The sequence below is a fragment of the Flavobacterium aquidurense genome (assembly GCF_002217195.1).
GTDB lineage: Bacteria > Bacteroidota > Bacteroidia > Flavobacteriales > Flavobacteriaceae > Flavobacterium > Flavobacterium frigidimaris.
Genome location: NZ_MUGR01000006.1, coordinates 1 through 50,776, shown reverse-complemented (window position 1 = coordinate 50,776; position 50,776 = coordinate 1). Strand labels below are relative to the sequence as shown.

Genomic DNA, 50,776 nt, shown 5'->3' with positions numbered 1-50,776 from the left:
GTTGATCTGAATTAAATCCAAATCGTATTGTTATTCGAATCAGTCTCTATCGGTTCTTTTCTAATCTCTCGATTATCTTACTCTTTATTCTTTTGCTCTAACATCTCTGTTAAAGCGGCTGTCAATTCAATATGTCTACGAACGTGTCTTCTGTTTTGTTTCGCTTGTGTCTCAAAGCGGGTGCAAAAGTAGAAAATTTATTTTCAACTGGCAAGTAAATTTTGAAGTTTTTTTTAGAAAATTTCTTTTCCTTTTCTCCTCATTTCCTAACCAATATCTCAATGAACTTCCGTTGTTTTGCGGGGTGCAAATGTAACATCTGTTTTCAAATCTCGCAAGCTTTTTTTAATCTTTTTCAGAAAATAAATTTTCCTTTTAATTAATCTCTCTTACCAGTATTTCAGTGAACGTCTGTCGTTGTTGCGGGTGCAAAAGTACCACCTTTATTTACATTTACAAGACTTTTCATTATATAATTTCAATGTTTTTCGAAACTTTTTCTTAACACTCTGATAACACCAATATTAGAGCATCATCATTTTTTGTCTTTTAAGGAATTTTCTGAAGTCTATTGTGTTTTCAGCAATACCAGCCATGCAAGACAGTCGGTCTTTATAGACTTCACAGCTTTTTGGGTGGTTTTTCGATTACTTTGCAACAATGCTTCATAACAGCTTTTATAGCTTTAGCCGGTTTTGCCACGAAGGCACTAAGGCACAAAGTTTCATTTTTATTCGTTTGATTGGTTTTGAGCAGTCAGCAAGACACAAAGTTTCTTTTCCTCCTATATATAGATATACTTCTTATAAAAACAACTGCCATAGCCCTGATGGAAGCGGAAATCCTTTTGTGCCGATCCCGATAGCTATCGGGAGAAACAAAAGATTGCAGCGCACAGCAGGAAATAGCTCCTTATTCAAATCCGCAAATTCCAAATCCCAAGAATACACCGAATAGACTTCGACCTAACTTAGCAGGACAAATTACCTCCTATATATAATAGGAGCAAAAACCAGCATTGAGATCAAGATCTAAATTCTTCAAATATATTATAGCATAAACATGTACATATATATTGTATGTATTTTTGTAATGCGTTATATTTGCATTCACAAAATTATAAACAATGATTAAGATTACTTTACCCGACGGGTCAATTAGAGAGTTTGCTTCAGGCATAACTCCGATGGAGGTTGCAAAAAGCATTAGTGAAGGATTTGCCAGAAATGTGATTTCTGCATCTTTTAATGGTACAACAATTGAAACCGAAACTCCATTGACGACCGACGGTAGTCTTATTTTATATACTTGGAATGATGCGGAAGGTAAAAAAGCTTTCTGGCACTCAACTTCGCACGTCATGGCACAAGCACTTGAGGAATTGTATCCCGGAATTAAACTAACTCTTGGACCTGCAATTTCAAACGGTTTCTATTATGATGTAGATTTTGAAGATCAGAAAATCACAGATGCTGATTTTAAAAAGATCGAAGATCGCGTTCTTGAGATCTCAAGAGGCAAACATGAATTTAAAATGCGTCCGGTTAGCAAAGCGGATGCTTTAGAATTATATAAAGATAACGTTTACAAGACTGAATTGATTTCGAATCTTGAAGACGGCACTATTACTTTTTGCGATCATGCTACTTTTACTGATTTATGCAGAGGTGGACACATCCCGAATACTGGTATCATTAAGGCTTTTAAAATTATGAGCGTTGCAGGTGCATACTGGAGAGGTGACGAAAAAAATAAACAGTTGACTCGTGTTTACGGAACTTCTTTCCCTAAACAAAAAGATTTGACTGAATATCTCGAACTTCTAGAGGAAGCGAAACGTCGTGATCACCGTAAATTAGGTAAGGAACTTGAATTGTTTGCTTTCTCTCAGAAAGTTGGACAAGGACTACCTTTATGGTTACCTAAAGGCGCAGCACTTAGAGATCGTTTGGAGCAATTTTTGAAAAAAGCTCAAAAGAAAGCCGGATATGAACAAGTGGTTACTCCACATATTGGTCAGAAAGAACTTTACGTTACTTCTGGACACTATGCAAAATATGGCGCTGATAGTTTTCAGCCAATACATACTCCTGCCGAAGGCGAAGAGTTTTTATTGAAACCTATGAACTGCCCTCACCACTGTGAGATCTATAATGTAAGACCTTGGTCGTACAAAGATTTACCTAAGCGTTATGCTGAATTTGGTACTGTATACAGATACGAACAATCCGGAGAATTGCATGGTTTAACTCGTGTGAGAGGGTTTACTCAGGATGATGCGCATATTTTCTGTACTCCGGAACAATTGGACGAGGAGTTTAAAAAAGTAATTGATCTGGTACTTTATGTATTTGGTTCATTAGGTTTTGAAAACTTTACTGCTCAGATTTCGTTAAGAGACAAGGAAAACAGAGATAAATATATTGGTTCTGATGAAAATTGGGAAAAAGCTGAAAATGCCATTATCAATGCTGCGGCTGACAAGGGACTTAATACTGTAGTAGAATATGGCGAGGCTGCTTTTTACGGTCCGAAGCTTGACTTCATGGTTAAAGATGCCCTAGGAAGACAATGGCAATTGGGAACTATTCAGGTGGATTACAACCTTCCTGAGCGTTTTGAACTAACTTACAAAGGTGCTGATAATGAATTACATCGCCCTGTTATGATTCATAGAGCTCCTTTTGGATCTATGGAACGTTTCATTGCAATTTTACTAGAACACACAGCAGGAAATTTCCCACTTTGGCTAATGCCGGAACAGGCTATAATCTTGTCTTTGAGCGAGAAATACGAAATATATGCTAAAAAAGTTTTAGATTTGCTAGAAAATCACGAAATTCGCGCCCTAATTGACAACCGAAGCGAGACTATTGGCAAGAAAATTAGAGATGCTGAAATGCAAAAAATACCGTTTATGCTTATTGTAGGTGAGGAAGAGGAGAAAAACGGAACTATTTCGATCCGTCGTCACGGACAAGAAGGAAAAGGGAATATTACAGTTACAATTGATGAATTTGTCGCTATTGTAAACGAAGAAATAAAAAAGACATTAAAAGTTTTTACAGTTTAACTTAAATTATAAAGTCATAGCAATAAGAAGCAACAGAGGTTACCAACCTCGAGTAGAAAAAAAAGATGCACACAGAATAAATAACCTTATTCGTGGTGTACAAGAAGTAAGACTAGTAGGCGAGAACATCGAACCAGGTGTGTTTAAGCTTGCAGAAGCTTTACGTTTAGCAGATCAGTTCGAGTTAGATTTGGTTGAAATTTCGCCAAACGCTGAGCCGCCGGTTTGTAAAATCATGGATTACAAGAAATTTGTTTACGAACAAAAGAAACGTGATAAGGTATTAAAAGCAAAGTCGACACAGGTTGTAGTAAAAGAGATTCGATTTGGTCCTCAGACAGATGAGCATGATTACGAATTTAAAAGAAAAAATGCAGAGAAGTTTTTGAAAGAAGGCGCTAAATTAAAAGCATTCGTTTTCTTTAAAGGCCGTTCTATTATCTATAAAGATCAGGGACAAATTTTATTACTACGTTTGGCTACAGATCTTGAAGAGTATGGTAAAGTAGAAGCTATGCCAGTTTTGGAAGGAAAGAGAATGATTATGTTCATTGCTCCGAAGAAGAAAAAATAATTATTTGCTATAAGCAATAAGCTCTAAGCTTTAAGCAAACTGTTATTGTAAACTTTTGCCTAAAGCTTAAAGCCTAAAGCCTAAAGCTTTTGAAAATATAAGTAAGTAAGAATAAATTAAAACACTAGGAAAAATGCCTAAAATGAAAACAAAATCTAGCGCCAAGAAACGTTTCAAAGTTACTGGTTCTGGAAAGATTAAAAGAAAGCATGCTTTTAAAAGTCACATCTTGACTAAAAAATCTAAAAAACGTAAATTAGCTTTGACACATTCAGCGCTAGTTCACAAAACAGATATGAAAAGCATCAAACAACAATTAAGAATTATCTAATAATTCTTTAGGTTAAAAATTATTTATATAACCTTGGAGTATGGCTTTTAAGTTCCTTTGATTTAATTCAGGGCGCCTGCTACAAAAACACATTAAAATTATGCCAAGAGCAGTAAATTCAGTTGCCAAAAGAGCAAGAAGAAAAAAAATAATGAAGCAAGCCAAAGGTTTCTTTGGTAGACGTAAAAACGTTTGGACAGTTGCTAAGAATGCAGTAGAGAAAGCAATGTGCTACGCTTACCGCGATAGAAAACAAAACAAAAGAAATTTCCGTGCATTATGGATTCAACGTATCAACGCTGGAGCCAGATTGGAAGGAATGTCTTATTCTCAATTCATGGGGAAAGTAAAAGCTAACGGAATCGAATTGAACCGTAAAGTTCTTGCAGATTTAGCAATGAATCACCCAGAAGCTTTCAAAGCAATACTTAACAAAGTAAAATAAACGTTTTATAAACTCAATTTAGATTACTTACTTATCATAGAAAAGCCATTCGTTTACACGAATGGCTTTTTGCTTTTATAACGGGTTGCAAATTCTAATTACCGGAATTAAATTTAAGAACTACATTTGCATAACATCAAAACCAGAAACATGCACAAAGCCCTTTTGCAACATATAGCAAAGTTTGTAACATTAGATCCTGCAGAAACAGAACTTTTAGAATCTTGTTTGACAGTCTTTACTATTAAAAGAAAAGAATTGGTATTACAGGAGGGCCAGATCTGCAATACATTGTATTTTATCATAAAAGGCTGTATGCGCCAATACATTATAAATTCTAAAGGAACGGAACAAACTCTTCAATTTGGGATCGAAAATTGGTGGATTACAGATTATCTGAGTTATCATAATCACATTTCTTCTCATTTCTACATACAAGCTGTCGAGAAGTCAGAGGTAATTGCCTTAGAAAAAACAACATTGGAAGCTATATTACTTCAGGTTCCAAAACTGGAGCGTTACTTTAGAATAGTTGCACAAAAATCATTTGGAGCGGCACAAATGCGTATTAAGTTTTTGTTTACAATGTCAGCAGAGGAAAGATACCATCACTTTAATAACCTGAACCCTGAATTTGTACAGCGTGTTCCGCAATACATGCTTGCCTCCTATCTCGATTTCTCTGCTGAATTTATGAGTAAAATAAGGGCTGGAAAAGTATAGCCCGATTTCTTGAAGTAGTTCAAGTTTTTTAAAGGAGATTTGCCTCAACTTTGTATCAACTTTAAAAAACAAGTAAAATGAAACCAAGAATCGTTATCCCAACAGTTGCTCCGCAAGCTTACGAAGCTTTAATGAATTTAGAAAAGTATAATGCCAGCACTTCGCTAACTTCTACTCATAAAGAGCTGATAAAAATTCGTGCCTCACAAATAAACGGTTGTGCCTTTTGTATCAATATGCATACTGCAGATGCCAGAAAATATGGAGAAACAGAAAAACGTATCTATTTATTAAATGCATGGCGTGAAGCTGATGTTTATACTGAAGAAGAAAAAGCAATTTTAGCATTGACAGAGGAAATTACAATGATTAGCAATCATGTTTCTGAAGAGGTCTATCAAAATGCTGCCAGCTTATTTGACGAAAAATACTTAGCCGATATCATCATGGTTATTATCACTATTAATTCCTGGAACAGACTGGCAATAGCAACAGGATTGAGAGCTGTGTAAATTTGAAATCGCAAATTTTGCCTTTATATACAGACGTTACTTACAAACTCATGTTCGACGTCTGTATATCACTCTAAATCAAGCTACAGAACTTTTTTTTAATTGAACAAAATACCGTATTTGTACGCTTTTTTAAGCACTTAAATTCTTTACTTTTGGCGCATGAAACAACATATAATGCGCTTCTTTATATTTACATTTCTTGCTTTTTTAGCCTTTGTTTCCTGCCAGCAAAAAAGCAGAAAAAACACAAGCAAAAAAAGCACAAAACCTGAAATAGAAAAGCTTATTATTATCGCAGATCGTTTTTATGATGCGAAAAAATCTGATAGCGCATTCTACTATTATAATAAAGTAAAATTTATATGTAACCCCTTAACAGATACAGAAAACTTCATAGGCTCAATAAACAGAATGGCGGACATTCAGCAATCCCAATGGGATTATATTGGAAGTGAATCTACAATTACTGAAGCTATACCTTATCTAAAACATATAAAAAATCCTGACCTCGCCTGGAATACTTATGTGACTTTAAGTATTAATTACCTGAATACGTACGACTATAAAAACGCATTACTCTACAATAAAAAAGCCTTAGAATTAAAAATAAAAACCTGGCAAAAGTTAGCTTCCCAGAATAATATCGCAGTGATTCTGATGGAAGAAGAAAGATACCGTGAATCACTTGAAATTCTCCTTTCCCTAATTAAAGAAACAGAAGTAACGAGCAATGATCAATTTTATGCCAAAGCTCTTGACAATATAGGTTTTTGTTATTTTAAAACAAATAACTTAAAAGAAGCGGAGTATTACTTAAACGAAAGTCTTGATATAAGACAAAGAAATAAATGGCCGTTTGATTTAGGAAAAAGTTATCTTCATTTTGCGAAATTTCATAAAAAAAGCAATCCTGCTTTAGCCAAGAGATACATGCTATTAAGCTATGAGCAGTTCAGCATTATCAACAATGTCGACGAAAGGCTTTCTTCACTCAAACTAATTATCCAGAATAGTTCTGATAAAGAATTAAAAAAACACTCGATTCTATATGTCAATTTAGTCGACAGCATTTTTGAAGTAAAACAAAAAGCCAAAAACCAATTTGCTAAAATTAAATATGATTCGAAAAAAGAAAAAAATGAAAATCTAAGGCTGAAAACGTACAAGGCTGAAAACGAATTACAAATCGAAAAACAAAAGAACAGAAACACAATCTCCTACATTATTATCGCTTTAAGCTTAAGTTTAATCACGGTTCTCTATTTCTATTTGACTTTAAGAGGGAATAAAGAAAAAATTGAAGCTACTTATAACAGCGAAACACGAATGGCAAAAAAGCTACATGACGAACTTGCGAACGATATCTATCATACTATGGCTTTTGCAGAAAGCAGGAATTTAGCTTTAGCCGAGAACAGAGTTCAGTTAATAAACAATTTAGAGGCTATATATTCCAGAACTGCGGATATTTCGAAAGAAAAATGTGCCATTATTACCGATAAAAATTACGTTTCAGCATTAAGGGAAATGATTGCCGGATTTGGTACTCCAAATACTAGTATTACAATAAACAGATTAGATTCTGTCAATTGGCAGAATATTGAAAAAAGCAATAAAGCGACCATTTACAGAGTCTTACAGGAATTACTTGTCAATATGAAAAAACATAGTAATGCTTCATTAGTGGGAATTCATTTTAAAACTTCGGAAAAAAATATTATCATCAATTATACGGATAATGGAAAAGGGATTGATCTGAATAACATTACATTCAAAAACGGACTTCATAATATTGAAAATCGAATCTTAAATATAAAAGGAGAAATTGAAATTGATTCTGTAGCTGACAAAGGGTTTAAAGTCTTTATTAAATTTCCAGCATAAAAATGAGAAAAATATTTTTAAAATATCTTTTAGCAATTCTAACATTTTTAATACTGGGAATAATCCTTTATTTATTAAAATCCTCAAAAATTGAGAATCAGGTTAAAAGAAAACATAGCAAAACTGAAATAAGAACGATTCTAGCTAAAGCTGACCTCCTTTTCGACATAGACAGGAGTTATAGCAGTTCTTATTATTATTATAACAAAGCACAATTACTTTGCGATACCACCACACACTACATAGATTATGTTTACGCCATTACCTGCATGGCAAGTATTGAACAACTTCAAGGTAATTATGTTGCTTCTGAAGTATTATTAACTAAAACACTTCCATATTTAAAAAAAATAAAAAAGCCAAGATTTTCGGCTAATGTCTACGAACAATTTGGTGCCAATTACTATTATACTTATGATTATAACAATGCTCTGAGATACTACGAAAAAGCTTTGCACTTACCCACTAGTTATTATAGAAAAATCAGAGTTCTAAATAGTATTTCCCAAATATATATAAAACAAAAAAAATTTAAACTGGCAGAAAGCATATTGATTAAGTTATCAAAAATTAAAATAGTTTGCAAAAATGATAAAAAAGAAAATGATTACGAACAGGCCAGAATACTAGATGATTTGGGACTTTGTTATTATGCACAGGGAAAACCTGAAGCATTAGATTGTTATAAAAAAAGTATAAAAATACAACTGCAAATACGCAATTATTACGCGCTTTTATACAGCTACTTACATGTTGCTGAATATTTTCAGGAAAACAACCGGTCAATAGCCAAATCTTATGCTAAAAAAGCCTACATGATCGCAACTAGATTAAATGATGCGCCTAATAAACTTCAAAGTTTAAAAGTACTGAGTAAAACAAGCGAGGGAAATGATTTAAAAAAATACTCAACAAGTTTTATTCACCTTGCTGACAGCATTGCCAAAGCAAGACAAAAGGCAAAAAATCAATTCGCACGAATTAAATACTACGCTGATAAAGATAGATTTGAAAATTTACAGCTAAAAGCGCAAAAAGTAGAAAATGAATTAAAATCTGAAAGAGAAAACAACCGAAAAATCATCTCTTATATCATTATTTTCTTGACTACATCATTAAGTCTTTTGCTCTATTTCTATTTAACTTCCAAAGGAAGAAAAGAAAAGAATCGTGCCATCTTTGAAAGTGAAATGCGAATTTCTAAAAAATTACATGATGAACTTGCTCATGATGTTCATAATACATTAAATTTTGCAAAAACCACAGATCTTAAACAGGAAGAGAACAAAGAGCTTTTATTGAATAATCTGGATAATATCTATTCAAGAACCCGAAATATCTCTAAAGAAAATAGTCCTATTATTACTGACAATAATTTTAGTATCGCATTAAAGGAAATGATTTCCGGCTACCAAACTTCTGATGTAAATATTATATTGAACGGATTCGATTTGGTTGTCTGGAATGAAATTGAAAAGAATAAGAAAATAATTCTTTACAGAATCTTACAAGAATTATTTTCGAACATGAAAAAACATAGTAAAGCAACATTAGTAAGTGTTTCTTTTAAAATTATAAACAAAAATCTGACTGTAATTTATAACGACAACGGGCTTGGAACTAAAAATCAAGCATTAAATTTAAAAATCGGACTACAAAATGTGGAAAGCCGTATTAAAACTATAAATGGAAATATTATTTTTGACAATAATTTAGAAAAAGGCTTTCGATTAAGCTTCTCATTCCCTTTATAAACACAATAATATGTTCAAAAAAGTATTAGTTGCCGAAGATTTAGACAGCATAAGTATCGCAGTTATTCAAGTACTTGAAGACTTAAAAATTCCTACAATTGATCACGTTAAATATTGTGACGATGGTTTGTTGAAAATAAAAAAGGCCCTGATCGAAAAGGAACCTTATGATTTAGTCATAAGTGATTTGTCTTTTAAGTCTGATCATCGTAATGTGCAGCTTTCAAATGGTGAGGAACTTATTGAAGCAATTAATAAGGTGCAGCCAAAAATAAAAAAAATTATATTCTCGATAGAAGATAAATCGTATCGCATCAAATCTCTTTTTTATGATTTAGGAATTAATGCCTATGTATCTAAAGGAAGAAACAGCATTGGTGAATTGAAAAAAGCTATTGAGGGAACGTTTAGAAATGAAGAAAAAATACTTTCTTCAGATTTATCTTTTAGTTTTAATGATAAGGCTTTGATTGAAATTGAATCTTACGACATTTCAATTTTAAAGCTTTTAGCTCAGGGGTACATATTAGAGAATATCTCCAGTGAATTTAAGGCTTCTTCAATAACTCCAAACGGAACTAGCAGTATTGAAAAACGAATTAATAAACTAAAAATATATTTTAAAGCAAACAATAATGTACATCTCATTGCTATCGCCAAAGATTTTGGACTGGTGTAAATTTTATAACGCTTTTACGGATTCCCGTAAGGAAATGATTTTTAATAAATTTAATTTTGTATGGAATTTATTGACCAGCTAATGAAACCTAAATCTAAAATTAGTTTTGGTAAAAAACTTCAACAAGTTTTTATCACAAAAATTAATACCACCAAAAATAAAATTATAATGAAAACGATGTTACTTTGCCTTTTCCTATCATTAAGTTTTGCTTTCGTTTCAGAAAAAACAGGATGGCTGGAAGTTGATTGGAAAATTATATTTATACCTGCTCTACTTGTTTTGCAAATAATAATTATTGGCACTGCATTAAAAAACAGATATAAAAAACACTAAATCTACAGCTTCTTCAAAAAACAACTTCAAAGGGCTACATTTTTTTATCTTTAGAAATTTCTTAACTAAAGTAGAAACAATTATTGCAAAATTTTGAAATGCTTATATTTGAATTTTTAAATACAGCATGAAATATCTTTTAAGTTTTGTTCTCTTACTTTTTACTTTCCTTACCTTTTCACAGACTAAAGTCCTTTCCTGGAATTTAGAAAACTTTGGCAAATCAAAATCTGAATCTGAATTAAATTTTATTGCCGGCACTATTGCAGCTTATGACATTATAGCCATTCAGGAAGTTGTTGCCGGATATGGCGGCGCTCAGGCTGTCGCAAAACTTGCAATGGTGCTGAATGAAAAAGGTTCTAAATGGGATTATGCAATTAGCGATCCCACAAGCGGTACCAGCTATAAAACGGAACGTTATGCGTTTCTCTGGAAAACTGACAAAGCAAAGCTAAAGGGCAACACATGGTTAGAAAAAAAGTATCATTTAGAAATTGACCGTGAACCTTTTTTTGCGACTTTCGAAATCAATAAAAAGACAATAACACTGGTTAATTACCATGCTATAACAAAAAGCAGGCAACCGGAAACAGAAATTAAATACTTTAAATTTTTACCTCTCGAATATCCCAATTTAAATTTAGTCTTTACGGGAGATTTTAACTGCCCGCAATCCCACAACGTTTTTAATCCGTTGAAAAAAATGGGATACGCTCCTATTTTACAAAATCAAAAAACAACACTAAAACAAAAATGTATCAGTGCGACTTGTTTAGCATCTGAGTTTGACAATATGTTTTATAAAACAGACTCTGTGACCTATATCAATTCCGGTACAGTCCCCTTTTATACAACATTCAATTCGTTGAAAGAAGCCCGCAGAATTTCTGATCACATTCCTATCTGGTTTGAATTTTCTTTGAAATAACTATGTTTTAAGCTTTTTCTTTTTTGCTGCAGGAAACAAAACATTATTCAAAATCAAGCGATAACCCGGAGAATTTGGATGTAAATCTAAAACTGTTGGAGGATCTCCAACCTGATGCTGAAAGTCTTCCGGATCGTGCCCGCCAAAAAAAGTAAACATACCTTTTCCTTTTTCGCCATGAATATATCTTGACTCGCCATTAAGTTCGCAGGTTCCCATGATTAAAACATTCGATTTGATTAATGCCGTATCAAATGATGTTGTCTGTCCCATGAAACCTTTTACCAATTGCGTATGATTTTGACATAACATACTAGGAATTGGATCCCATTTTGCTGAAAATTCCATTAAAGTAAAATAATCTTTCTCCATAGGAATTCGACGTTTCAAGGTCATATCAATATCTGAAAACTCGTATACTTCAGGTCTTCTTTCTAACGTAAAATCTTTGAAAGCGAATGAATTTCCATAATTCAATTTAGATTGGTAATTAGATTCACTTGCGTCTCCATCAAACATTGCTTCACAAATATCAACACCATCAGCTGCAAGTGCAATATCAAAACTATCCGTTGCAGAACACATGGCAAACATAAAACCTCCACCAATTACAAAGTCTCTGATTTTTTTAGCCACTGCGCCTTTTTCCTGTGATACCTTGCTATATCCTAATTTTGTTGCTAAAGCTTCAGCATCTTTCTTTTGCTCAATATACCAGGGTGTATTTTTATATGCAGCATAAAATTTTCCGTATTGTCCGGTAAAATCTTCATGATGCAGGTGCAACCAATCATAAAGCAGCAATTGATCACTTAAAACTTCTTCATCATAAATGGGTGTAAAAGGAATCTCGGCATAAGTCAAAACTAATGTTACAGCATCATCCCAGGGCTGTTTTCCTTTTGGGGTATAAACTGCAATTTTAGGTGCTTTCTCCAGAATAACAGATTCCATATTTTGAGACGGACTTGAAATATCATTTAAGATCGAAGCTTCTTCACTATCTGAAAGTACTTCAAAACTTACACCTCTAATCTTGCATTCTTTGCGAATTTCGTCTGCATCAGGCAACAAAAATGAACCGCCGCGATAATTAAGCAGCCAGCTTGCCTTATAATCTTTACTCAGGCACCAGTAGGTAATTCCGTAAGCTTTTAGATGATTTTGTTGTGTCGTTTCGTCCATCGGAATTAAGATGAACGATGCTTTAGCAGTTAATGAAAGTAGAAATATAAAAATATAAGCTAAACTCTTACTCATTAGAAAATTATTTTAGTAAAGATATAAAGGAAGCACTAAAAAACACAATAGATACAGGTGTTTTATAAAGAGATAAGTGTTAAATATCGAATTTAACGTTTGTAAAATCTAAATTCTTTATTTTATAAAATCAGGTAAAAACACCTATTTGCCGGAGACATATTATTGCTACATTTGCTATCCCAGATCATCAAACTAATCAATGAAAAACCAAAACCATGAAGTTTAATGATAGTAATAACCAACCAAAGGGATTTAATGTGATGCAAAAAATAGGCTTATGTTTACTTGTACTCAGTATTATTTTGTATTATGTATTGTCAATTCAATTTTTAACAAGCTAAAATTAAATTGTCAGAACTGCAATTTCATTCTGAATCGCATACACCACTAATCCGGCAATATTTCTGGATTCTGTTTTTAATAATAAATTGTTACGATGTCCTTCTACGGTTCTCGGACTTAAATAAAGATGTTCAGCAATTTCTGTGGTCGTTTTTTGCTGGCAAATAAGCTGTAGTATTTCTATTTCGCGGGGAGAAAGAAAACTTGTTTCTAAATTTCCTTTTGAATTTTTAGTCGAAACAATTGTTTCCTGAACTGTTTTTAAAACACTTTCGTTATAATAAAAACCTTTTTTTGCGACTTGATTAATGGTATGGATCAGATCCTTTGGAGTTGTATTTTTTATTAAATAAGCAACTGCCCCAACCTGAATCATATTTGCAATAAATGATTTTGTATCATAACTTGTTAAAGCAATTATTTTTATTTCAGGATATAATTTACGGATGATTTTTGTGGCTTCTACACCATTTAAAACAGGCATTTTTAAATCCATCACAATAATATCGGGTTTGAATATAGTGTCTTCTAAATTAGAAAGCAGTTCCTCTCCGTTGGATGCTTCAAAAATAATATCGATATTATCTTCTCTTTGCAACAAAAAAGAAATTCCTTTACGGAATAAAACTTCGTCATCGACTAAAGCAATTTTAATAGCGGCACTCATTTTTATTTGATTTTGGTCGTTTGGTATGCCGAAATTACAAAATATGAAACGAAAAATAGTCTAAGAGCCTTAATATATTAGGAAAAACGCCCTTTTATTTGTTCTATTTAACTTAAAAAGTAAAATTTACGGTGATACCTCTTCCTATTTCAGAGTCGATCTTCATTGTTCCGTTTAAAAATGAAATTCTGCTATCGATATTTTTCATTCCTAATCCTTTCTGATTTTCAGTGTTTTTATTATCAAATCCAACTCCGTTATCTTCATAATTACAGGTATTGGTTCCGTTTACATTTTTAAAAGCGATCCAAATTTGCGTTGCTTTTCCGTGGCGCAATGAATTGTTCATCAATTCCTGTAAAATTCTAAAAACATGCAAATGACGATCAATATCGCTGTCATCGAATTCGATATCATTTATATATTTTACTTTTACAGATTTGCCACTCTCAAATTCTTCACATAATTCTTCTATACCGGCATTAAGTCCAAATTTCTCGAAAACCGGCGGCAGTAAATTGTGGGCAATTTTTCTGGAATTCTCAAGGGCTTTTGCTGTGAGATTAATGATATTTTCAGTAATCTCTTTTGTTTCGTCTTCGGTTAGGTTAGGAGCAGAAAGCAAATGTGCATTCAATGAGACAATATTAAGTTTAGAACTAATATCATCATGCAGATCCTGGGCTATTCTTTTTCGCTCCTCTTCCTGCGTCATAATGACAGCATGTAATTGTTCTTTGTGCAGATGAATTTCTAAATCTCTTTTTTCTAATTCTTTCTGAATGATTTTTTTTCTGGACAGATAAAAAAAGACAATTAAAAAACCCGCTACAACCATAAAAAAGCATGATGTATAGAGAATTATAGCAACAATTTCTTTTTCATAAACCAGACTTGTATCCATATTTAAGTATTAATTTTCTCTTTTAAGACTAAAACTAACTTTCCATTCAAATAAAATAAAAAGATAATAGACCAAAATCAAAAATGCGTTTAAAGTCCAACTCATTAATTTGAATTCATTACTTAAACCAATAGTCAAATTACCTACTAAAAATAATATTGTACTCGTCAACAGATAAAAAATCACACCAATTGTAAGATAATAATATTCTTTATTACTGGTAAGCATATTATAGAAGTGCAATAAGGCATAAACAACTATTAATAATGAAGTAATTGTAATGGCGAATAAATTAAATTTTAAGAACTGAGTTACATCAATGCACAACTGAATTCCTAAAACTAAAAGAGCTGAAACCAGACTCCAGCTTACAAAATTTTTCTGCTCTTTATTTTTTAAAATTGATCTGAAAAATAAGCCTAATAAAATCATCTGACCGATAAAAAATATATTTATAGCAAATAAATTCTTCATTGCAAGATGATACATCAATTCCAGAGTTAATTGCATGACAAAAACAAATGCAAGATAAAGGACTAAAAAAACATTAGCTTTTTCCGTTTGGAAAAAGCTATATGTATAGAGCACTACATTTATTAATAAAATAAAATAAGCCGAATATATTACCAGATCGGTCATTATAAAGGATTTGTTGGATCACCAAAAGGAGGACATGGTCTGGCTCCATCATACAAAACAGCTGTACCTAAATCACCATCTCCATCAGCAAAGACATCTTCATAAATACCTGTTTTTTCATTTAATTTAGCCCCTACAAACATTAACGTTTGTTCTCCAAGCTCATTAACTCCTTTATAAGCTCGGGCTGCATCAATTTTTAAAGATTCTTTAAGTTTCAAAATTGCTTCTAAACTCTCTAAAGGCACTAAGTAAGCATCTACTGCATCTTTAGCTCTCCCTTCCGGAGAATCTTTGTACTTTTTTGACCATTCCTTACCAACAGCTAAACTGATTTCAATTTTTCCGGGAAATTTTTCTTCTGCCATAATAATTTGTTTTTGGTTAATTAATTAATCACAATTGCTGGAATCAATTGTTTGGCTAAACTACTGAATTTTATCAAAAAAAATTAACAATTGAACATAAAAAAAGCCTCTTAAAGAGGCTTAATTGTTTGATTAAAAAGGAACATCGCTGTCGTCATCGTCATCATTTAAATTGCTGCCAAAAGCTTCATTAGGCGATGGCAGGTTTTTAGTTATAAATGGATTTTCTTCATGATTCATTTTAGATGGCAAGTCATCATAACTTCCTGAGAAATCATCCAGGTTATCAAATTTTCCAAGGTGTCCGATAAATTTCAAACGAATGTTTTCGATACCACCATTACGGTGTTTTGCAATCATGATCTCTGCCTGACCTGCAGTTGGCGATGCTTCATCATCATCCCATTCTTCAATTTTATAATATTCAGGTCGGTATAAAAACGACACAATATCAGCATCCTGCTCAATCGCCCCGGATTCACGAAGATCCGACAGCAACGGACGTTTACTGGATCCACGCGTTTCAACGGCACGTGATAACTGAGAAAGTGCAATTACCGGAACATTTAACTCTTTTGCTAAGGCCTTTAAGTTTCGGGAAATGGTCGAGATTTCCTGCTCACGATTTCCTCCTCCTTTATTATTTCCTCCGGCAGTCATCAACTGCAAATAATCGATAATTATAATCTTAATACCGTGCTGTGAAACCAGACGACGGCATTTTGCTCTTAAATCGAAAATAGAAAGTGATGGTGTATCATCAATAAACAAAGGGGCTTTTTCTAAGTTTTTTACTTTGGTACTTAACATTGTCCATTCGTGTGGCTCTAATTTACCTGTACGCAATTTCTCTGATGACAATCCTGTTTCTGACGAAATTAACCTCGTGATCAGCTGAACCGATGCCATCTCCAGAGAAAACAAAGCCACTCCGTGCCCGTACTGAATAGCAATATTTCTCGCCATCGAAAGTACAAAAGCAGTTTTTCCCATCGCAGGTCTCGCCGCGATAATAATTAAATCTGAAGGCTGCCATCCTGAAGTCAGTTTATCCAGATTCGTAAAACCGGTTTCAACACCACTTAAACCTTCTTGTTTTGCAATTTCTTCAATCTTCTTTTTGGCCTGAAGTACTAAACTCTGAGCAGTTTCAGAACTACGTTTAATATTTCCTTGTGTTACTTCATATAGTTTTGATTCGGCCTGATCAAGCAAATCAAAAACATCCGCAGTTTCATCATAAGACGCTTCGATAATTTCAGTCGAAATACGAATCAAACTTCTTTGAATAAACTTTTGAAGAATGATACGTGAGTGAAATTCGATATGAGCCGAAGATGCAATTTTTTGTGTAAGCTGAATTAAATAAAAATCACCTCCAGCCAATTCTAATTTTCCATTTTTTTTCAACTGAGTCGAAACCGTCAACAAGTCAATTGGCTGTGTTTCGGTAAAAAGCTGAACGATTGCTTCAAAAATATATTTATGTGCCTCTTTATAAAAAGCATCCCCTTGTAAAATATCAATTACATCATCAACTCCTTTTTTATCAATCATCATAGCCCCAAGCACAGCCTCCTCTAAATCAAGAACTTGCGGAGGAAGTTTTCCTTTTTCTAAAGTAATTATTGAGGGTTTATTTACCTTTGCAGGATTTACATTTTTGAAATTTTCCATATAGCGAAAGTAGCAAAATTTAAAAAAAAATTGCTATCGAGTTATAACTATTAATTGTTTATAAATAAGTCTGTTTTGTTCATAACCAAAAAAAAATCCGAAACTGTAAGGCTTCGGATTTTAAATCATTTTACATGAATTTACTCTTTAAACTCCCCCATTTTACTGTATTTGTCCATTCTTTGGGCAATCAGGTCAGTTGTTGATAAGTCTTTCAATTCATTATATCCTTTGGTGATGTATTCCGCTACTGTTTTAAAAGTAGTTTCGCGGTCGTAGTGTGCTCCGCCTAATGGTTCCGGTATTACATCATCTACTAATTTTTGTCTCTTCATATCAGATGAAGTCAATTTTAAAGCATCGGCAGCACGTTCTTTATACTCCCAGCTTTTCCATAAAATAGAAGAACATGATTCCGGTGAAATTACCGAGTACCAGGTGTTTTCTAACATATATACTTTATCACCAACACCTATTCCTAAAGCTCCTCCTGAAGCACCTTCACCAACGATGATCGTTATAATTGGCACTTTCAAGCGAACCATTTCAAAAATATTTCTGGCAATTGCTTCTCCTTGTCCTCTTTCTTCAGCTTCAAGTCCCGGATATGCACCAGGAGTATCTACTAAAGTCAAAACCGGAATTCCGAATTTCTCTGCCATTTTCATCAAACGCAAAGCTTTACGATATCCTTCCGGGTTTGCCATACCGAAATTACGGTATTGACGTGTTTTAGTATTAAAACCTTTTTGCTGACCAACAATCATAAACGACTGACCGTTTACTTTTCCCAATCCGCCAACCATAGCTTTATCATCTTTAAAATTTCTGTCTCCGTGAAGTTCTAAAAATGTATCTCCGCAAATAGCTCTGATATAATCTAAGGTATAAGGCCTGTTTGGATGTCTTGACAGCTGAACGCGTTGCCAGGCTGTTAGGTTTTTGTATATTTCTTTCTTAGTTTCTACTAATTTTTTGTTGATTTCCTTGCAGGTAGGCGTTACATCAACATCAGATTCTTTTCCAATTATAACACACTTTTGTAACTGTTCTTCAAGTTCTTTTATTGGAAGCTCAAAATCTAAATATTCCATGGATTTTTGAATTTTGTTTGTAAATCGAACCGCAAATATAAAAATATTATATCATTGGTGTGATTAAATCGTATTTAAAATATAAAAATGTAATTTAAAAATAAGGAAATTATTACACTTCTTTCTTATTTTTATAATGTTTAAAAACGCCGTTTAAGATCACTGTAATCACAATAATCAGGGCGCCAATATAAAATTCTGTACTCATTTTCTCTTTTCCTCCCAGAATAAAATAAGCCAGCATAATTCCGTAAACGGGCTCTAAATTAGTCGTTAACATCACTGTATACGGACTTAATTTCTGCATTACTTTTACTGATGCCGTAAATGCATAGGCCGTACAAACTGAGGACAAAAGCAATAATAAAAGCCAATTATTTAATGACATTGTAAAAAAATCTGCAGTGAATTTTCCCTGTATCAGAAAATAAATCGAAATAAAGAAAACTCCTGCCCCAAACTCATAAAAGGTAATCACTGACGGTTCATGATCTGAAATCAGCTTCCCATTCATTAGAGTAAACAAAACCCCCAGAATAATCGATGCCAAAGCATAGTACATTCCGTGTAAATATTTTACTTCGACCTGCATGATTAATGCTAATCCGCCTATAATAATCAGACCAAAAAAAACTTCGTAAAATAAGATCTTCCTACCATAAAAAAGCGGTTCTAACAACGAGGCAAAAAAAGCACCTAACGAAAATATCGAAAGCGTGATAGAAACATTAGAAACATGAATCGCCCTGAAAAAGAAAATCCAATGGAGTGCGATTAATAATCCAACAAAAATTAACTTAGCAAAAGAAGTAGCCGAAATAACAAAAGACTGCTTCTTATATACTATAAATGCAGCAAGAAAAACTCCTGCAAGCAGCATTCTGAACCAAACTAAATTTTCAGCATCAATCGTTATTAAAGCTCCAAGAATAGCCGTAAATCCCCAGATAAAAACAATTAAATGAAGATTTAAATAACTTTTTAAATTATCGTTTCGCATTACGTAATAAGTAAACTGCCAATACTCCAAAAACCATATTCGGAAACCAGACAGCTAATAAGGGTGAGAAAGTAGATTTTTCAGCAAGAGTACCAAATATTTTATCAAAAAACACGAATGAAAAGGCAATTGCAATTCCAATCGCAAGATTCGTTCCCATTCCGCCACGGCGTTTCATTGCAGAAACTGCCACCGCAATTATGGTTAGGATAAAAGCTGAAACCGGTACGCTGTATTTTTTATAAAGCACCACTAAATAAGTATTGATATTTCCTGAGCCTCTCTTACGTTCTTTCTCAATAAAATCGATCAATTTTCCTAACGGAAGGGTTTCAGCAATATAAACTACAGGAGTCAAATCTGCCAATTCAAATTTGAACGGCACATTCTTTTCAGGACTTTTCTCTATTTTATCGTTCAGTTCCCCAAGCGTTCTTTTCGTGTAGTCATATAAAGTATAGGTCTTCTTTTTCGGATCCCATTTAATACGGCTTGCCGTGATTTTATAGGTCAACTGATCTTTTTCAAAATGCTCTAATGTAAAATTAAAAGCTGTTTTTGATTCTTCATTAAAACTATTTACAAAAATAAAATCGTTATCATTAATCTGTCGGTACACGTTTGTATTATTGCCTCGCATCTCGACTTTCCCATTCCCTTTCAGATACGTATATCTAAAGTTATTGAATCCCTCACTTGCCGCAGGAACAATAAAAAACCCCATTAAAAGCACAAATACCGAAACAATAGATGCACCAATAATATACGGACGCAAAAAACGCGTAAATGAAATTCCTGAACTTAAAATCGCAATAATCTCCGTATTATTAGCCAGTTTTGAGGTAAACCAAATTACAGATAAGAATAAAAATATTGGAAATAAAGAGTTTGCAAAATAAACGGTAAAGTTGTAGTAATAGATCGCAATTGCACTAAACGGAATCTTATTTTCCAGCATTTTATTCACCTTTTCAGAGACGTCAATTACAATTCCAATTGGAATAAATAATAAGATCATCACCGAGAAAGTGGCTAAATATCTTTTTAAAATATACTTATCTATTATCGTCAGCATATATTTTTTTGTTTGTTTTGTTTCAGGTTTCAAGTTTCAGGTTCTAGTGAGAACTTGAAACTTGAAACCTGAAACTTGAAACTATTTTTATAGTCTTTGACTCATATTTTTAACCATCATTTCTTTCCATGGTCTAAAATCTCCAGCTAAGATATGTTTTCTGGCTTCACGAACCAACCACATATAAAAACCAAGATTATGAATCGTGGCAATTTGCTTTCCTAAATATTCATTAGCTGCAAATAAGTGACGCAAGTACGCTTTTGTATATTCAGTATCTACAAAAGTATGTCCCATTTCGTCGATTGGAGAAAAATCATCTTCCCACTTTTTGTTTTTGATATTGATCGTTCCGTTTGCTGTAAACAACATACCATTTCTCGCATTACGAGTTGGCATTACACAGTCGAACATATCAATACCTAACGCAATATTTTCTAAAATATTTATCGGAGTTCCCACTCCCATCAAATAACGTGGTTTATCTTCCGGTAAAATTTCACAAACCACTTCGGTCATCGCGTACATTTCCTCAGCAGGTTCTCCAACTGACAAACCTCCAATTGCATTTCCTTGTTGTCCTGAATTGGCAATATATTCAGCAGATTGCTGACGTAAATCTTTATAAGTACTTCCCTGAACAATAGGAAAAAATGTTTGTTCGTATCCGTATTTAAAAGGCAATTTATCCAAATGGCTGATACAACGATCTAACCAGCGGTGCGTCATGTGCATCGAGCGTTGTGCATATCTGTAATCGCAAGGATAAGGCGTACACTCATCAAAAGCCATGATAATATCAGCTCCAATGGTACGTTGAATTTCCATTACGCTTTCCGGTGAGAAAAAGTGATACGAACCGTCAATATGCGATTTAAACTTTACACCTTCTTCTTTAATTTTTCTGTTATTCGAAAGAGAATACACCTGATATCCACCAGAATCAGTCAAAATATTACGATCCCAATTCATAAATTTATGCAATCCTCCTGCTTTTTCAAGAATTTCAGTTTGCGGACGTAAATATAAATGATAAGTGTTTCCCAGGATAATATCCGGATTTATATCTTGTTTTAGCTCACGCTGGTGTACTCCTTTTACAGATGCAACCGTTCCAACAGGCATAAAAATAGGCGTTTCGATTACACCATGATCTGTAGTAATACTTCCCGCTCTCGCTTTAGATTGCGGATCTTTTTTCAATAAATCAAACTTCATCTGTTTCTTTTTTCAGTCGGCAAAGGTAAGCTAATTTCAGGAAAATTTAATCAATTAGATAATTTGTCAATTAGAAAATGAGATAATGATTTTCACCAACCTAAAAGCTGACACAAAACAAATTTGAATTTGGAGTTTTAAAAATCGGAATTTAAATATTTTGGGCGTTCCCTTCGGTCGGGCTATCCGCTACAAGTCCTCGCACTTCCTTCGTCAGGCTGTGGGCTTTTCGCTTCTATCCCTAACGCAAAAAAAGACCCGACATTTCCACCAGAAATTTTTAAATTTGAATAAAACTATTATCCGGCTGAGTAGTTTGAAATTGTCAGACAAAGTCGGAATTGTAAAGGTGAGCAAAGTCGAAGCACTCGCAAAGTAAAACCATCTGAATAACAAAATAAAAATCCGTTTAAATCTGCGTACCATTTATTCTTCCAACAAAAACAAAATAAACAAAACAAACAAAATGAATTTAGCCCAAAAACTAGGACATCCCGAAGACGCAAAACTCCTAATAATTCATGCTGACGATGCCGGATTATCCCATTCAGAAAATCAGGCCACTATACAAGCACTTCAAAGCGGATCCGTCAACTCCTACAGCATAATGGTGCCTTGTCCGTGGTTTTATGAAATGGCAACATTTGCCAAAAACAATCCCAATTACGATTGCGGCGTTCACCTTACCCTGACTTGCGAATGGGAAAATTATAAGTTTGGCCCCGTTCTTCCTATCGCAGAAGTTTCGAGTTTAGTCGATCAAAACGGTTATTTTTATAAAACCAGAGCCGATTTCAAAAACAATGCACTTCTATCAGAAATAAAAAAAGAACTTACCGCCCAAATCGAAAAAGCATTACAATTCGGAATTCGCCCAACGCATCTCGACTCTCACATGTGCAGCGCAGGCGTTACGCCAGACATTTTAGAACTCTATAAAGAACTCGGAACAAAATACAATTTACCCGTTTTCATAAACCAGCAATTCGTTGAATCTATCCGTTTGTCTGACGATAAATACAATTTTGAAAATACCCTTTTGGCCGATAATCTTTTAATTGGACATTTTTCTGATTTCGAAAAAGGAGAATTACGACATTCTTACGCACAGGCATTAGACAACATTAAGCCCGGATTTAATGTTTTTCTGCTGCACCCGGCTTTTGATGATTTCGAGATGCAGGGCATCACAATTCATCACCCTAACTTTGGCTCAGCATGGCGCCAAACCGATTTTGATTTTTTCACTAGTGAGGAATGCCAATCAAAACTAAAAGAAAACAACATTCAGTTGATTACCTGGAGCGATATTAAGGGAATTAGATAATTTATCCATTAGAAAATGAAATAATTATCAAAATGCAAAATCATTTTTCATTTGGAATTTAGGTTTTTAAAAATTGGAATTCAAATCAAATGATGTGAATACTACAACTTTCTGATTTAAAAACTATAACAATATTAAATCGTAGTTTTCATAACTTTATAGGACACTATTAAAAAAAGAAAAATCATGATAAATTCAGAAGAAAAAAAACCAGCAGACGAAAATGAAATCGAAAAAAATCTGGAAGAATTAGATTATCCTGCTTCAGAAGACATTTACAATAATGAAGACAAACTTGAAGACATCGATCCTGAAGAAATCTCAACTGAAAAAACGATCAGCCAGGACAATCATGAGTGGAAACAAAACAGTGATAAACTTGGCAACGATCTAGATATACCAGGCTCTGAGCTTGATGATCAACAAGAAGAAATAGGCTCTGAAGACGAAGAAAACAATTTCTATAGCGAAGGCGATACCGAATAAAAATCTTCATCATCTTAAATTGAATAAATTCACAAGTCCCAATTTTCGGGACTTTTTTTATGCTTTTTCAATAAAAGACAAAGCAATTCTACTCTCTCATTCGAAAAAACAAAAATATTCGAGAGTTATTTTTAACATCTACGAAAAAAAGGGCTATAATTTAACAATTACAACAAACTAAAGCGAAAAATCATTTGTCAGCCCGCAAAATAAAAATTACTTTTGCACCAGTTTAACTTTTACACATAAAATGAAGCCTAACACACAACAATTAAGCGATTTAACTATCCAAGTAAGAAGAGATATTCTTCGAATGGTACATGCTGTCAACTCAGGTCACCCAGGTGGTTCACTAGGTTGTACTGAATTTTTGGTAACTCTGTACCAAAACATTATGGAGCGTAAAGAAGGTTTTGATATGGACGGAATTGGAGAAGACATCTTTTTCCTTTCTAATGGCCACATTTCTCCTGTATTTTATAGCGTATTAGCACGTAGCGGTTATTTCCCTGTTTCAGAACTTGCAACTTTCAGATTATTAAACTCACGTTTACAAGGACATCCAACCACTCATGAAGGTTTACCTGGAGTTCGTATAGCTTCTGGCTCATTAGGACAAGGTTTATCTGTAGGAATTGGAGCTGCTCAAGCTAAAAAATTAAATGGGGACAATCATTTAATTTACACTTTACATGGTGACGGCGAATTACAAGAAGGTCAAAACTGGGAAGCAATCATGTATGCTTCTGCTAAAAAAGTAGACAATCTAATTGCAACTATCGACGTTAACGGAAAACAAATTGACGGTACTACTGACGAAGTTTTAGCAATGGGAAGTATCCGTGCTAAATTTGAAGCTTTTGACTGGGACGTTCTTGAAATTAAAGAAGGAAACAACATCGATGCTATTATCGCAGGTCTGACTGATGCTAAATCAAGAACAGGAAAAGGAAAACCAGTTTGTATTTTACTACATACTGAAATGGGTAACGGAGTTGATTTTATGATGCACACTCATGCGTGGCATGGTAAAGCACCTAACAATGATCAATTGGCAAGTGCTTTGGCTCAAAACTATTCTGCAGATCAAATCGATTATTAAAAAAAGCTTTAAGCCTTAAGCAGTAAGCTTTATGCCTATTGCCTACAGCCTATTGCGTACAGCAAAAAAAACAAAATGAAAAAATATACAAATACAGGAAGTAAAGATACCCGTTCTGGTTTTGGAGCAGGAATGACTGAACTAGGTCAAAAAAACGAAAAAGTTGTAGCACTTTGTGCTGATTTAATTGGATCATTGAAATTTGATGATTTCAAGAAAAATCATCCTGAGCGTTTTTTCCAAATTGGTATTGCAGAAGCCAATATGATTGGTATCGCTGCCGGTCTGACAATTGGAGGAAAAATTCCTTTTACAGGAACTTTCGCTAACTTCTCTACAGGAAGAGTTTACGATCAAATTCGTCAATCTGTTGCTTATTCTGATAAAAACGTAAAAATCTGTGCTTCTCACGCCGGTTTAACACTAGGAGAAGACGGAGCAACTCACCAAATCCTTGAAGATATCGGACTAATGAAAATGTTGCCTGGAATGACTGTAATCAATACTTGCGATTACAACCAGACTAAAGCAGCTACATTAGCACTAGCAGATCATCACGGTCCGGCTTATTTACGTTTTGGACGTCCGGTTGTTCCTAATTTCATGCCAGCTGATGAACCTTTCGTAATTGGAAAAGCAATCTTATTAAACGAAGGAACTGATGTTACGATTGTAGCGACAGGACACTTAGTTTGGGAAGCGCTTATTGCTGCTGAAGCATTAGAAGCAAAAGGTATTTCTGCCGAAGTAATCAACATTCACACGATTAAACCATTAGACGAAGAAGCAATTCTAAAATCATTGGCTAAAACAAAATGTGTTGTAACTGCAGAAGAGCACAACATTCTTGGAGGCCTTGGAGAAAGTGTTTCAAGAGTACTAGCTTTAAACACTCCTGCTCCACAAGAGTTTGTTGCCGTAAACGATAGTTTTGGCGAATCCGGAACTCCAGAGCAATTAATGGAGAAATACAAATTAAACAATCAGGCGATTGTTGAAGCTGTAGAAAGAGTAATCAAAAGAAAATAATTTTTAGATTTTCTTACTTATATAAAGAAGCCTCGAAAAGTAATTTTCGAGGCTTCTTTTTTGTATCCAAAACTATTTAACTCACTCAATACTACCTCATAAAAAATAAACATATCCTGCTTTTATCTTATATAACTGAGCAAAAAAAAACAGCCCCGAAATCACTTTCAGGGCTATTATATTTTAAATAAAATTAATTCTGTTTTATAGGATACGTTTTATCCAGATGTATTCTCAATCTTGGATTAGCAGTATAATCTTCAGGTAAATATGCCTTTACATTAGTTGAAGATTCAGGCTTACCAGGATCTGCAAGTGCCCCTGTTGGTCTTCTTGGAATTCCTCTTGGCTCAGTTTCATCTACATTTGGAGTTAATGGATTATCCACAATAGGATCCCATGGATAATAAAATCTTGCTCCATAATTTACACCGCCAATAATACCCACCTGATCAGCAGGTTTCGTAAGCTCAAATCTGGTTGTAAAACCATCTCCGTCATCATCAAAATCTAAAAAGTCAGGAATACCATCTCCATCTGTATCATCAACTAAATTAGCCGGTGGATTTGGATATTTCTTTGTATCTCTAAAATCGTAAAGATATCCATCACCGTTACTATCTTCTAAATAATCAGGAACACCATCACCAAGAAAAACTACTTGACCGGTAGTAGAGGAAACTGTAAACTCGTTATCCATTCTCTGAAGATCAAACAACTTAAAACTAAAAACTACAGGAGTATAAGCCGGAACACTGCCGCTCCCACCAGCATAATAAGCTAACCCTGAAGGCAAAAACATAACTCCTGCGCCAAAATCGCTATAAGTGATTACACCACTATTAGGATCGGTCTTAGAAGTACCAGTTTTAAATTTAGGAAAAATCTCTGACCAGCCTTCTACTCGTGTTACTTTATCCGTTGCCGTATCAGCACCATACGGAAACAAAAACCAGTTCGTTGCATATCCATAAGAGGTCTCAAAAACTGTATTATCTAACAAATTACCTGAATAAGAGGTAACTACTTTATCAGTATTCGTTGGCGATTGACCCAATCCTTTCCTTAAAGTCAAATAATAAACCTTATAAGCCACATCATTACTATAAACATCTCTTGTTTCTAAAGGATAAGTTGTCTGATCCCAGATAGAAACATTTCCGTCGCCAGCAACTATTTTTTTTATCACCACGTCCTGATCCTGTGGAGTTCCCGGATTATTCGTCACAGTGATATAATTAGTCTTTAAATATTTAATAATAGAATCATTATCTGCTTTATATTGCTCCGCATAATCTCTCAAAGGAACGGTCACCACATCATTATCATCACTTTTATTACAAGAAACCAAAGAAATACCTGCAAGCAATAAAATAAAATAATATTTAAATTTATTCATTATTGTTAATTTTTTAGGTGCGCAAGATACAATATTGATTTATTTTTGTAAAGATTTTAACGTTGATTTTAGAAAAATTATGAGAATAGACAAATACCTGTGGTGCGTGCGTTATTATAAAACCAGAAACATGGTGACCGAAGCATGCAAAAAAAACCATATAACTGTAAATGGGCAAGTTGCAAAACCATCAAAAGAGGTTTTTCCCACTGATAAAATTACCTTCAGAAAAGATCAGATCACACAAATTATCACTGTGCTAGACATACCTGAAAGTCGTGTTGGCGCAAAACTTGTTGATATGTATCGAAAAAATGAAACTCCGGCTGAAGCTTATGCGCATTTAGAATTATTAAAACTATCCAAAGAGCATTATCGCAAAACAGGAACCGGAAGACCTACCAAAAAAGACAGAAGAGATATTGACGAATACGGCAATGATATTATTGATGAGGACGAAGAAAATTAAATTCCAATTTTTAAATCCACAACAATAACTAAATAATAGAATCTCAATGATAAATTTCCAAATTCCAAAAAAGATCTAAAATCAAAACCTCCACATTGGAATTTGGGATTTCATATATTGGAATTTCATAACCTAAATTTGTACTTTAGCAAAAAAAATAAATCATGAGCAAAAACATCATCTTAACGAATCAGGAAATAGAACACAAAATAAAACGTATCGCCTATCAAATATACGAGACTTTTGTCGATGAGGAAGAAATTGTAATTGCCGGAATCGCCGCTAACGGATTTATTTTTGCTCAAAAACTTGCTTTGGCATTAACGACTATTTCGACATTAAAAGTTTCCATTTGCGAAGTCAAAGTCGACAAACAAAATCCACAATTACCAATACACACTTCATTAAGTAAAGAAGAATATAAAAACAAAGGATTAGTACTTGTTGATGATGTATTAAATTCAGGCACCACTCTGATCTATGCTGTTCGTCATTTCTTAGATGTTCCGTTAAAGAAATTCAAAACAGCAGTACTTGTAGACAGAAATCATAAAAAATATCCTGTAAAGGCAGATTTTAAAGGAATCTCCCTATCAACTTCTTTATTAGAGCATGTTCAGGTTGTTTTTGATGACAATGGTGATAATTATGCTTTTTTAAGCTAAGATTTCTAAAATATCCTGAACCGTTTCTTCGATAGTTTTATTATCAACTGTAACTTTATGTTGCGCATGGTTGTAATAATAACTTCTATCGAACAAATGCTTTGCGATAAATTCTCTCATTTCCTCTTCATTCATATTAGCGATTAACGGGCGCTTGCTTTTGTTATGAACTAATCTCTCGTATAAAGTATCTATTGAAGCTTTTAAATAAACCGAAGTAACATCATCGCTTTTCAATAATTCATGATTATTGGCGTAACAAGGTGTCCCTCCTCCTAAACCTATTATGCTGTTTTCTGAAGACTGAAGTAATTCTACGAATATTTCGTGTTCTAATTTTCTAAAATGGATCTCTCCAAATTGCTCGAAAATCTCATTTATCGATAAATTTGCTTTATTTTCGATGCATTTATCTAAATCCAGAAACGGAATATTTGTAATTTTTGACAAGTTTTGGGCAATTGTTGACTTTCCACAGCCCATATATCCTAATAATATAATTTTTTTCATTTTAATAAGAACCTAAAAATTAAGGTGTTGTAAATTTTGAGTAAAAAAAGACAAATTTATAATAAATAAGCTTGCAAATATCAAAAATAACTCCTTATATTTGCACCCGCATTCAAGGAAAGAATTTGACTCGATAGCTCAGTTGGTAGAGCACATCACTTTTAATGATGGGGTCCTGGGTTCGAGCCCCAGTCGGGTCACAAAATTTGTGATTTACAAAATACTTTTCTTGATAGCATGACTCGATAGCTCAGTTGGTAGAGCACATCACTTTTAATGATGGGGTCCTGGGTTCGAGCCCCAGTCGGGTCACAAAAGGTCGAGTATTCATTTACTTGACCTTTTTTATTTTTTGGCCACGTGGAGAAACGGTAGACTTGCCATCTTGAGGGGGTGGTGCTCGTAAGGGCGTGTGGGTTCAAATCCCACCGTGGTCACATCTTGGGACAAATCAGAAAACAGCTGATTTGTCCTTTTTTTTTTACTATCTAAACCATTGTAAAATAAGAGCATAACCCTAAGTGCTTCATTGATTCTTGTGGTTCGACACTCTATTCCGTCAAAAGTGAGCTTTTCAGGAAAAATCGAACCAATTATCTTTCTTTTTCTTGCGGTTGTACCTTCCTCGTATAATGTTGCCAGTTGAGAAATATGACTAATAGCCTTATCCAGCAAGGGTTCAACGTTTGCTGTTCCTTTAATTCCAGTGGTTAGTTTTGCTTCAAGCCTGTTTATTTTTTCCTCAGTCTCTATTTTTATTATACGATAATCATTAGGGTCTAAATCTCCTGCAATAAGTAAATTTCTCGCTTTCGTCAATCTTTCATTAGCCTGTTCTAGTTCTTCTTTTAATCTATTAACATCACTGCGTTCATGTTTTGTTTTATTTTTAAATACGGATACTATTACTTCTTTATATAATTCTAAAAAAGGCAGTGGTCTTACATATTTTCTTATTTCATCTGCAACAATCGCATTTACCTCTGGAGCCTTTTCACGGAACGTACAGCCTAATCTGCAGTGATAGTAGTGATAATGTTGATTACGTCCTTTAGATGCGCTGCCTGTAAGCAGTCTACCACACTTGGGACATATCAAATGCCCACGCAATAGTAATGCAGGATCTACCGTTACAGTAGTTCTTCTCTTTTTTTTACGACTATCAAGTACATCCTGAACATCATAAAACAATGATTCAGAAATTAGTGGCTCGTGCTGTCCTTTTACTAATTGACTTTCTTCTTCTTTATATTTTGGCACGAATACTTTTCCACAATACACAGGGTTACGTACGGAACCCCAAAAAGCATTCTTACTGCATTTGAGTCCTTTATCAATTGCTAATCCCCAGATTTCTTGTGTATTTATTTTTCCTTTCGCCAATTCTTTAAAAACCCATCGCATAATACTTGCTTCACTTTCTTTAATTGCGATATATTTTTTACCATCCTCACTAATTTTATTACTGTAACCTATTGGAGCAATCCCCATAACACGACCTTCTTTCTTGGCCCGACGCATACCATGTAAAACATTTAGTGCTCTACGATCATTCTCAACTTCAGGAGCTGCAAGATAAAAAGCAAGCATCATTTTGTTTTCTGGAATTGTAAGATCTAAAGGCTGCTCAACTGCTTGTGGCTCAACACCTAATCTGCGTAATGTACTTATCATCTGATAGGCATCTCCTGCATTACGACTAAACCTATCCCATTTGGTAAAGAGTACCAAATCAGAATGTCCTCTTCGTGTTCTAAGCTCTGATAATAGCTTTTTCCATGATGGACGGTTAAAAGTTTTAGCAGAATGATCTTCAATAATCACTTTTCGAACCTGAAAGGAATTCAGTTCACAATATTTACGTAAACGTTCTTCCTGATCCCTTTGCGAATATCCTTTATCTGCCTGTTCATCTGTACTTACACGGATATATAAATCTGCAATTTTCATGATTTTAATATTGATTGTTTAAACTTGCTTTCACGCTTTTGTGTGAGTGTAAATTTACGTAATTTTTGTTCATCTAAATATGTATCAACCACTATTTCAGCCATTTCGTAGAAAAAATCCAAGATAATTTTTGCTTGATCAGCATCTACATCAATACCATCCTTTCTCAATAATTCCATAGCTCTGTGTGGTGTTATTCTAGCAATCTCTTCCTCTCTCATCATACACCTCCTTCTATTGACAGCAAAAGCCCGCAACCGGGCTTTACTAATTAATTAAAATTGATTTCAATTACTCATATAGGAAAATAAATTGTACTCCGCTGGTTTCTATTGCGTTTTGGCAGATAGCTAATGTAACCATACTCGTTTAGCTCACGCATGCATTTATGGTAGGTTACAGGCCCGGTTATCTTGGCTAACTTCATGATTTCATACCTATAGACCTCAATAGGATTAACAAAACCCTTTTCGGTCCTAAATTGAAGCAATGCCGCATATATACCAATATGAGTGATACTAATACGGTAATCTTTTTCTATTGCATTAAAGAAATCAGATAAAGGTTTTAGTGTTTTCATTATTTCCTAGATTATCAGCTTACACGCATACCATTTCTTGTGGAATGATTCACCTGTTGACTTTCATTTGTCTTTTGCTGCTGTTTTACTGTTTCCATTGTTTTATTCCCCAATGCAGTTGATAGCGTAATTTTTCTTGAGTGCTCGTCATAAATGTTTACTGATTTAAACTGAGGATTAGCTTCAATATAAAACCGATGTTCATTTCCATTTTTAATCAAGGTTACAAGCAAACGATTTCCTTGTTTTAAATCATCCTTTAATTTATCGGCTTGAGTTTTATTTGATAATTCCTTTAAAGGAAGTTGCTGTAAGGCTTTTTCAAGATCATAACCATACCCGGAATGAAATTCTTTGATGCGGTGATTGCCACTTGCGTCTTTATCATTAAGATCTAGTTGGATCCAGGATTTTTCCTTCTGAATGGAACGTCCAGCTAATAAATTATATGCCTGTGTTGTATCAATAGAATTTCCTTGTTGTACTTTAAAATAATGGCTTCTCTCTTCATCAGGCTTTGATTCATTTTGCAAAGTGGTTTTATATGCTTCAAATTGATACTGTCCACTCTGGTCTTTTACAAAAGACAACTCGTGATCCAGTCGTTCTTTTTCGTTGACGTAATAGGAAACCGGAACAGTAAATTGCTCTTGACCTTGTTTGATTTGATGCTCAATTTGATTTGACAAATCTTTAAAACCAATACGCTGCACCTGATCGTACAGCGATTGGTTATTTTTTTCTTCCTCTTTTGCATCTTTCCGAACAGCAATTTGGTCTATGAGTGGTGCAATGATCAGTTTACGGACAAGTCGTACTAATAAATTAGGATAAAGTTGTTTTAGAATCTTGTTCTTTTCCTGCTTGAGCATCTGCAAAGCAAAACGTTCCTCAATATTTTTAGTTCGCTTATACTTTGTTCCAATACGCTCGTAATGATGCAGCTTTTCTTTAATCAGTGACCTATTGCCCGAAAGACTGAAATTAAACAGTTTACTAAAACGCTCTTCCCTGGAGCGCCACTGATTTAATTCCACCTCTACTCTGTTAACGGGAAGTTGTTCGTTCATCGATTACATGGATTGGCTTTTCCTTTTTTTCTTAGCTTCCTTTGGTATTTCAGGTCCATCATCATCGGCAGTTTGGTTTTGTTTTTTGCTGCTCTGCTTTTCTGAGGTCTGCTGGCTTTCGGATTGTTTTTCTTCCTGAGCTTTACGATTGTCAATCCTTTTCATATTATTATCATAGATATTAATTGTTTTGAATTGCGGGCTGGCTTCAATATACTGCTTGATCTCATTACCTTCTTTTAAAAAAGTAGCGCTCTGCAGATTTCCTTTTTTCAAAGAATTTATCAAGTCTTCTTTGTATTTTGGGGTTTCCAGTTCTTTAATAGGATGTTTGGACAGTGCTGCTTCTAAATCATAACCATAATTTTGATGGTAATGGTTTAGTTTAAAGTTTCCATTAGATTCGGATTGTTTGAAGTCCATTTGAACCCAAGAATTATAAACTTCCCCCTCTTTACTGGTGAGATCTTTATTTACCGATCTGCCTTCCATAAGATTGTAAGCTTCCTTCATTGTTATGTTGCTGCCTTTATTGATATAAAAGGTTTGTTCCAAGGTTTCTTTAGAATTTTCTTTTTGCAATTCGACTTTATAAGAATTAAAAAAGAAAATGTCGCTTTGATCGGATTTTTTAAAATTTAACGTCGCTGTAGCGGTATCATTACCGTATTGCGCATTATGCGTCAAAGTAAAATTAGGCTCTTCCTTCTGCATTTTTTCTTTTAATTGAGATTCCAGTGCTTCACCGAATCCAGTATACTTAATCTGATCTCTTAAGTATTCAAAATTTTTCTCGTTCATGATTTCAATTTTTTAATTATTAAATAGTTTATAATTTTGGAAGTACAGTAACCTGTATCAATTTTGTATTCTTGACATGTTCTTCTAAATGTCTGCCGCCATTTTTCTCCATTAGCTGTATGGTTAAATATTTTTTTTCCGGAATTGTAAATTTTGGCAGCGCAAATACAAAGATATTTTCTGCTTCAGCTTCAATTTTATCAACATCATTCAGGATATAAATTGGTGTAATTTCGATTTCCTGTGAAGCAGTACGTTTTATTTTTTTAGTGTCGCGAATAAAAAAGCGGAGCTGATCGATCTCATAATTGATTTTAGAATTGTTGGTTACTTTTATCCTGTAATACATTACTTCGTCACGAATAAAAATTCCGTTGAGCCTAAAATCAATATCATATTTATTTTCCCTTTGACCTCGCAGCTTTTTTTTGTCGTATAAGGCTAACTTTGAATATTCCTCAATATCCTGATCATTAATAATTTCATCTGAAAAATAAATTTCCTGTCCATCCGGCTTAGTTTTATTCAGTGTAAGATTCAGCTGTGGAAACTCTTCATTATAGTCCAACACGAAAGAGTAGAGTTTACCATCTGCAGTTACTACCGTGAGATTGGTCTGGAAAAATCCCTTTTGGGCAGCCTTAACCTGAAGGATGTTTTCAAGACCTTTTGCTTTTTGTACCAATATGTCGGGACTTCCTTTGTCGACACTTTTTATGGCAAAAGGAAATACAATATTGGTCGTTTTTGAATAGGCTATCATTAAGGAGTCGGATTCTGTTTGGGATAAATGTTTTTTAGCTGTTTGCTGTGCCAATACACCGATGGTCATAAATAATAGATAAACCATCATCAATAGTTTTAAATTTTTCATCTGTATCTTTTTTTTAGTTTTTAATTGGAATCTTTTTGTTTCTGTTTTTCATCACGCAAGAGCACCTTATAACCTGCTTTTACAACTACTTTAACCAGTTTTACTTTTTTGCTTAGAAGACTTTTTGCAGCTTCAATTCCCGCTCCCGCTGCTTGAGCTCCCCAGGAATCGTCTAGTGATGCAACTCCTAAAGTTTGCATGGAGCGATCAGCCGAAGCTTTGGCAACATCACGATTAATGGCTCCCGGAATATATATACCAGCAAGTCCGTCCATATCATAAACAGACAAATCTACTGGGAATAAAGAGTTGTTGTATCTAATACTACTAATATTGATTGTTAATCGTTCTCCTTTTAAGGAAGCCACTCCAAACAAAAAATTGTCTTTTGGAACTTTAATACCGTTTATGAAAATGTCATTCATGAGTCGGAACTTAACTGTGGAGCCATTTACAATTGTTTGTGTTTCATGAATAATGACTTCTATAGCATTCTGCATTAAATCATCATTTTCAAATTCGTCTAAAGAGTAAAAACCATTCTGTTTGTACTCAGAAATGTTCAATGCCTTGTTTTGTAAAAAAGAAATAGGATCTTCATACGCTTTGGTGGAAATAGCAAAGACTTGTCCACGCTGAGCCTCGGAAGCTTTTTTTAATTTTTCCTGTACTCTGTTTGGATGTTGGATATCCAAAATACTCTCCAGCATTCCACCGAGTTGCTGCAGTTCCGGATCCTGACTTTCCTGCTCTTTATTCATGGATTGCATCATTTGTTCCAGCCTGTCCACATCATTGGAATGTATTGAGGGTTCATTTGATTTTGTATATCTAGCATATTTACTGTTTTGCTCTGGGACTGATACTGGCGTATTGATTGCTTTTTGCAATGCTTCCAATTTTTGATGCACTTTTTCTTCGTTTGGATCGCGATAAACAGATTTATTTAAACCATGTTGTTCTTTTCTTTGAGTAACAGCACTGCTGTCCTCAGTGGAATCAATCTGAAAGGATTGGCTTAAATAGTTTGGATCTTTTTTGATAAGTTCATCAAGCTTTGCTGAATCAAGAGCAGCCAGATCGTAATAGTTCATTTTATCGAGCGGAAGTCCTTCTTTCAGGTTCGCATTGGGAAGTTTTAGATTAAAACCTTTTTGCTGTGCTGCTGCTGAATTGGCAGCATCCATTTTTCCACCGCCCAATGCCCAAAATATGGCCGTTAGAAATGGCAAAGCTAATATTGGCAGTACCAAGAGCATCTTACGATGCTTTAAGGTCTTTAATGATTTTGTGTTTTGTTCCATGATATTAATTTTTAAGATGTGAGTAATAATAATTTTCTATTATTGTTAAACTGTCCAGAAGTCCGGGACGATTTAATACAATGCTGTCATGAGTTTTTTTGCCTGTGGGACTTCGCCCCAGACTATCCATATATTTCCTAAAACTTGTGATTTTTTCAAATTCTGTTTTACTAATAATCGCATTGAGTTCAAGAGGCTTTTCTTTTAATGGTATATGATTGGTTGGTTTGGTAATCGGAGCTATTGTTATATTTCTAGATTTATTATTTGAAAAGCTATTCACAATTAGGTAAATACTGCAACCTCCTGTAAACACTATAAAGGCGAATAGAATCACAATCCAGTTAAGACTTGAAAAATGAGCCGTTTTAAGTTCGAGCCAATGGGCGCATTTATACTGTAATCGCAGATTAGCCTGTTCAAACTTTTGCCATAGATTATTTTTAGCCCTTTCCATAACATTGTTTTTTTCGCTGTTTCTTTTAAAAGTGAATTTCATGATGGCAGATTTATTATTTTCTATTTTCGGTACTTATGTCCCTATTCTCAATAGTATTCCAACGCTCGATTAAAAAGCCATGTGGATTGTTATCGCTTCTCGATACGTTACGAAGGTTACCTTCAGTGATAAGGTTCCGATGTGCAATGCTGGTGGTGCGAATGATATTTTGAGTAGCATAACATCGGAATCCATACGGATAGTTGTTAAGATCAATAGTCACACTGTCAATCTGTATCGTTTGGCTGACGTTCCCTGATATGATACCGGAGTAGTAACCGTTTTCCTTTAAATCATCATAAACCCTTTTGGCACTGTCATCCGCCAGATAAAGAGCTTTTGTTACATTGCTTTTAATGACTTTATCATCCGGGTCAAGCGTAAAAAACAGCTTATGAAACGTTTTTACATGATCCCTTGCCTCTACAGGTATATTGTCTTTTCGGTCCGAAGCATAGGCTTCCAGCGCCTTTCCGTTAGCCAGTATATAAACCTTGTTCTGCATTTGAGATACAAGCGCAAAACTTTTATAAAGTGAAAAGCAGCTAATCAGGATACATCCTATAATGACCAGCAGGGTAAAACCACGAACATGCCGAAAGGCAGTGTCAATATTTTTCATTTTGCTAAACATAAACTTTGAATTTAGGGTTAAGATTTACCTTTTAATTTATCAGCCATATAATTATCCTTGTCCTTGAAGTAAGGCGCAGAATTTCCGGAATCTGACATGCTTTGATACATACGACCGGCAGCATTCCCCATAGCATCCGCTACCATTGTTGTCCCTTGAGATGTAGTATTGACAATGGAAGTTGTAGAATTACTAAACATACTGGTCACTTTTTGTCCGAGTGCACCGCCACCTCCGGCATGAACAATGTAATTGGCAACAGAAGGGACAGTGAAATAACCTATAATTCCAATAATCATAAAGACCAAATAGGCAACATCAGTCCTGCTAAAGAAAGTCTCTCCATATTCTCCTGCTTGCGCAATATCAATCTTTAGCATATTCTCCTGAATTTTTCCGATGATGCTTCCAAATATGTTAGCCACGGGAAGCCACAGATAGATATTGATGTAACGTGCCAGCCAGACGGTAAGGGTGTGTTGAAAACCATCGAAGACCGAAATGCCAAAAACGATTGGACCTAAAATAGAAAGTACCACCAATTGAAAAGTCCGCAGTGTATCGATGCACAGGGAAGCAGCTTCAAATAATACACGCAGTACCTCGCTCATCCATTCTTTTACTGAATTGCGGAAATTATAAGAGGCCTTGCTCATGGCAAATTTGATATCATTTCCAATACCATCCAGCATGCCCTGCCCACTTGGATCTGCATCATCATGGGTATATCGGTACCATTTATCCTGATCTCCGCTTCCTGTAGATCCCACATACATTTTCCAGGGATCTGTTTCTTTGAGCGCTTCTTCTTTTTCTTTAAGCAGTCTTTCAATCGCTTTGTTCGATCCTTCCACCATTGCAGCAGTTGCTGTAACAGTAGGTTTCATGACACCATTAATCATATAGAGGACTGAGGGAAAAATCATAATGCAAAATCCGATAACAAAAGGACGAAAGAGCGGATAGAAATCTATGGGTTCAGCACTGGCAATATGTCTCCAGACTCTTGAGGCGATATACCACATAGCGGCAAAACCGGCAAGTCCCTGTCCAACCCCAATCAGATTACTGCATAATGGCATCATTTCATCATACAATTGTTCCAGTACACTATGCAGACCGTTCATGTCGTCTGCAATTCCTTGTGCCTGGATCGTAAATGGCAATATCATTGCAAGAAGAACAAGTATTATTTGCTTATTTATCTTTATCATAACAGTGGATATTTAGTTATTTAACTTATAAATAGTACGCATTGCGCGGGTATCATTGCGCTCTTTTGCACGTTGTAAAGTCAGTACAGCAGTATTATTGTTGAAGTTTCTCAGAAACAAAAGTTTGTCCTGCATATCTGCATATATTTTGTCAATAGCAGCTAGCCTTTCATCATCGGACATTCGCATTTTATTTGCGGTAATCACCGATGTGAGTTCATCAAGATTTCTAAGACTTTGTTTAAACAGATTATCGTACACCCTTTCGAAATAGGCAATTTCTTCAGCATTAAAATTTTTACTGTCCCTAAAGCGGCTAAAAGCGGACTTGTATTCTTTTACCAGCAGCACCTGATAATTCACAATGTCACCAATACGCCTGTAATTCTTAACTGTGGGGCTAACCTGCATGAGCGCATCAAGAAATGTTTCATGAAGGTTGAAATTTCCTTCAGACAAATCTTTTACAGTATTATAGCCTCCACTTAGTATTTCATAGCCCTTTTTCATATCCTTTAAAATCTGTTTGAACTGGGCCAATTTCTCTATGTTCAAAATCAATTGCTGGATTTCCTGTTTTTGAGCGGTTATCTGGGATGGAAATATGAGTCCGATAAACACAATTCCTATAATCAATAATTTTTTCATGGCAAATCAGTATTAATACCGTTTAGGACACGGCTGTTTTTTGCTTCTTTTAATTCGGCAGCTTTTGATACAGCCAGGATTTTAGTTTCATTACTGAAGCTCTCAGAAAAAGCGTAGTTATCCAGCATATTCTGGTAAATCATATCAATGCGTTTCATTCTCTCATCATCTTTCATTTCTAACTTTCCGTCCGTAACGATTGTTAGAAGCTCATCCAGATTGGTATCACAATTTTTGATTAACCTTTCAAAGACCCTTCTGATATAATCGACTTCATTTCCATGAAACAAATCATCCTGCCGGATTTGCAGATAAAAGCTTTTGTAACTTTTCATAATTTTTATCTGGAGTCCTATAATTTCTGTTACCCGAGCATACTTTATTATTTTGGGGTTGACTGTCTTAAGGGAATTCAGGTAATCAGTATGAAGATTAAATTCTCCACGTTTGAAATCTCCTATGGTATTGAGTCCTTTTTTGACTGCTGAATAGCCTTTTTGAGCATATCCGATATAGACTTGCAGGGCTGCTATTTGCTCTAAAAGCATCCTTTGCTGTTTTGCCTGTGCCTGAAGATTCCCTGTGGTCAGTGCAGTAAAAAGCACCAGTAAGAATATTTTTTTCATGATTTTATTTGTTGTTTACGGAATTCCGTAAAATTGTTTAACGGATTTGACATCATGCTCTGTTTTGGCTCTTTGAAGGCTCAGTAGTATATTTTGTCTGTTGAAGAGTGTCAGGTCATCATAATTAGCATCTATCTGATCTGCAGCAGCATTTATAATCTCCAGTCTTTTGGCATCACTCATCTGTGTTGTAAAAGAATCCAATACAAGGAAAATCTGATCGATGTTTTTCAGGCTTTCATTTAATATTCCGGAATACACACTTTGCATATAATCGAGTTCACTGGCCTTAAAATGAGCATCTTTTTGGAACAGGTTCCAGGCTCTTTCATATTCATCTACCAAACGAACCTGCTTTGCACTGATATCTTTGATACGTTGGTAATAGGTAATGATAGATTTGACTTTTGCCAGTTCCTCATAGTAATTCTTATAGAGTTCTTTTTGTTTCTCAGTCCAATCTGAAATCTCATCCAACTTTAGTTTGGAGAGTATATTCTCTATTTTTTTCTGCGCATTCTGCAACCAGATCGTTTTGTTCTGCAGTTTTTGGATCCTTAGGTCAATAGCCTTAATTACTTTTTTGGCAACCGCTTTTACGATTTCTAAAATCGGTATTGCTGCAACCGTTGCCGATCTTGCCGGAGTGCTGATCAGTAAAAAGCACAACAGGCAAATCGTGATTTTAATTTTTGCTTTCATATTATTGTTGTTTAGTTTTCTTAATTTTTATGCTCTTAAGTCATTAGCAAGTGCCGCAATGCCTTTTCTGATGTCTCCATCAAATTTCTTAGCATACGCCTGTACTTTTACTTTTTCAGTTTCTTCAGTTGTGTAGGCATAATACTCCTCAAGGGATACCTCGGTGCGGTATACTTTAGACTGCATACCTCCAAGGGAGATAAACACTTCTTTGTATTTCTTATCAGGATCATTGGCTTTGTTTACCGATAGTACGAGTGCCTTTTCTTTTTCGGTAAGCCCAAGCAGTTCCTGAATCTGTTCGAACTTATTTTGATACTTACTTTGGTCCAGTAGTATTTTGCAGTCACTGTTATTGATAATAGCCTGTTTAACGACCGGAGAGGATATAATATCTTCTACTTCCTGAGTCACTACAATGGCTTCCCCAAAGAATTTACGAACAGTCTTGAATAAATACCGAATATATTCTGCCATTCCTTCCTTGGCAATAGCTTTCCAGGCTTCTTCAATCAGGATCATTTTACGAACCCCTTTGAGCTTGCGCATTTTACTGATAAAGACTTCCATGATAATGATGGTCACCACGGGAAAGAGTATCGGATGGTCTTTGATATTATCGAGTTCAAAAACAATAAATCGTTCTTTTAACAGATCCAGATTCTCGGTAGCATTGAGCAGGTAATCGAATTCACCTCCCTTGTAGTAAGGACGCAGTACATACAGAAAATTGTTTACATCAAAATCCTTTTCCTTTACCTTGTCACCTTCCAATATGGATACAAACTCATTTTTCAGAAATTCATAAAAACTGTCAAAACATGGAAATAAATCGGAATTGCTATCTAACTTTTCATAGTACAATTGCAGTGCATTGGACAGTGCTACATATTCACTTCGATTGAAAGTTTCATTGTCTTTTTTCCAGAGTGCCAATAAGAGTGTTTTAATACTTTCTTTTTTCTCGGTATCCAGAGAATCACCTTCGTTGATATAAAAGGGATTAAACCTAATAGGGTTCTTTTCATCGTAGGTAAAGTAGTAGCCCTTTACCATATCACAAAGCCCTTTGTAGCTGTGTCCAACATCAACAAGTACAACGTGGGTTCCTTGCTCATAGTAACTTCTAACCATATGGTTGGTAAAAAATGATTTACCGCTTCCTGAAGGCCCTAGTATGAACTTATTCCGATTGGTACAAATCCCCATTTTTACTGGTTCGTCGCTAATGTCTACATGAACCGGTTTTCCAGTCAATCGATCTCCTAATCGAATTCCAGTTGGACTCAGTGAAGAGCGGTAACCTGTTTCCAGATTCAGAAAACAGGCAGCTTGTTCCGCAAACGTATCAAAGGTGTCATTCATTGGGAAATCTGCGGAATTCCCGGGAATTCCTGCCCAAAATATTTGTGCGCCACCCACTGTTTCTTGTTTAGCAGCTGCATCCATCTGAGCCAGTGCTGAAGAAACTTTATTCTTCAGGTCTTTGAGCTCTTCTTTATTATCTGTCCAGATCAGCACATTAAAATGTGCTTTTACAGGCAGTCGCTGCTGGCTGATAGCCTCGTTAAGAAAATCATTTGTAGCATCTCGCGCAATCAGGTTCTCCCTACTGTAGGCTGATAAGGATTGCAGTCGCAGTCTTTTACTTTCAAGTTTTTGCAACGTTTTCTGGAAATCCTCTATGAAAATATATTGATTATAAATGTGGTTACAGGAAAGTAATTGCCCCAGAGTCGAAGCAAATCCGATACTGAATTTGGTCTTATCTGTGGAATAGCGGTCATAATTAATTCTCGAACCACATAAGGCAGGCAGATCAGCGGCATCCCCCAACGTATAAATCTGGCAATGTTTGTCTCCTACCTGAAGACCATCATCAAAAGAGATATCTTTAAAAATAAATGAGTTTTGTTTTTCAGACAAAAAACAATATTGTTCAATAATACCGATCTTTCTGCTATGGCTTTTAAGTTCATCATTACCAAGGCGGGTCAATTTGACAAAACCACTGTCTTCCAGTATGCGTCTGAATTGTCCGGTACTGTCAATAAATTCCTGACGTAGCTGTGCTTTTAATGTTTCTTCGGGAACTATTGAACTTCTAAGTAAATTTGAAAACAGGGAACTGGATGTTTTTCTGCCTGCCGGTTTTTTGGTTAAAAAAATGTAACAGGAATGATCCAGAAAGGGACGTTCATTAAAAAAGCGTTCACTGCTTCGGGTAAGAAAACTCGAATCTTCGCTTTTGAAATCGGGTTCAAACTTGCTGTCTATAAACCAGTCCTGCTTATGGAATACGCTAAATTTCGGAAGCAGTTTTATCGCTTTAAGCCACGCCTGATGAAATGCTTCGTATTCCTGATCCGACAGGGTAAATATCTCGGGCAGTTCTGCTTTAAACACTACTGTCACATCTCCTTGTTTGGACAGGATGCAATCGTGCTGCACATCCATAATTGGTAAAATATCATCTATCATCTTTTCCATCATCCTTTTTTTTACCGCTCAGCTAATGCTGAGCAAATTCTATTTGGTCATCATAAAAATTTTTCTGCTTTGCGATTTCACAGCTTTAGGAATCTGTCGTTTCGCTAAAGCTTTCATCATTCCATATTGACCGTATTGGTGGCTCATTTTATATATTTTCAAAACCCACAATGTTCCTGAAACACCAATAATTCCGATACAGATTAAAGAGGGTAAGCCGGCTATGTACATAATGGCAAACAGTATCATAAGCACAATGACACCACCACCCAAATACCAGATATACTGCGCTTTTAACCCTTTAAACTCGATGCTCTGGTTAATTCCTTTGTTGATTTGATACACACTGTTTGACATGGTCTTTATTTTAAAATTTCATCCTGCTGCTGCGTCTCATTTCTGAAAAAGAGCGCTCCTGCCATTTATCACTATTGCTTTCTGCCGCTTTGAAACCCTGTGATTCTTCACTGCTTTTTACTGGCAGTTGAATTACCGGAGTTGTATCCGATAGTTTTGTTTCATTACTGAGACTAGCCTCTTGCGGATTGGCTTCTTTCAATTGGTTCTCCTGAATTTTCAGGGCTATTTCCCTTTCCAGACTAGAGAGATCGCTTTTCATTTTTTGAAGCTCATCTTCCTGACTAAATACTCTTGTGGTTAATTGTTGTAATTCCGGCAGTTGATTTTCAATATCATTCAGGGACTTTTGGTATTTAGACCTGAGATGTTCCACCTTATCAATGGCATTTAGAAAATGGCGGGCTGCCAATTTTGGATTGTCCACATTTGGAGTTCCTCCATTGGAAGTATATTTAATACCATCTTCAAAACGTTGTGCATAAAAGCTGTTGGAGTAACGGTACTGGTACAAACCATCATTTTGATAGGCTTCACGTTCTCTTTTTATATAGAGTCCAAAATCATATAACTTCCCAATTTGTTTGGCCTGGTTTTCTCCTTCTGGAGGTTTCCAGTTTTTATAGAGCAGGATAATTTCTTTGCCGATACTTTCTGGATCTGCTGTCTTGCAGTCATACAACTCTATAGGATTTGCTTTGGAACCATCAGGTTCATACTTCAGATTGTTTTTGTAAAAACTGTGATCAGAAGTTAGTTTGTCCAGTGTTTTAGTGGTGATTCCTTTTTCCTCCATTAGGTATTCAACCTGATATTTAGTTCTGGAAATTTCCTTGTAATGTGCTTTTTTAAGGCTTTCCATTACCGTTACTTTTTTCTCCAATTTTGATTTTTCCAGTAATGAAGTATCACCTGATAATACTGCGATATATTCTGAAAAGTTCATTCCACTTTGCTCGTCCATGGCTCCCTCATCAATAGTCCTCACATTAAGTTCACAGTTTTTCATCTGACTGATAAAAGTCTGTTTGTTCTTCAAAAGGTTGAATTTGTAATTGTCCAGGGATTGCTCTGTGGCATAGATGAAGTTCTTTACTTTATTACCATAATGCTGTTTGGCGACTTCATTACCTTGTCTGCTGCCTCGGCCATTGCGTTGTCCCAGATCTGATGGTCTCCAGGGAATATCCATATGATGCATCGCCACAACACGCTTTTGCACATTAAGCCCGGTACCTGCTTTTTCTGTACTGCCCAGAAGAATACGTATCTCACCTGTATTCATTTTAGAAAACAACTCCGGTTTCTTCTTATCGGTCCAGTCGTGTATATAGGTAATCTCATGAGCAGGGATATTAAAATCCCTTACCAATTTTTCTTTAAGTGCATCATACATATTAAAGGCATCCGGCTTGGGTGTCCCGATATCCGAAAAAACAATCTGGGTGCCTTTATGCTCGATGGAAGCCTGATAAATTTCAACCAGATTTCTGGCGCATGTATTGACCTTATTATTCGGATGATCATCATATCTTTCATTTATCAGCCTCATATCGGCAGCCATTTTTTTAGCGTAATTAGTAGCTATAAGCATCCTGCCTTTGTCTTCCTCCGAGGTAAGAGGCGCCCTGCCGATAAGTGTCGCATTACCTGTTTTGGCAAACTGCATGAGCTGGGTAATGAACTCGGTTTGTTCCGGTGTCGGGCTGACATTGATAAGTCGCTCTTCAATTTCAGGTTTGTCCAGATCAATATGTTTGGCTGTTTTGTAATCGGTTATCTCATTGTAGAAAAGCGCCAGTTCCGGAACTTTAATAAAATGGCGAAAACGCTCCTTGGCAATAATCTCATTGGTGACCGAAAATTCAAAATCAGTTGTTTTTCTGGCAAAAACAGCTGCCCATCCGTCAAAATTTTCAATATGCTGGCGTTCCATTTCTTTAGGGCGCAGGTATTTGAAAAGCAGGTACATTTCTGTCAGACTATTCGATATTGGAGTTCCTGAAAGAAAGGTCACACACAGATCCGAGTCGAATTTTTCCTGAAGTGTGCGCACCGCAAACAACATATTAAGTGCCTTCTGGCTTCCTTGCATATTTCCAATTCCTGCCACACGATCGTGACGGGTAGTGAAAGTCAGGTTTTTGAATTTGTGAGATTCATCTACAAACAAATGATCGATTCCCATTTCTTTAAAGTTGATCCCGCTGTCTTTCTTTTCTTCTATATCTTTCAGTATTGTTTTTAGTTTACCATCGAGATTATTTTTACGTATTTCAAGTCCTTTTAATATTTTTTTAGAAATGTCACCTCCCAAATCTCTTGCTGTATCAAGGTCCCGTTCTACATTATCGAGTTCATTTTGCAATATTTCTTTTTGGATTTCAGGTGATTGCGGAATTTTACCAAACTGATCGTGCGTTAAAATGATACAGTCCCAATTATTATTTTTAATCTCATGGAAGAGTCTCATTCTTTTTGCCGGAGTAAAATCATTTTCACCAGGTGCCAATATTCTTGCATTGGGATAAGCCTTTCGATAGGTTGCTGCAATTTGATTTACATTGGCATTCAATGCCAGTATTGCAGGTTTATGAATAATCCCTAATCGTTTCATTTCATTGGCAGCCACAATCATGGTTAATGTTTTTCCAAGCCCAACCTCATGATCGATTAAAGCGCCACGGCTCTGAATGATACGCCATGCCGCATTTTTCTGCGAACTGTACAAGTCTTCAATCTCCAGGGCTTTTTTATCCAAACCCGGAAAGCTCATATGACTGCCATTATATTCTCGCAATACGTAACAATTGAACGTATTATTATAGAGGCTCTCCAGTTCATTTTTATCGCTTATTGGCAATTCCTGCAGCCACTCAATAAAGCCGTTACGGATGTTTTCAATTTTTTGATGGGCAAGCTGTATGGCTTCATTGTCCGGCATTCGGATCGGTTTTCCGCCGACTCCCTCAACTTCATAGGTAAAAAAGGGAGCCGTATTTTCGAGCGCATACTCCAATATCGTGTAGCCATAAGTGGTTCTGCCGCTTTTGGGAGTCACCGAAAATTCTCTGTCAATTTTTGTATTGTGCCCTGTACTTACTTTAAAGGTATCCAGTGATGGGAAATAATTAATTTCAGTTGGCTGGTCAAATAATTTTCCGGCAAAATTCTCATAGTATCGGGTGGGAATCCATCTCTCACCCAGATTAAAATCGAGTAATTCAAAAGGGATACGCTCAGGCTGTACTTTTTCCAATGCCTGCAATCCTTTGTAATATTGTGTGTTTTCAGGATACTGTTGTACAGCATGTTTAGCCTGCTGTAACTTTTCCACAACATTACCGCTTAAATAGAGATCTGAAGTTTCCCAATTCTGACCTGTAGGATTCAAATAGATATGCTGGTTCAGATGCTCTATAACCTCGTTTTGTTCAAGTCCTGTCGCAGCAGTTATAAATCCTAAGTCAACAGCTCCTTTTTCATTCAGACTTCGCGCTAGTGCTTCAATTGGATCGTCTGTATAATAGCGCTCTTGCTGTTTTGCTATAGATTCGCTTAAGATATCAGACTTCACATAACGTTCACCTTCTTTGCGTTCCAGTGAAGAAAGAATAGTGAAACCAAAAGCGGAATCCTGCATGATTAGCCTGCGATTCTCAGCACTATTCAAAATACCATAGTGGGACACAAATTTGGTATACTGCTCATCTAGATTTTTTCTAACCTCTTCATTGCCAGCTTTATCTGGTTGCTCTTTCTCAAACAATTCCAGATAATTATCCCGTACTAGGATATAGGAATCGTAAAATTTTAGATTACCCTGCGATGCTAATGGTTGAAAAAAAGCCTGTTTGTGTTCGTTATTAATATCACTTATAATTCCAACAGCTTCTCCAAGACGAACCAGTGTTCCTTCTTTGTAGAATGGTTTGAATGAAAGATTTTCTTCATAAATCTGTCTTTCCAGATTAAAGGCAGATTCCAGGGTTTGGTCTCCTTCGTAAATATATTTGTGATCATAATACTGAAGGGTATTGGATAAAGCCAGTAATTCATGAGGCAGTAATCCGCCATTCATCCAATTGGCTGAAAAACCGTCAATTTCTTTTACATTAGAATATAATTTATACAAATACCGATTGGACTTGTTTTGTTTAGCAGCAATCAGCACAACATTTTCATGTGAGGGATTATCAGTAGTACGTATGGTGCTCAGTATCCGTGCAGTTTTTTTATCCACTACAGTTTCATCAAGAGGATTGATATAATCCATTGCACGGTTGATGTTTTCCGCAGGTACAGTATCAAACAAGCCAAGCTGGACAGAAATACCGCTTGCTTTACTCTCGGGCATGGGTAAATAAGTGAATTTTTGCCCGATTGCTTCAGCGGGCTGAACTATGTCCGTTTTTTGAGCCTTCTCAAAGCGTTTCGGGTTAAAGTTTTCTTTTAATCCCTTGGTAATATTTTCTGCAAGACGATCTTTAATAGAATTAATATCACCGTTTTGTCTCACACTTTGATGCGCTTGTCCGTACTGGTTTTTACCGGCTTGTACTTCATTCCCAATGATGAGCTCGGGTCTATTGTGCAGATATTTATTGGTGTTGTATTTTCCAACTTCATTTTCCAGTTCAACGGTTTGCAGCAGCTCATTTTCATTATCAGACAGGGTTTGTTTATTCTCGTTTTTTTGGACAATAAGCAGATGATTAGGAGCATCGGTATTTCCTGTTTGCTTCATCAGGTTGTCAGGCATAACTGCCACACTCACAAAATCCGCATTTTGAAAAAGATATTCTCGCACGCTCTGATTAGAAGGACTGTTCAAAAAACCGTCTGTTGTAATATAAGCCATAAGACCTCCATCAGCCAGTTTGTCCAATCCTTTTGCAAAGAAGTAATTGTGGATTTTCCCCGAAATCGTTTTATCGGGATAGGCTTGGTCATAAACAGAAAAATTACCAAAAGGAATATTGCTGACCACAAGATCATAACTGCCGTTGTCATTTGTTGGAGCTTCTTCGAGTCCTATTACATGAGTGGTATTTTTAGTTGAAAGTGTACTGTTTAATGCTGAAAGTACCAGTCCGCTCAATCGGTCTTTTTCCACAGCAGTAATCTGTTCCAAATTTGAAAATGTGTTTTCTGCTTCAGTGATAAAAATGCCTGATCCTGCTGATGGCTCGTATAATCTTTTAGGATTAATGCCTTGTTGTTCCAAAGCCCTGTAAAAAGTTTTGGGTACAATTTCCGGTGTATAAAATGCGGTAAGGACACTATTACGAAGTGAAGAAACAACTGAATTATAATCTTTTTCAGAATAGTTTTCCTGCAGTATTCCGTGCAGTCTTGTCATTTCCGGATGCAGCTTCAAATCTTCTTTTGTAGCTCCGGATTTTATCCAGTCTTCGTTAGTACCATGAGGATATAAAATAGCCTTGAGTCCCCCAAAGCCGGCATAGCCTTTAAGCGCGTCAACTTCTTCTTTCGATAAAGCATCACCTTTCTGCCATTGCATTGCAATGGTAATCGCCTCGATATTGGCACTTAGTTTTTGGGATAGATTGTAAGCCATAATTACTCCTTTTCATTCTACACACTGCTGTAAACAGCTCAACTCACATAGTCAGCAATCTGACCGATAAGGGCATTTCTCAAATTAGGGTCTTCTTCATTTTCTTTAGTAAAACCAATGGTTTCAAAAACTGGCTTACAGCTTTCCATAAGGTTGATTACCTCATAGGTCAGGATACCTGATTCCTGAAAAGCGGCATAAGTTTTCTCAAACTCATCTGAAAGAAGGGAACGGATATATAAAAACCGGGAAGGTTTCAGATCTTCGGTAAGTATATTGAGACAGATTTCTTCGATGATGTATTTAGGTGTACCGTCAGATAACATTTCGTCCAATAGGGATTTGACACTGCTTATTTTCTCATTGAGATAATCCAGTACACTGTAATCTTCCTGTAGTGTAAACATCAAATCTGGATTGTTATGGATAATGTAAAACCATAACTTTTCTTTGAGTAGATCTTCCATAGCGACTTGCTTTAGATCCCAAAGAAGGATTTGATTACGGTGGCCACTACCACCAGAAAAACACAACTTCCAAACCAGGCTGCCGCTACTTTTCCGGTATCAGGATCACCTGCATTCCATTTTTGATATACTTTCACAGCGCCAATAAGACCTAGTAATGCTCCTACGGCATACATCAGTTCAGTTCCTGCATCAAAGTAACTTCGAACCTGTTGGTTAGCTTCGTTAATTCCTGCCAGACCATCTTGGGCATAGGTTTCATAACTGATTACAAAAAACAATTGTGCCAGAAGCCTACAGATATTATTTGTTTTTTGCTCAATAAACTTTTTAAAATTCCAATTCCATTTTTTCATCGCACATTTATTTTAAAGTTGAAAAATTCAGATAAAAAAACGGAGGTGTAGCCGCTGTCGCAGTTCCACTTTCCTGTTACATCTGCCATACTGCGCCGGGATGGACAGGGGCGATTCCTCCGTTATATTGTTTTAGAGTTTATTCCCAAAGGGCTTCTGCTTCCTTCTGTGTCAAATTGATTGATTCGAGTTTGTCACATTCTGAAACTATCAACTCGCTTATTGAAGAATTAAAAGGGGAATTTTTAACTGAGGGAAATTCTCTTAGGAGAAGCTGCAGATAATAGGTAAATTCTTTTTTGACTAATTTTTTCTTTGCGGAATCTGCAATAAAAGTTTTTAATCGTGCCACCAGAGCATCAACGTCCTGAAAGGTAGTGTCAAACTCTCCGAAGGAAGCTTGTTCTGAAATTTCTTCAGGTGATTCTTGGGCTTTTAATTCAAATTTAGGATCTTGGTAATTTGGGTTTTCAAATCCACGGAATTGAAGCTTCCGCCTTCCTGATAAGACTTCTTTGAGGTCATCAAAATAAAATCGAAATCCAACAAATAAATACCAGCTTGCCAATAGCAGAATAATTACAACTATGTAATTACTCCATGAAATGTTTGTAAACATACCTCATCATTTTATCGTTCTACATTAGTTTCTCACAATCCCGGTAAATTGATAATTCCAAGCCAGGATCTTCATTATTACAAGGCAAAGAAACGATAGAGATAAAACTGCTACAAGTACAACTTTTTGTTGTACCCCTATTGTACCCCGTTGAACCCCCAGTAAAATCAAGGGTAAAAAAATAAAATAAATGCAAAAAAAAATAAAAAACCTCCACAAATGGGAGGCTAATTTGATGATGAAATAATTATTTTAGGATATTTATTTCTGTTCTAAAATGCTAAAAAATCGATTTTTGAAACAAGAATAATTGGACAATGCCAAACGGCTTTTAGCAGTAGTGCTTTTCTATTGTTTTTCTAATTGTATTGAATTTGTTTTCAAAAAATCCACAACAACATCACAAATATTTGGTATTAATTCGTTAGTAATTCTATTTGTCAATTGTCTTGTGTGAATTAATAATTTTGGTTTTTTCTCAGTTTTATTTTCTGAATGTATCCAAATTTTATCTTTTGCATTTAGATTATGTAATTTAATAAATTTTACATTGAATAACTCACATATTTCTCCTGGGTCTGTTTCTATGTATTTATTATCACTAGCAAATATTATCACTATTTGAAAATCTTGAATAAATTTACTTTTGAAAAACTCTATTTTTCTTAATTTAAGTTCTTCTCCAAACTTCTCCTGTTTTTTTGCATCTTTTGTGTTTGGTGCCTGTAAATTGCTTAATTCTGTAGTAAATATATTTTCAATAAAACTGATTTCATATTTGTCTTTTTTATCAAATTCTATATTTAAATTTGACAAAATACAATCGTATAGTTTTTGATATCTTTGCCAAGTATGATTTAAGTTTCTGATCTTTGCTTCTTTTGGGACATATCTTTCAGAATAATTAAATTCTTTTTCTCTCCAAGATTTAGCGCTTCCATGAAACATTTCTTCTTCAATTTCAGCTCCAGCTTCTTTTCCTATAAACAATATTTTGGCGGTAGGATTTCCCAATCCAATATATTGATTTTCTGACATTGTCTGAAGAAGTTCTTCTAAATATATATTTTCTTTCATCAGATTTTTTTGATTTTTATGCCAGTATCATTACTGCCAACGTTCTCGCACTAGCAAGGGGTTTGGGGTTAAATTAAGTCTTGTTTTCGGATTTGTCAAATCATACCAAATATAAAACCAACTTCCCATTAAGCCAAATGCCAAAATCCGTTGTTGTAGCTGTTGGCTATTCGTCCTTATTAAGCAACTATTTTTTGAGTATCAATTCACTTACCTTTTTTTAATACCTTCATCTGCATTTTTTATGGCATGATTTGCTAATAAAGAATTTATTCCGAGTTCTTCTTTTTGTTGAATATTATTCAATAGACTCTCCAAAGGCCATTTACCTTTTGCTCGATTTATTTTAGTAGAAGTAGTTAATTTATTTCCATTCATTAAGCATGGCTAACAATTTTTTCATTAATTCAAACCAAATATTTTTTCTTAGAGCCTGTTTAAAAATTAA

Annotated in this window: 49 protein-coding genes, 3 tRNA genes and 1 pseudogene; 20 read left to right on the top strand and 33 right to left on the bottom strand. The window is 35.1% G+C overall.

Annotated features, from left to right (window positions below; translation table 11 throughout):
- Positions 1 to 1,126 precede the first annotated feature (1,126 nt).
- From thrS to B0A67_RS04645, 11 genes are all read left to right on the top strand, one after another.
- Positions 1,127 to 3,073 (top strand): threonine--tRNA ligase, encoded by a 1,947-nt coding sequence (gene thrS / locus B0A67_RS04695; RefSeq protein WP_072964997.1) that lies wholly within the window; start codon positions 1,127 to 1,129, stop codon positions 3,071 to 3,073.
- A gap of 22 nt (positions 3,074 to 3,095) precedes the next feature.
- Positions 3,096 to 3,647, top strand: a complete 552-nt coding sequence (gene infC, locus B0A67_RS04690; RefSeq protein ID WP_072964996.1) for a translation initiation factor IF-3 — start codon at positions 3,096 to 3,098, stop codon at positions 3,645 to 3,647.
- 133 nt (positions 3,648 to 3,780) lie between these two features.
- A complete protein-coding gene (gene rpmI / locus B0A67_RS04685; protein ID WP_022827375.1) occupies positions 3,781 to 3,978 on the top strand; it encodes a 50S ribosomal protein L35 in 198 nt (65 codons plus the stop codon).
- Positions 3,979 to 4,078: 100 nt separating this feature from the next.
- Positions 4,079 to 4,423: a 50S ribosomal protein L20 gene (gene rplT, locus B0A67_RS04680; RefSeq protein ID WP_041515545.1), complete on the top strand. Its 345-nt coding sequence runs from the start codon at positions 4,079 to 4,081 to the stop codon at positions 4,421 to 4,423.
- 150 nt (positions 4,424 to 4,573) lie between these two features.
- Positions 4,574 to 5,146 (top strand): Crp/Fnr family transcriptional regulator, encoded by a 573-nt coding sequence (locus B0A67_RS04675; protein ID WP_072964995.1) that lies wholly within the window; start codon positions 4,574 to 4,576, stop codon positions 5,144 to 5,146.
- 77 nt (positions 5,147 to 5,223) lie between these two features.
- The gene (locus B0A67_RS04670; RefSeq protein ID WP_072964994.1) at positions 5,224 to 5,658 is read left to right on the top strand and encodes a carboxymuconolactone decarboxylase family protein; all 435 of its coding nucleotides are present in this window, start codon (positions 5,224 to 5,226) and stop codon (positions 5,656 to 5,658) included.
- Positions 5,659 to 5,820: 162 nt separating this feature from the next.
- Positions 5,821 to 7,545: a tetratricopeptide repeat-containing sensor histidine kinase gene (locus tag B0A67_RS04665; RefSeq protein WP_072964993.1), complete on the top strand. Its 1,725-nt coding sequence runs from the start codon at positions 5,821 to 5,823 to the stop codon at positions 7,543 to 7,545.
- Between the two features lie 2 nt (positions 7,546 to 7,547).
- Positions 7,548 to 9,299 (top strand): ATP-binding protein, encoded by a 1,752-nt coding sequence (locus tag B0A67_RS04660; RefSeq protein WP_084074679.1) that lies wholly within the window; start codon positions 7,548 to 7,550, stop codon positions 9,297 to 9,299.
- A 10-nt stretch (positions 9,300 to 9,309) separates the two neighbouring features.
- A complete protein-coding gene (locus tag B0A67_RS04655; protein WP_072964992.1) occupies positions 9,310 to 9,978 on the top strand; it encodes a helix-turn-helix domain-containing protein in 669 nt (222 codons plus the stop codon).
- Between the two features lie 60 nt (positions 9,979 to 10,038).
- A complete protein-coding gene (locus B0A67_RS04650) occupies positions 10,039 to 10,314 on the top strand; it encodes a hypothetical protein (RefSeq protein ID WP_072964991.1) in 276 nt (91 codons plus the stop codon).
- A gap of 127 nt (positions 10,315 to 10,441) precedes the next feature.
- Positions 10,442 to 11,245, top strand: a complete 804-nt coding sequence (locus B0A67_RS04645) for an endonuclease/exonuclease/phosphatase family protein (protein WP_072964990.1) — start codon at positions 10,442 to 10,444, stop codon at positions 11,243 to 11,245.
- Here B0A67_RS04645 and B0A67_RS04640 read toward each other — a convergent pair whose 3' ends face one another.
- The 10 genes from B0A67_RS04640 to tgt form a co-directional block, all read right to left on the bottom strand.
- The gene (locus B0A67_RS04640; protein ID WP_072964989.1) at positions 11,246 to 12,505 is read right to left on the bottom strand and encodes an asparagine synthetase B; all 1,260 of its coding nucleotides are present in this window, start codon (positions 12,503 to 12,505) and stop codon (positions 11,246 to 11,248) included.
- A 346-nt stretch (positions 12,506 to 12,851) separates the two neighbouring features.
- Positions 12,852 to 13,517 (bottom strand): response regulator transcription factor, encoded by a 666-nt coding sequence (locus tag B0A67_RS04635; RefSeq protein ID WP_072964988.1) that lies wholly within the window; start codon positions 13,515 to 13,517, stop codon positions 12,852 to 12,854.
- A gap of 112 nt (positions 13,518 to 13,629) precedes the next feature.
- Entirely contained in the window at positions 13,630 to 14,421 is a 792-nt protein-coding gene (locus B0A67_RS04630; RefSeq protein WP_072964987.1) for a sensor histidine kinase, read from the bottom strand.
- 9 nt (positions 14,422 to 14,430) lie between these two features.
- The gene (locus B0A67_RS04625; protein WP_072964986.1) at positions 14,431 to 15,060 is read right to left on the bottom strand and encodes a hypothetical protein; all 630 of its coding nucleotides are present in this window, start codon (positions 15,058 to 15,060) and stop codon (positions 14,431 to 14,433) included.
- Positions 15,060 to 15,428: a hypothetical protein gene (locus B0A67_RS04620; protein WP_072964985.1), complete on the bottom strand. Its 369-nt coding sequence runs from the start codon at positions 15,426 to 15,428 to the stop codon at positions 15,060 to 15,062. The genes B0A67_RS04625 and B0A67_RS04620 overlap by 1 nt, the downstream gene beginning before the upstream one ends.
- Positions 15,429 to 15,560: 132 nt before the next feature.
- Complete coding sequence (gene dnaB / locus B0A67_RS04615) at positions 15,561 to 17,105, bottom strand: replicative DNA helicase (protein WP_072964984.1); 1,545 nt, start codon at positions 17,103 to 17,105, stop codon at positions 15,561 to 15,563.
- A 140-nt stretch (positions 17,106 to 17,245) separates the two neighbouring features.
- Positions 17,246 to 18,199: an acetyl-CoA carboxylase carboxyltransferase subunit alpha gene (locus tag B0A67_RS04610; RefSeq protein ID WP_072964983.1), complete on the bottom strand. Its 954-nt coding sequence runs from the start codon at positions 18,197 to 18,199 to the stop codon at positions 17,246 to 17,248.
- A gap of 112 nt (positions 18,200 to 18,311) precedes the next feature.
- Complete coding sequence (locus B0A67_RS04605) at positions 18,312 to 19,199, bottom strand: DMT family transporter (RefSeq protein ID WP_072964982.1); 888 nt, start codon at positions 19,197 to 19,199, stop codon at positions 18,312 to 18,314.
- The gene (locus B0A67_RS04600) at positions 19,186 to 20,274 is read right to left on the bottom strand and encodes an LptF/LptG family permease (protein WP_072964999.1); all 1,089 of its coding nucleotides are present in this window, start codon (positions 20,272 to 20,274) and stop codon (positions 19,186 to 19,188) included. The genes B0A67_RS04605 and B0A67_RS04600 overlap by 14 nt, the downstream gene beginning before the upstream one ends.
- A gap of 87 nt (positions 20,275 to 20,361) precedes the next feature.
- The gene (gene tgt / locus B0A67_RS04595) at positions 20,362 to 21,492 is read right to left on the bottom strand and encodes a tRNA guanosine(34) transglycosylase Tgt (protein ID WP_072964981.1); all 1,131 of its coding nucleotides are present in this window, start codon (positions 21,490 to 21,492) and stop codon (positions 20,362 to 20,364) included.
- 466 nt (positions 21,493 to 21,958) lie between these two features.
- Between tgt and B0A67_RS04590 the strand changes: the two genes are divergently transcribed.
- The 4 genes from B0A67_RS04590 (at position 21,959) to B0A67_RS04575 (ending at position 25,436) form a co-directional block, all read left to right on the top strand.
- On the top strand, positions 21,959 to 22,819 hold the full coding sequence (locus B0A67_RS04590) for a polysaccharide deacetylase family protein (protein ID WP_072964980.1): 861 nt from the start codon (positions 21,959 to 21,961) through the stop codon (positions 22,817 to 22,819).
- Between the two features lie 186 nt (positions 22,820 to 23,005).
- Positions 23,006 to 23,305: a hypothetical protein gene (locus tag B0A67_RS04585; protein ID WP_072964979.1), complete on the top strand. Its 300-nt coding sequence runs from the start codon at positions 23,006 to 23,008 to the stop codon at positions 23,303 to 23,305.
- A gap of 250 nt (positions 23,306 to 23,555) precedes the next feature.
- Entirely contained in the window at positions 23,556 to 24,407 is an 852-nt protein-coding gene (locus B0A67_RS04580) for a transketolase (RefSeq protein WP_072964978.1), read from the top strand.
- A gap of 75 nt (positions 24,408 to 24,482) precedes the next feature.
- Positions 24,483 to 25,436, top strand: coding sequence for a transketolase family protein (locus tag B0A67_RS04575; protein WP_072964977.1), 954 nt, complete (start codon positions 24,483 to 24,485; stop codon positions 25,434 to 25,436).
- 193 nt (positions 25,437 to 25,629) lie between these two features.
- Here the strand turns inward: B0A67_RS04575 and B0A67_RS04570 are convergent, their stop codons facing one another.
- Positions 25,630 to 26,835 carry an FKBP-type peptidyl-prolyl cis-trans isomerase gene (locus tag B0A67_RS04570; RefSeq protein ID WP_072964976.1) on the bottom strand — a complete coding sequence of 402 codons (1,206 nt, stop codon included), beginning with the start codon at positions 26,833 to 26,835 and terminating at the stop codon, positions 25,630 to 25,632.
- A gap of 79 nt (positions 26,836 to 26,914) precedes the next feature.
- Here B0A67_RS04570 and B0A67_RS04565 point away from each other — a divergent pair, with 79 nt between their 5' ends.
- Together B0A67_RS04565 and B0A67_RS04560 are read left to right on the top strand one after the other, a co-directional pair.
- Positions 26,915 to 27,304 carry an RNA-binding S4 domain-containing protein gene (locus B0A67_RS04565; RefSeq protein WP_072964975.1) on the top strand — a complete coding sequence of 130 codons (390 nt, stop codon included), beginning with the start codon at positions 26,915 to 26,917 and terminating at the stop codon, positions 27,302 to 27,304.
- A gap of 164 nt (positions 27,305 to 27,468) precedes the next feature.
- Positions 27,469 to 27,969, top strand: coding sequence for a phosphoribosyltransferase domain-containing protein (locus tag B0A67_RS04560; protein ID WP_072964974.1), 501 nt, complete (start codon positions 27,469 to 27,471; stop codon positions 27,967 to 27,969).
- On the opposite strand, the gene B0A67_RS04555 is transcribed toward B0A67_RS04560, so the two are convergent.
- Complete coding sequence (locus B0A67_RS04555) at positions 27,961 to 28,479, bottom strand: shikimate kinase (protein WP_072964973.1); 519 nt, start codon at positions 28,477 to 28,479, stop codon at positions 27,961 to 27,963. The genes B0A67_RS04560 and B0A67_RS04555 overlap by 9 nt on opposite strands.
- A gap of 127 nt (positions 28,480 to 28,606) precedes the next feature.
- On the opposite strand from B0A67_RS04555, the gene B0A67_RS04550 reads away from it, so the two are divergent.
- The 3 genes from B0A67_RS04550 (at position 28,607) to B0A67_RS04540 (ending at position 28,916) form a co-directional block, all read left to right on the top strand.
- Positions 28,607 to 28,679: transfer RNA gene (locus B0A67_RS04550), tRNA-Lys, on the top strand.
- Positions 28,680 to 28,718: 39 nt separating this feature from the next.
- Positions 28,719 to 28,791: transfer RNA gene (locus B0A67_RS04545), tRNA-Lys, on the top strand.
- A gap of 42 nt (positions 28,792 to 28,833) precedes the next feature.
- Positions 28,834 to 28,916 (top strand) — tRNA-Leu (locus B0A67_RS04540).
- Positions 28,917 to 29,502: 586 nt separating this feature from the next.
- Here the strand turns inward: B0A67_RS04540 and B0A67_RS25150 are convergent.
- The 21 genes and pseudogenes from B0A67_RS25150 to B0A67_RS24915 form a co-directional block, all read right to left on the bottom strand.
- A pseudogene (locus B0A67_RS25150) lies at positions 29,503 to 30,429 on the bottom strand (recombinase family protein); the annotation flags it as partial.
- Positions 30,426 to 30,653 (bottom strand): hypothetical protein, encoded by a 228-nt coding sequence (locus tag B0A67_RS04530; RefSeq protein ID WP_072964972.1) that lies wholly within the window; start codon positions 30,651 to 30,653, stop codon positions 30,426 to 30,428. The gene B0A67_RS04530 and the pseudogene B0A67_RS25150, both read right to left, overlap by 4 nt.
- 71 nt (positions 30,654 to 30,724) lie before the next feature.
- Positions 30,725 to 31,009 carry a hypothetical protein gene (locus B0A67_RS25145; protein ID WP_072964971.1) on the bottom strand — a complete coding sequence of 95 codons (285 nt, stop codon included), beginning with the start codon at positions 31,007 to 31,009 and terminating at the stop codon, positions 30,725 to 30,727.
- A gap of 14 nt (positions 31,010 to 31,023) precedes the next feature.
- Positions 31,024 to 32,079, bottom strand: a complete 1,056-nt coding sequence (locus B0A67_RS04520; RefSeq protein WP_072964970.1) for a hypothetical protein — start codon at positions 32,077 to 32,079, stop codon at positions 31,024 to 31,026.
- A gap of 3 nt (positions 32,080 to 32,082) precedes the next feature.
- Positions 32,083 to 32,880 (bottom strand): hypothetical protein, encoded by a 798-nt coding sequence (locus tag B0A67_RS04515; RefSeq protein WP_072964969.1) that lies wholly within the window; start codon positions 32,878 to 32,880, stop codon positions 32,083 to 32,085.
- A 28-nt stretch (positions 32,881 to 32,908) separates the two neighbouring features.
- A complete protein-coding gene (gene traN / locus B0A67_RS04510) occupies positions 32,909 to 33,754 on the bottom strand; it encodes a conjugative transposon protein TraN (protein WP_072964968.1) in 846 nt (281 codons plus the stop codon).
- A gap of 20 nt (positions 33,755 to 33,774) precedes the next feature.
- Positions 33,775 to 35,058 carry a conjugative transposon protein TraM gene (traM, locus tag B0A67_RS04505; protein WP_072964967.1) on the bottom strand — a complete coding sequence of 428 codons (1,284 nt, stop codon included), beginning with the start codon at positions 35,056 to 35,058 and terminating at the stop codon, positions 33,775 to 33,777.
- A gap of 4 nt (positions 35,059 to 35,062) precedes the next feature.
- A complete protein-coding gene (locus B0A67_RS04500; RefSeq protein WP_072964966.1) occupies positions 35,063 to 35,557 on the bottom strand; it encodes a hypothetical protein in 495 nt (164 codons plus the stop codon).
- Positions 35,558 to 35,570: 13 nt separating this feature from the next.
- The gene (gene traK / locus B0A67_RS04495) at positions 35,571 to 36,179 is read right to left on the bottom strand and encodes a conjugative transposon protein TraK (protein ID WP_242670924.1); all 609 of its coding nucleotides are present in this window, start codon (positions 36,177 to 36,179) and stop codon (positions 35,571 to 35,573) included.
- A gap of 29 nt (positions 36,180 to 36,208) precedes the next feature.
- Positions 36,209 to 37,405 (bottom strand): conjugative transposon protein TraJ, encoded by a 1,197-nt coding sequence (gene traJ / locus B0A67_RS04490; RefSeq protein WP_072964964.1) that lies wholly within the window; start codon positions 37,403 to 37,405, stop codon positions 36,209 to 36,211.
- Positions 37,406 to 37,417: 12 nt separating this feature from the next.
- Entirely contained in the window at positions 37,418 to 38,053 is a 636-nt protein-coding gene (locus tag B0A67_RS04485; RefSeq protein ID WP_072964963.1) for a hypothetical protein, read from the bottom strand.
- A complete protein-coding gene (locus tag B0A67_RS04480) occupies positions 38,050 to 38,679 on the bottom strand; it encodes a hypothetical protein (RefSeq protein WP_072964962.1) in 630 nt (209 codons plus the stop codon). Before B0A67_RS04480 ends, B0A67_RS04485 begins: the two co-directional genes overlap by 4 nt.
- A 15-nt stretch (positions 38,680 to 38,694) precedes the next feature.
- The gene (locus tag B0A67_RS04475; RefSeq protein ID WP_072964961.1) at positions 38,695 to 39,381 is read right to left on the bottom strand and encodes a conjugal transfer protein TraI; all 687 of its coding nucleotides are present in this window, start codon (positions 39,379 to 39,381) and stop codon (positions 38,695 to 38,697) included.
- Positions 39,382 to 39,408: 27 nt separating this feature from the next.
- Positions 39,409 to 41,871, bottom strand: coding sequence for a TraG family conjugative transposon ATPase (locus tag B0A67_RS04470; protein WP_072964960.1), 2,463 nt, complete (start codon positions 41,869 to 41,871; stop codon positions 39,409 to 39,411).
- Between the two features lie 39 nt (positions 41,872 to 41,910).
- A complete protein-coding gene (locus tag B0A67_RS04465; protein ID WP_072964959.1) occupies positions 41,911 to 42,228 on the bottom strand; it encodes a DUF4133 domain-containing protein in 318 nt (105 codons plus the stop codon).
- Positions 42,229 to 42,238: 10 nt separating this feature from the next.
- The gene (locus tag B0A67_RS04460; protein ID WP_072964958.1) at positions 42,239 to 47,809 is read right to left on the bottom strand and encodes an Eco57I restriction-modification methylase domain-containing protein; all 5,571 of its coding nucleotides are present in this window, start codon (positions 47,807 to 47,809) and stop codon (positions 42,239 to 42,241) included.
- Positions 47,810 to 47,847: 38 nt separating this feature from the next.
- Positions 47,848 to 48,276, bottom strand: a complete 429-nt coding sequence (locus B0A67_RS04455; RefSeq protein WP_072964957.1) for a DUF1896 family protein — start codon at positions 48,274 to 48,276, stop codon at positions 47,848 to 47,850.
- Between the two features lie 11 nt (positions 48,277 to 48,287).
- Positions 48,288 to 48,632, bottom strand: coding sequence for a DUF4134 domain-containing protein (locus B0A67_RS04450; protein WP_072964956.1), 345 nt, complete (start codon positions 48,630 to 48,632; stop codon positions 48,288 to 48,290).
- Positions 48,633 to 48,771: 139 nt separating this feature from the next.
- On the bottom strand, positions 48,772 to 49,251 hold the full coding sequence (locus B0A67_RS04445) for a hypothetical protein (RefSeq protein WP_072964955.1): 480 nt from the start codon (positions 49,249 to 49,251) through the stop codon (positions 48,772 to 48,774).
- Between the two features lie 348 nt (positions 49,252 to 49,599).
- Positions 49,600 to 50,328 carry a hypothetical protein gene (locus tag B0A67_RS04440; RefSeq protein WP_072964954.1) on the bottom strand — a complete coding sequence of 243 codons (729 nt, stop codon included), beginning with the start codon at positions 50,326 to 50,328 and terminating at the stop codon, positions 49,600 to 49,602.
- Positions 50,329 to 50,538: 210 nt separating this feature from the next.
- Positions 50,539 to 50,706 carry a hypothetical protein gene (locus tag B0A67_RS24915; RefSeq protein ID WP_207557309.1) on the bottom strand — a complete coding sequence of 56 codons (168 nt, stop codon included), beginning with the start codon at positions 50,704 to 50,706 and terminating at the stop codon, positions 50,539 to 50,541.
- Between the last annotated feature and the right edge of the window lie 70 nt (positions 50,707 to 50,776).

Excerpts from the sequence above, each read along its gene's own strand:
- thrS (WP_072964997.1), top strand. The coding sequence starts at position 1,127 with ATGATTAAGATTACTTTACCCGACGGGTCAATTAGAGAGTTTGCTTCA.
- rpmI (WP_022827375.1), top strand. The coding sequence starts at position 3,781 with ATGCCTAAAATGAAAACAAAATCTAGCGCCAAGAAACGTTTCAAAGTT.
- rplT (WP_041515545.1), top strand. The coding sequence starts at position 4,079 with ATGCCAAGAGCAGTAAATTCAGTTGCCAAAAGAGCAAGAAGAAAAAAA.
- B0A67_RS04675 (WP_072964995.1), top strand. The coding sequence starts at position 4,574 with ATGCACAAAGCCCTTTTGCAACATATAGCAAAGTTTGTAACATTAGAT.
- B0A67_RS04670 (WP_072964994.1), top strand. The coding sequence starts at position 5,224 with ATGAAACCAAGAATCGTTATCCCAACAGTTGCTCCGCAAGCTTACGAA.
- B0A67_RS04665 (WP_072964993.1), top strand. The coding sequence starts at position 5,821 with ATGAAACAACATATAATGCGCTTCTTTATATTTACATTTCTTGCTTTT.
- B0A67_RS04660 (WP_084074679.1), top strand. The coding sequence starts at position 7,548 with ATGAGAAAAATATTTTTAAAATATCTTTTAGCAATTCTAACATTTTTA.
- B0A67_RS04655 (WP_072964992.1), top strand. The coding sequence starts at position 9,310 with ATGTTCAAAAAAGTATTAGTTGCCGAAGATTTAGACAGCATAAGTATC.
- B0A67_RS04650 (WP_072964991.1), top strand. The coding sequence starts at position 10,039 with ATGGAATTTATTGACCAGCTAATGAAACCTAAATCTAAAATTAGTTTT.
- B0A67_RS04645 (WP_072964990.1), top strand. The coding sequence starts at position 10,442 with ATGAAATATCTTTTAAGTTTTGTTCTCTTACTTTTTACTTTCCTTACC.
- B0A67_RS04640 (WP_072964989.1), bottom strand. The coding sequence starts at position 12,505 with ATGAGTAAGAGTTTAGCTTATATTTTTATATTTCTACTTTCATTAACT.
- B0A67_RS04635 (WP_072964988.1), bottom strand. The coding sequence starts at position 13,517 with ATGAGTGCCGCTATTAAAATTGCTTTAGTCGATGACGAAGTTTTATTC.
- B0A67_RS04630 (WP_072964987.1), bottom strand. The coding sequence starts at position 14,421 with ATGGATACAAGTCTGGTTTATGAAAAAGAAATTGTTGCTATAATTCTC.
- B0A67_RS04625 (WP_072964986.1), bottom strand. The coding sequence starts at position 15,060 with ATGACCGATCTGGTAATATATTCGGCTTATTTTATTTTATTAATAAAT.
- B0A67_RS04620 (WP_072964985.1), bottom strand. The coding sequence starts at position 15,428 with ATGGCAGAAGAAAAATTTCCCGGAAAAATTGAAATCAGTTTAGCTGTT.
- dnaB (WP_072964984.1), bottom strand. The coding sequence starts at position 17,105 with ATGGAAAATTTCAAAAATGTAAATCCTGCAAAGGTAAATAAACCCTCA.
- B0A67_RS04610 (WP_072964983.1), bottom strand. The coding sequence starts at position 18,199 with ATGGAATATTTAGATTTTGAGCTTCCAATAAAAGAACTTGAAGAACAG.
- B0A67_RS04605 (WP_072964982.1), bottom strand. The coding sequence starts at position 19,199 with ATGCGAAACGATAATTTAAAAAGTTATTTAAATCTTCATTTAATTGTT.
- B0A67_RS04600 (WP_072964999.1), bottom strand. The coding sequence starts at position 20,274 with ATGCTGACGATAATAGATAAGTATATTTTAAAAAGATATTTAGCCACT.
- tgt (WP_072964981.1), bottom strand. The coding sequence starts at position 21,492 with ATGAAGTTTGATTTATTGAAAAAAGATCCGCAATCTAAAGCGAGAGCG.
- B0A67_RS04590 (WP_072964980.1), top strand. The coding sequence starts at position 21,959 with ATGAATTTAGCCCAAAAACTAGGACATCCCGAAGACGCAAAACTCCTA.
- B0A67_RS04585 (WP_072964979.1), top strand. The coding sequence starts at position 23,006 with ATGATAAATTCAGAAGAAAAAAAACCAGCAGACGAAAATGAAATCGAA.
- B0A67_RS04580 (WP_072964978.1), top strand. The coding sequence starts at position 23,556 with ATGAAGCCTAACACACAACAATTAAGCGATTTAACTATCCAAGTAAGA.
- B0A67_RS04575 (WP_072964977.1), top strand. The coding sequence starts at position 24,483 with ATGAAAAAATATACAAATACAGGAAGTAAAGATACCCGTTCTGGTTTT.
- B0A67_RS04570 (WP_072964976.1), bottom strand. The coding sequence starts at position 26,835 with ATGAATAAATTTAAATATTATTTTATTTTATTGCTTGCAGGTATTTCT.
- B0A67_RS04565 (WP_072964975.1), top strand. The coding sequence starts at position 26,915 with ATGAGAATAGACAAATACCTGTGGTGCGTGCGTTATTATAAAACCAGA.
- B0A67_RS04560 (WP_072964974.1), top strand. The coding sequence starts at position 27,469 with ATGAGCAAAAACATCATCTTAACGAATCAGGAAATAGAACACAAAATA.
- B0A67_RS04555 (WP_072964973.1), bottom strand. The coding sequence starts at position 28,479 with ATGAAAAAAATTATATTATTAGGATATATGGGCTGTGGAAAGTCAACA.
- B0A67_RS04530 (WP_072964972.1), bottom strand. The coding sequence starts at position 30,653 with ATGATGAGAGAGGAAGAGATTGCTAGAATAACACCACACAGAGCTATG.
- B0A67_RS25145 (WP_072964971.1), bottom strand. The coding sequence starts at position 31,009 with ATGAAAACACTAAAACCTTTATCTGATTTCTTTAATGCAATAGAAAAA.
- B0A67_RS04520 (WP_072964970.1), bottom strand. The coding sequence starts at position 32,079 with ATGAACGAACAACTTCCCGTTAACAGAGTAGAGGTGGAATTAAATCAG.
- B0A67_RS04515 (WP_072964969.1), bottom strand. The coding sequence starts at position 32,880 with ATGAACGAGAAAAATTTTGAATACTTAAGAGATCAGATTAAGTATACT.
- traN (WP_072964968.1), bottom strand. The coding sequence starts at position 33,754 with ATGAAAAATTTAAAACTATTGATGATGGTTTATCTATTATTTATGACC.
- traM (WP_072964967.1), bottom strand. The coding sequence starts at position 35,058 with ATGGAACAAAACACAAAATCATTAAAGACCTTAAAGCATCGTAAGATG.
- B0A67_RS04500 (WP_072964966.1), bottom strand. The coding sequence starts at position 35,557 with ATGAAATTCACTTTTAAAAGAAACAGCGAAAAAAACAATGTTATGGAA.
- traK (WP_242670924.1), bottom strand. The coding sequence starts at position 36,179 with ATGAAAAATATTGACACTGCCTTTCGGCATGTTCGTGGTTTTACCCTG.
- traJ (WP_072964964.1), bottom strand. The coding sequence starts at position 37,405 with ATGATAAAGATAAATAAGCAAATAATACTTGTTCTTCTTGCAATGATA.
- B0A67_RS04485 (WP_072964963.1), bottom strand. The coding sequence starts at position 38,053 with ATGAAAAAATTATTGATTATAGGAATTGTGTTTATCGGACTCATATTT.
- B0A67_RS04480 (WP_072964962.1), bottom strand. The coding sequence starts at position 38,679 with ATGAAAAAAATATTCTTACTGGTGCTTTTTACTGCACTGACCACAGGG.
- B0A67_RS04475 (WP_072964961.1), bottom strand. The coding sequence starts at position 39,381 with ATGAAAGCAAAAATTAAAATCACGATTTGCCTGTTGTGCTTTTTACTG.
- B0A67_RS04470 (WP_072964960.1), bottom strand. The coding sequence starts at position 41,871 with ATGGAAAAGATGATAGATGATATTTTACCAATTATGGATGTGCAGCAC.
- B0A67_RS04465 (WP_072964959.1), bottom strand. The coding sequence starts at position 42,228 with ATGTCAAACAGTGTGTATCAAATCAACAAAGGAATTAACCAGAGCATC.
- B0A67_RS04460 (WP_072964958.1), bottom strand. The coding sequence starts at position 47,809 with ATGGCTTACAATCTATCCCAAAAACTAAGTGCCAATATCGAGGCGATT.
- B0A67_RS04455 (WP_072964957.1), bottom strand. The coding sequence starts at position 48,276 with ATGGAAGATCTACTCAAAGAAAAGTTATGGTTTTACATTATCCATAAC.
- B0A67_RS04450 (WP_072964956.1), bottom strand. The coding sequence starts at position 48,632 with ATGAAAAAATGGAATTGGAATTTTAAAAAGTTTATTGAGCAAAAAACA.
- B0A67_RS04445 (WP_072964955.1), bottom strand. The coding sequence starts at position 49,251 with ATGTTTACAAACATTTCATGGAGTAATTACATAGTTGTAATTATTCTG.
- B0A67_RS04440 (WP_072964954.1), bottom strand. The coding sequence starts at position 50,328 with ATGAAAGAAAATATATATTTAGAAGAACTTCTTCAGACAATGTCAGAA.
- B0A67_RS24915 (WP_207557309.1), bottom strand. The coding sequence starts at position 50,706 with ATGAATGGAAATAAATTAACTACTTCTACTAAAATAAATCGAGCAAAA.